This is a genomic window from Streptomyces composti (assembly GCF_012034205.1).
GTDB lineage: Bacteria > Actinomycetota > Actinomycetes > Streptomycetales > Streptomycetaceae > Streptomyces > Streptomyces composti.
On sequence record NZ_JAATEM010000037.1, the window covers coordinates 1 to 57671 of the forward strand.

Below are 57671 nucleotides of genomic sequence, written 5' to 3' on the forward strand. Positions count from 1 at the left end.
AGCAGGCCTGCGCGTACGGCATCGAGGCCCTCGAGGCGCTCGGGCATCTGCACAGCAGAAACCTTCTGTACTGCGACTTCAAGGTCGACAACGCGATCCAGAGCGAGGATCAGCTGAAGCTGATCGACATGGGCGCGGTGCGCCGCATGGACGACGACGAGTCGGCCATCTACGGCACGGTCGGCTACCAGGCGCCCGAGGTCGCCGAGAGCGGCCCCTCGGTGGCCTCGGACCTGTACACCGTCGCCCGGACGCTGGCCGTGCTCACCTTCGACTTCCAGGGCTACACCAGCGTCTACGTGGACTCGCTGCCCGACCCGGACAGCATCGAGGTGTTCCGGCGGTACGAGTCGTTCTACCGGCTGCTGGTCCGCGCCACCGATCCGGACCCGGCGCGCCGGTTCGCCTCCGCGCAGGAGATGAGCGAGCAGCTGACCGGTGTGCTGCGCGAGGTCGTCTCGCTCCAGTCGGGCCGGGCGCGCCCCTCGCTGTCCACCCTGTTCGGGCCGGAACTCCGCGTCACCGACACGGATCTGTTCCCGGAGCCGGCCGGTGAGGTCTCCGCCCTGGGCGCCCGCCCGGTGCGCACCCGCAAGCGGGCCAAGGCGGCGCCCAGCCGGGGCACCCAGCCGGGCACCACGCCCGCCCCCGCCCCTGCTCCTTCCGCCACCGCGGCCCCGGCTCCCGGGGGCGCACCCGCCATCGCCCCCGCGCCGGCCGGCGCGGCCCTGGTCCGTCCCGTCAGCACTCCGGCCGCCGCGCTGGCCCTGCCCGTGCCGCACGTCGACCCGTCCGACCCCAACGCCGGGTTCCTGGCCGGCCTGCTGACCTCCGCGCCCGGCGGCGAGCTGATCAACGCGCTGGCCGCGGCGCCCTCCCCGTCGGCCGAGACCCGGCTGAGGCAGGTGCGGGCCTGGCTGGAGGCCGGGGACCCGGGCACCGCCCTGGAGACGCTGCGCACCCTGGAGGAGCAGCACCCGGACGACTGGCGGGTGGTCTGGTACCGGGGTCTCGCCTCCCTGGTCACCGGGGACTTCGAGGCCGCAGCGCTCGCCTTCGACGCGATCTACGACGCCTTTCCCGGCGAGATCGCGCCCAAGCTGGCGCTGGCGCTGTGCGCCGAGGTGCTGGGGCAGCTGGACAACGCCGCCGAGTACTACCGCCTGGTGTGGGCGACCGATCCGAGCCATGTGAGCGCGGCGTTCGGTCTCGCCCGGGTCCAGCTGGCCACCGGCGACCGGGCCGCCGCGGTCCGGACGCTGGAGTCGGTGCCGGAGTCGTCCATCCACTACACGGCCGCGCGCGTGGCGGCCGTGCGGGCGCGGCTGCGCGGCCGCACCGCGGCGCCCGGTGACGTACGGTTCCTCGACGACCTGACCGCCGCCGCAGGTCAGGTCGAGGCGCTGGAGGCGTACGGCCTGGATCCGGCGCGCCGGGAGCAGTTGGCGGCCGAGGTCCTCGGGTGCGCGCTGGACTGGGTACTCTCCGGGGGCCAGGGTTCCGTTCTCTCCCGCGCAGGGGGACGGACGCTGCTCGGCAGCGGGCTGGACGAGCGGGGCCTGCGCTTCGGTCTGGAGCGTTCGTACCGCATGCTGGCCCGGCTGGCGCGGAGCGGTGAGGAGAGGATCGACCTGGTGGAACGTGCCAACCGTTACCGCCCCCGGACGTGGGTGTAGTTGATGTCGCAGATGCCTCAGCAGGCCGCTCTGTCGAAGTGCCCGAGCTGCGAGGAACCCCTCGAGGCGGGTGATCGTTTCTGCGGTGCCTGCGGTTATGACCTGTCCGCCGTCCCCGCACGGCCTCAGGACCAGCCCACGATCGCCATGAACGGCTCCGTGCCGCAGCCGAGCCCGCCGGAGGGCGGCTTCCCGCCGCCCCCGCCCGCGCCGCCCGCCGCGCCGTCCTGGCCGGCCGCGCCCGGCTCCCCCGGCACGCCCGCGTCCAGCGAGACCCACCGGCCGGACGCGGCGGGCCACGGCGCCACGGAGGGTTCCGCAGCGCCGTTCCCCGCCGCCGGGCAGCAGGGCGCCGCGCCGGCGGGTACGGGCAGCCCCGCCGTGCCGCCCGCCCAGGCAGCCCCCGCCGCCCGTCCGTCCGGCGTGCGCCTGGACCGGCGGGCGCAGCAGGCCGCACCCACGGCACCGCCTCCGCCACCCACCGCACCCCCGGCGGCACCGCCCGCCGCGCCCCCGGCCGCACCGCAGACCGCAGCGGCACAGCCCGCGGCCCGGTCCACATCACGGACAGCAGGACACCCCGCGCCGCAGACCGCCCCCGCGGCGGGCCGGCAGGGTGCGCAGCCCTCCCCTGCCTCCCCGGCCGCGGACGCGTCCCGGCCGCAGCAGGCTCCCGGTGGCGGCGTCTACCGGCCCGCGCAGCCCGAGGACTACCCGCTGCAGGCTCCGGACCCCCGGGTGGCCGCCGCCGAACCGGTGCGGGCCGCTCCCCGGCCCGATCCGGCACCGAGCACCGCCGCGGCCGAGACCGCGGAGGCGGAGAGCGGTACCGTGTGCGTGGCCTGCCGCGCCGGACGGGTGGACGACGACGGCTACTGCGAGAACTGCGGCCACGCCCAGCCGCGCGAACGGGACCACATGGAACAGGAATGCGGCCCCGTGGCCGCGGTCAGCGACCGTGGCCTGCGCCACCACCGCAACGAGGACGCCTTCGCGATCGGCACCACCACGCTGCCCGACGGCTCCCCCGCCTCCGTGGCGATCGTCTGCGACGGCGTCTCCTCGGCGACCCGTCCGGACGAGGCCTCGCTGGCCGCCGGCCGCGCGGCGAGCGAGTCGCTGCTCGCGGCCCTGCCCCGCGGCACCCACCCGCAGCAGGCGATGCACGACGCGATCCTGGCCGCCTCGGACGCGGTCAACGCGCTCGCCGGCGAGCCCGCCACCGCCCGGGAGCACGCGCCGCACCAGAACGCCCCGGCCTGCACCATCGTCGGCACCGTGGTCACCGACGCGCTGCTGATCGTCGGCTGGGTCGGCGACAGCCGCGCCTACTGGGTCCCGGTGGACCGCTCCGCCCCGCCGGCCCGGCTCACCGAGGACGACTCCTGGGCCGCGCAGATGGTCGCCGCGGGCCTGATGGGCGAGGCCGAGGCCTACGCCGACCAGCGCGCGCACGCGATCACCGGATGGCTGGGCGCGGACGCCTACGAACTGGAGCCGCACACCGCCTCGTTCAAACCCGACCGGCCGGGCCTGGTCGTGGTCTGCACCGACGGTCTGTGGAACTACGCGGAGTCGGCGGAGGAGATGGCCGAGGTGGTGCCCGCCGACGCCCATCTGCGCCCGCTGCACAGCGCCCGGGTGCTGGTCGGTCACGCCCTCGACGGCGGGGGCCACGACAACGTAACAGTGGCCGTGGTGCCGTTCCCGGCCGCCGCGACGGGGGCAGGATCGGCCTGAGAGGCCGCGTACCGGCCGGGCACTCGCCGCGTAGCGCGGGTCTGAAGCGGGGAAGTATCAACGGGCCGGAGGGGACCGGTCCGTGGTCCGACGCCGCCCGCGCCGCGCGGGGGCATTGAGGGGGATCGAAGCTGGCATGGCCAATCTTTCGAAATCGAACGTGCCCCGGTTCTCGGTGGATGTGTACCAGAACGAGTACCTGCCCGAGGGGGCCGGGCAGGTCGACGCCGTCGTCACGGTGACCGCGACCGGCGGCGGCACCATCGGCAACGCGGTGACGGCGCCGCATCTGTACTCGCCGGGCGAGGGCCCGTCGGCCGCGGTGGTGCTGATGGTCGACTGCTCGGGGTCGATGGACTACCCGCCGACCAAGATGCGCAACGCCCGGGACGCCACGGCCGCCGCGATCGACGCGCTGCGCGACGGCGTCCACTTCGCGGTGGTCGGTGGCACCCATGTGGCCAAGGAGGTCTACCCCGGCGGCGGGCGGCTGGCCGTGGCCGGCGCCGCCACCCGCGACCAGGCCAAGCAGGCGCTGCGCAGGCTGAGCGCGGGCGGCGGCACGGCGATCGGCACCTGGCTGCGGCTGGCCGACACGCTGCTCGCGTCGGCGGACGTGGCGATCCGGCACGGCATCCTGCTCACCGACGGCCGCAACGAGCACGAGTCGCCCGAGGATCTGAGGGCGGCCCTCGACGCCTGCGCCGGGCGCTTCACCTGCGACGCGCGCGGGGTCGGCACCGACTGGGAAGTGAAAGAAGTCACAGGGATCGCCTCGGCGTTGCTCGGCACCGCCGACATCGTCGCCGATCCGGCCGGACTCGCCGCGGACTTCACACAGATGATGGAGGCGGCGATGGGCAAGGAGGTGGCGGACGTCTCCCTGCGGCTGTGGACCCCGGTGGGCACCACTGTGAGATTCGTCAAGCAGGTGGCCCCGACGGTGGAGGAGCTCACCGATCGCCGCACCGAGGCGGGACCGCGGGCCGGCGACTACCCGCTGGGCTCCTGGGGCGACGAGTCCCGCGACTACCACATCTGTGTCGAGGTGCCGCCCGCCGGCCTCGGCCAGGAGATGCTCGCCGCCCGCGTGTCGCTGGTGATTCCGCGGCCCGACGGCACGGTGGAGAACCTCGGCGCCCAGGGTCTGGTGCGGGCGGTGTGGACCGACGACGTGGCCGCGTCGACCGCCATCAATCCGCAGGTCGCGCACTACACGGGACAGGCCGAACTGGCACAGGTCATCCAGCAGGGACTTGATCTGCGCAAAGCGGGCGATTTCGACGGAGCAACGGCCAAACTGGGCCGTGCGGTTCAGTTGGCGAGCGCGTCCGGCAACGCGGATACTGCGAAACTGCTTGCGAAGGTGGTGGACGTGGTGGACGCCGCGACCGGTACTGTGCGACTGAAGGCGAAGGTCGAGGAGGCCGACGAGATGACGCTCGAGACTCGGTCCACCAAGACCGTTCGTGTAAAGAAGTGACCTGCAAGCACCCGAAGGTGCCTGTACGTACCTGTAAGTGAAGAGCCTGACCCCCTTGGGGTTGGAGACGTCCGGTCGGATGCGGCCGGGAAGGAGAGGGGGAAGCGCCGACATGCCGACCTGCCCGAACGGACACCAGTCGGGTTCCGACGACTGGTGCGAGGTCTGCGGTCACCGCATGGCGGGTGCCGTGCCTCCGCCCCCTCCTCCGCCGCCCGCTCCCGGCGGTTACGGCTTCCCGCCGCCCGGCGGCCCCCAGGGCCACGGTGGCCCCGGCGGCCCCGGCGGCCCCGGCGGCCCCGGTGGTCCTGGCGGCCCCGGCGGTTACGGCGGTGGCCAGCCCGAGCTGTGCCCGCAGTGCCGTACGCCGCGTGAGGGCGGTGCGCCGTTCTGTGAGGAGTGCCGCTGGAACTTCCTGACGAACACGGCGACCACGTACACCCCGCCCGCCCCGCGCCCGCCGGCCCCCGGCCCGGGCGGCCCCGGCGGCGGCCACTACCAGCAGCCCCCCGCCCCCTCCTACGGAGGCGGCGACTCGTACGACTACCAGGGTTCTCGCCCCTCGCAGGTGAACCGTCCCGCCGAGCCGATCCCGCCCGGCCCGCCCGGGTACGGCGGCCCGGGTGGCCCCGGCGGCCCGAGCGGTCCCGGCGGTCCCGGCGGCCCCGGTGCTCCGCAGGGCTACCAGGCCGGGCCCTCGGCCCCGCCCGGATACCCGCAGCAGGACACCGGCCGGCAGCAGCCGGGCGGTCCGCAGGGTGGTCCGCAGGGCGGCCCGTCCTACGGCGGCGGTGACGACGACTGGGTGATCTCCCCGCCCGCCGGCGGCCCCGGCCAGCAGCAGGGCGGCGGTTACGGCTACCCGCAGCCCGGCGCGGGCCAGGCGCCGCAGGGCCCCGGCGGATACGGCCAGCAGCAGAACAACAACCAGGGCCAGGGCACCTGGACGGCGATCATCGGTCCCGACCGTGAGTACTTCATGGCGATGATGCAGCGCTCCGGTCCCGAGGCCGCGGGCCTGAACCTGCCCGCCTACTCGCCGGAGCAGACCCGTCCGCTCACCGGCAACCAGGTCACCATCGGACGCCGCCGCCACTCCACCGGCGACACGCCGGACATCGACCTGTCGACCCCGCCGGAGGACCCAGGCGTCTCGCACCAGCACGCGGTGCTGGTCCAGCAGCCGGACGGCAGCTGGGCGGTCGTGGACCAGAACTCCACCAACGGCACCACGGTCAACGGCGGCGAGGAGCCCATCCAGCCCTTCGTCCCGGTCCCGCTCCAGGACGGGGACCGGGTGCACGTGGGCGCCTGGACGACGATCACCATTCGCCGCACGTAGGCGGGCCGCACGTCGGCGCGCCGCACGTCGGCGGGAGCCGCCCCTGCCCGCTCAGGCGGTCCGGCCGGCGGGGTCGAGCGGCCAGACGTCGGGACCGTCCGGGTCGTCCAGCCAGGCCCGGGTCCCGTCGCCGTCCACGGTGAGGCCGTAGCGTTCGCGCTGCGGCCTCTCCGCGCGTTCCCACACCGCGTAGGCCTCGCGGGGATCGAGGCTGCCCGCGGTCAGCGCCAGCAGGAAGCGGAACGGTTCGTGCCGTGCGGCCTCCTCCGGCAGTCCGTCCGGATCGGGCGGCTCCGGCCGGGACCCGGCCGCGCCGCGCAGCGGGACGAAGTAGGCGGGGGTGTGCAGGAAGCGGCCCTCGGCCCGGCCCGCCTCCTGCACGGTGAGTGACACGACTCCGGTGGCATAGGGGGCGAGGATGCGGCCTCCGGGGCGGGTCTGCTCGAGCCAGGCGGGCGGGACGGAGGGCAGGGCGCAGGTCGCGATGATCCGGTCGAAGGGTGCCCGGTCGGGAACGCCGAGGGCCCCGTCGCCGGTGACGACGGCCGGGTGGTAGCCGGCGGCGGCCAGATTGCGGCGGGCCGGCTCGGTGATCTCCGGGTCGAGGTCGACGGTGGTGACCAGGTCGTGGTCGCCGAGCCGGTGGGCGAGCAGGGCGGCGTTGTAGCCGCTGCCGGTGCCGATCTCCAGCACCCGGTCGCCGTCCCGGACACCGAGGGCGGCCAGCATCAGCGCCATCAGGGAGGGCTGGCTGCTGGAGGAGAGCAGTTCCCCGTCGCGCAGGACGAGGCCCAGCGGGGTGTCCTGGTAGGCGCCGCGCAGCCACTGCTCGCGCGCCTGCGGATCGGGGTCGTCGCAGCTGCGCCGCTCGTAGCCCCCGGACGTGCCGACGTAGTAGGACGGCACGAACCGATGCCGGGGCACGGCCGCGAAGACCTCGCGCCAGACGGGGTCCTCGTCGAAGGCCCCGCTCGCGGCGATCTCCCGCACCAGCGCCTCGCGCTCCGGGACCGCCATCTCCTCCAGCTCCGGCCGCACCGCCTGCCCATACCCGCCCATGTCTCCACAGTAGGGGCGGGGAGGCCCCTCGGGGGGCGGACCTAGGTCTTGAGTCCTAACCCGCTCGGTCTGAGAGCATGGACGGCGTGACAGAGATTCGGCGCGGCACGCTTCAGGAGCAGACCTTCTACGAGCAGGTCGGCGGGGAGGAGACCTTCCGCCGGCTGGTCCACCGTTTCTACCAGGGTGTGGCCGAGGACCCGCTGCTGCGGCCCATGTACCCCGAGGAGGACCTGGGCCCCGCCGAGGAGCGCCTGGCGCTGTTCCTCATGCAGTACTGGGGCGGCCCGACGACGTACAGCGAGAACCGGGGGCATCCGCGGCTGCGGATGCGGCACGCCCCGTTCCGGGTCGACCGGGCGGCGCACGACGCCTGGCTGAAGCACATGCGGGCCGCTCTGGACGAGCTGGGCCTGTCCGAGGAGCACGAGCAGACGCTGTGGAAGTACCTCACGTACGCCGCGGCCTCGATGATCAACACCCCGGACTGAGCCCCCCGGCATCCCCGTCCCCGTGGCCAGGGTGAGCCCCGCACCGGCCGCCCCCGTCGTGCGGAATCCGGTCACTCCTCGCCGGTATTCGATCACGATCTGGTCAAGTCCGGGCGACAAGCGCTTACCGCTGGCCGGTTGTCTCTGACACCATCGCCCGAAGGTCTGGACAACAGGGGCGGGATCGGCACGAGCGGGGGGCTCGGGTGGGCAGCGCGGGGGGACTGGCGAGGTTCGTCCTCGCACGGGCACGGGCCCATCGGCCGCTGCTCGCCGCGGCCCTGCTCACCGTGCTGCTGACCACCACGGTCCTGGCCTCCCTCACCGCCTACTCCGCCGCCATCGGCGACGCCGCCCTGCGCCACGCGCTCGGCGACGAGCGGAACGCCGCCGGAACCACGCTCGTCGTCGAGTCCGACGTACCGGCCAAGGAGCGCGCCGCGGCCGAGCCGGCCGTCCGCGAGGGTGCCCGGCGGGCCTTCGACGGCCTGCCCGTGACCCTGAGCAGCCTGAGCCGCTCCGGCCCCTACGCCCTCCCCCGCTCACTGCGGCCCGCCGACGAGCGCACCCCGGACGGCAGCGGGGACAGCTCGCCGGAGCGCGCCGCGGACGACGACCCCGGCGCCGCGGACGACGACCCCAACCTCACCCACTTCGCGGCGCTCGACCCGGCCCAGGTGCGGATCACCGAGGGCCGGTCGCCGCGTGCCACCGCCGGCTCCGGGCCGGTCGAGGCCGCGCTGCCCGAGGCCGCCGCCGGCCCCCTCGGCCTGACGGCGGGCGCCCGCCTGACTCTCACCGACCGGCTGGGCGGCCCCTCGGTGCCGGTGCGGATCACCGGCGTGTACCGGCCGGTGGACGTCACCCGCCCCTACTGGCAGCTGGACGAGCTGCACGGGCGCGGCACCGTCGAGGTCGACTTCACCACCTACGGCCCGCTGCTCGCCCCGGCGTCCGTGCTCGCCGGTGGCCGGGTCAGCGAGGGCGGCACGGCCTGGCTGGCCGCGGCCGACTTCGCCTCGCTGCGCACCGAGCGGATCGGCGCGCTGCGCGAGGCGATGCGGGCCGGCACCGCCGCTCTGCGCGAGGACGAGGCACTGGGCGGCGCGGAGGCCACCAGCGCGCTGCCCGGCGTGCTCGACCGGGTGGAGCGCTCGCTGCTGGTCTCCCGTTCCACCCTGCTGATCATCGCGTTGCAGCTGGCCCTGCTCGCCGCGTGCACCCTGCTGCTGGTGGCCCGGCTGCTGAGCGCCGAGCGGGCGGCCGAGACCCGGCTGGTGCGGGCGCGGGGCGGTTCCGGCGCCCAGGTGGCACGGGTCGCCGCGCTGGAGGCGCTGCTCCTCGCCGTGCCCGCGGCGGCCTGCGCCCCGCTGCTCGCGGGCCCGCTGACCGGGCTGCTCGCCGGGCAGGGCGCGCTGGCCCGGATCGGGCTGCACCTGGACACCTCGGTCGGCGAGGCGGCCGGGCGCGGCACGGTGTGGCTGGTGGCGGCGGCGGTGGCGCTGGGCTGCGCGCTCGCCGTCACGGTGCCCGCGCTGCTGTCGTCCCGGTCGCTGTTCCGGCCCGGCCGGGCCCGCCCGCTCCCCGGTGCGGTGCGCGCCGGGGCGGACCTGGGGCTGCTGGCGGTGGCCGCCGTGGCGTACTGGCAGCTGAGCCGGCAGCCGTCGGGTGCGATCGGCCACGACGGCGACGCCATCGACCCGTTGCTGGTGACCGCGCCCGCGCTGGCGCTGCTCGCCGGGACCGTGCTGACGCTGCGGCTGCTGCCGCCGGTGGCACGGCTGGCCGAGCGGCGGGCGGCCGGCAGCCGCGGGCTGCCGGGAGCGCTGGCGGGCTGGCAGTTCAGCCGCCGCCCGATGCGGGGCGCGGGGCCGGTGCTGCTGCTGGTGCTGGCGGTGGCGCTGGGCATGCTGGCGATCGGCCAGGGCTCCTCCTGGGACCGCTCGCAGAGCGACCAGGCGGACTTCCGGGCCGGCGCCGACGTGCGGCTCCTGGCCGCGGGCGACAGCGAGCCGGGCCGTACCGAGACCTACGGTGCCGTGCCGGGCGTCCGGTCCGTCGCCCCCGCACACCGCACCGAGGTGCCGCTGTCGGGCAACCGCACGGCGACGGTGCTGGCACTGGACACCGCACACGCGGCCGGGACCGTGCGGATGCGCTCCGACCTGGCCGGTGAGCCGGTGGACGAGCTGCTCGGCTCGCTCACCCCGAAGGGTGCGGCCGCCGGCGTGCGGATCCCCGAGGGCACCCGACGGCTGACCCTGGCCGCGCGGCTGGCGGGCGCCGGGCCGGGCTCGGCGGTGGAGGTGCGGGCCACGCTCGTCGACCAGTACGGCGTCCCCCACCGGCTGCCGCTCGGCCGGCTCACCGGCGACGGGCGCACCCACCCGCTCACCCTGGACCTCGCCGCCGCCTCCGAGGGCACACCGGGCCCCATGACGCTGACCGGGCTCCAGCTCGACCTGCCCCAGCCGCGCGGCCGGGCCCAGACCCACCGCTTCACCGCCGCCTCGCTGACCGCCACGGACGCCGACGGCCGGGACCGGCGCCTGACGCTCCCCTCGGCGTCGGCCGCCTGGGCGCTGTCGGCGAAGACCAGCGGCACCGCCGCAGACGCCGGCAGCAATCCGCCCCGGCCCCGCCTCACCGAGGACGGCCCGCTGACCCTCGTCTACGGCACCGGCCGCATCCCCCGGGAGAACCGCTGGGCGAACTGGATGGTCACCGTCCGGATGCAGTTGCCGCAGCCGGGGACGCCGGTGATCAGCGGTGTGGCCACGGACCGCTACCTGGAGTCGACCGGCGCCCGCACCGGGCAGCGGCTGGACGTCACCGTCGACGGCTCCACCGTGCCGGTGCGGATCACCGGCACGGTGCGGGAGCTGCCGTCGGCGCCGTCCGGCGGGGCGGACGACGGCGGTGCCCTGCTCCTCGACCTGCGGTCGGTCAACCGGGTCCTGCAGGACCGCTACGGCTCGTCGGTGGCGCCCACCGAGTGGTGGCTGCGGACCGCGCCGGACGCCTCCGCGGAGGTGGCGGGGGCGCTGCGGGCGCGGCCGGACGTCGACCCGTCCCGGGTGGTGGTGCGCGACGAGATCGCCGCTCAGCTGCGCGACGACCCGTTCGGCGCCGGTCCCGAGGCGGCGTTCGGCGCGGCGGCACTCGCGGCCGCGGCGCTGACCGCGGTCGGTTTCGCGGTGAGCACCGCGGGGGCGCTGCGGGAGCGGTCGGCGGAGTTCGCGGTGCTGCGCGCCCTGGGCGCCTCCCGGCGGCGTCTCGCCCGGGTGGTGCTGCTGGAGCACGGGGTGCTGGTCGCCCTGGCGCTGGGCGTGGGGGTGCTGCTCGGGGCCGTGCTGGCGCGGGCCGTGATCCCGCTGATCATGCTGACGTCCGAGGCGGCCCGGCCGGTGCCGCAGGTGCTGGTGGAGCTGCCGCCCGCCCGGGTGGCGCTGCTGCTGGTGACGGTCGCGCTGGTGCCGCTGCTGGTCACGGCCGTGCTCTCGCTGCGCCGCGCGGACCCGGCCTCGGCCCTGCGGGAACAGGGAGGCGAGTGAGGTGCCCGGCACGTCCCGACCGCCCGCTCCGGTCGCGCCCTGGGTGCGGACCCGGCTGCGATCCGCGCCCGGAGCCGCGCTGGCACTGGCGCTGCTGGTGGCGGTGACCGCGTTCCTGGCCGCCGCGCTGCCCCGCGCCGTCGACCGGTACGGGGACGCCGGGCTGCGCCGGGCCGTGGAGTCGGCGAGCGCCGACCGGGTCACCCTGTGGGTGACGGCACCGCAGCCCGACTTCTCCGCCTCCCCCGCGGAGCGCGAGGCGGCGCTGCGCGGCGACGCCCTCGACACCCACCGGGCGAGGATCCTCGATCTGACTCGCCGTCACCTTCCGGTCGACGCGGAGCGGTCCGCCCACGGCGTGAAGACCGGTGACGAGGCGGAGATGTCCGAGCCCTGGCTGCCCCGCCCGGACGGACTGCCCGCCCGGCTGTCCCTCGCCGCCCAGAGCGGGCTCGACAGCCACTCCCGGCTGCGCGAGGGCCGGCTGCCCAGGGCGTCGGGACGGGTGACCGCCGGCACCGCCTCCGTCGAGGGCGCCGTCACCGCCGACACCGCCCGCGCCCTGCGCATCGAGGTGGGTTCCGTCCTGAGCTTCCCGGGCCTGGAACGTCCGCCGCTGAAGGTGCGGATCACCGGCATCGTGGAGCCCCGCGCCCCGGAGGGCGGGTACTGGTCGGCCGATCCGCTGCTGCGCACCCCGGTCCTGACCGTCCTGTCCGGCGACCCGGAGATGCGGCAGTACTGGAAGGGCACCGTGCTGCTGCCGCCCGACGCGGCCCCCGCGCTGCTCGGCACCCCGCTGGAACCCTGGCGCTACTGGGGACTGGCGCCCTCCCTCGGCGGCCTGCACGCCCACGAGGTCGGCCGGCTGCGGACCGCGGTGGCCTCCCTGGAGTCCGGCCCCGCCCAGCAGCGGGTCCGTGAGGCCACCGCGCCGGAGGTCGCCACCAGTACCGAGCTGGACGAGGTGCTCGCCGAGTACGCCCGGATGCGTGCCGCCATCGGCCCCATGGTCGCCGTCGCCGCCTTCGGCACCGGCACCGTGGCCGCCGTGGTGCTGCTGATGGCGGGCGGCCTCGCGGCAGGACGGCGGCACGCGGAACTCACCCTGCTCCGGGCCCGCGGGGGCTCCCTGCGCGGCATCGCCGGTCGGCTGCTGGCCGAGACGGCCGTGATCGCGCTGCCCGCGGCCGGGGCGGGGCTGGCCGCCGCGTGGCTGCTGCTGCCCGGGGCCAGGCCGGGCCACTCGCTGGCGGCCGCCGCGGCCGTCGCCGCGCTCGCCTGCCTCGCCCTGCCGCTGCGGGCCGCCGCCGCGCACCGCACCGTCCGCGTCCACACCGGCCGCCAGGACGCCACCACCGCCCGACCCTCCCGCCGCCGGACCGTCGCCGAACTCACCCTGCTCGCCCTGGCGGTGGGCGCCGTGGTGGCGCTGCGCACCCGGGGCACCTCCGGCGGACCCGACGCCGCCGGCGACCAGCTGGTGTCGCCGGCCCCGGTGCTGGTCGCGGTGATCGCCTCCTTCGTGCTGGTGCGGCTGTACCCGCTGCCGCTGCGCGGTCTCGCCCGCCCGGCCCGGCAGCTGCGGGGTGTGGTCGGGCCGCTGTCCCTGGCCCGCGCGGCCCGCGCCTCCGGCTCGGCGGTGCTGCCGCTGCTCGCGCTGCTCACCGCGCTGACCACGGCCGCGTTCGGGGGTTCGGTGCTCAGCGGCGTGGCCGAGGCGCGGGAACGGGCGGCCGTACTCGCCGTCGGCGCCGACGCCCGCGTCGAGTCCCTGCACGCGCTGCCCGCCGCCATGCCCGACAGGATCCGCCGCGTGCCCGGCGTCGAGCAGGTGACCGCCGCCGCCATCTCCTACAACGCCCGCCCCCTGGGCGGCGAACGGTCGGTCCCCGTGGCCGGTGTCGACCCGGCCGGCTACGCGGCACTCGCCCGGCACACCGGCGTCGGCCCGTTCGACCACCGGGCGCTCAGGACAGCGGGCACGCCCGACGAGCAGACCCCCGTGCCCGCCCTCGCCTCCCCCGACGTGGCCGAGCGCTACGGCACCCGCCCCTTCCCGGTCCGCATGGAGGACGGCAGCGACGTCACCGTACGGATCACCCAGGTGCGGGACCGCACCCCGGCCGTGGCGGGAGCGGCGTTCCTGGTGGTGGACCGCTCCGCGCTGTCGGCGCGGGCCGCCCGGACCACCGCGCTGCTGGCCACCGGCTCCCCCGACCCGGCCGCCCTGCGCAAAGCGGCGGGCAGCGGGCCCACCGTGCGGACCCGCGCCGAGGAGCGCGCCGGATACGTCGACTCGCCCCTGCAGTCCGGCGCCGAACGCGTCTACACCGCGGCCGTGGCGGCCGGCGCCGGTTACGCCGTCCTCGCCCTGCTGCTGACCCTGGTGCGGGCCGCCCCCGAACGGGCCGCGCTGCTGGGCCGGCTGCGCACCATGGGCCTGACCCGCGCCCAGGGACGCCGGCTCCTCGTCCTGGAGTCGCTGCCGCAGGCGCTGCTCGCCGCGCTGGGCGGCATGCTCACCGCCTGGGCCACCATCCGGCTGCTCGCCCCCGGCATCGATCTGACCGCCGTCGCCGTTCCCTCGTCCGTCTCCCCGCCCGGCGGTGCCACGCTGCCCGTCGACCCGCTGTCGCTGCTGGTGCCGGCGCTGGCCGTGCTGGCGCTCACGGTCGGCATCTCGGTGGCGCAGGCCTGGTGGACCAGCCGCCGCGGCTCGGTACGGGAGCTGAGAGCGGGCGATGCCCGATGACTCCGTGGCCGCCACGACACCGCGCGACCGCATCCGGAGGAGGAGGTCCCCGATGACCACGAACCCCACGCTGGACGACCTGACCCGGCGCGTCACGGCCGACCGCGACCGGCCCGCCTTCGGCCACGACGCGCTCATCACCTGCGACCGGCTGGTCCGGGTCTTCACCGCGGACGGCGTGGAGGTGCAGGCCCTGCAGGGTCTCGACCTGCTGGTCCGCGAGGGGGAGCTGATGGCGCTGGTCGGCGCGTCCGGCAGCGGCAAGTCCACCCTGATGAACATCCTCGCCGGTCTCGACGTCCCCACGGCCGGCGCGGCCCGGGTGGCCGGGCGCGACCTGCTCACCATGAATGCCCGGGACCGGCTCGCCTACCGGCGCGAGGTCGTCGGCTTCGTCTGGCAGCAGACCGCACGCAACCTGCTTCCGTATCTCACCTCGGCCCAGAACGTCGCCCTGCCGCTCCAGCTGCGCGGCGCGAAGGGCGCGGAGGGCGCGGAGGGCGAGGGGGACGCCGGGAAGGGCGCCGGAAAGGGCGCGGGCCGGATCCTGGGCCGTGGCTCCGGAGGCGGCCGCTGGGGTGGCCGAGCCGCCCGCCGCGCCCGCGCGGAACGCGTGATGGAGCTGCTGGAGATGCTGGAGGTGGCCGACTGCCGCGACCGGCGCCCGCACGAGATGTCCGGCGGCCAGCAGCAGCGGGTCGCCATCGCCGTGGCCCTTGCCAACGACCCGGCGGTGCTGCTCGCCGACGAGCCGACCGGTGAGCTCGACTCGCACACCGCCGAGCAGATCTTCGCCGCCTTCCGCACCGCCAACGAGCGGCTCGGCACCACCATCGTGATCGTCACCCACGACCAGGCGGTGGCGAACGAGGTGCGCCGCACCGTCGCCATCCGCGACGGCCGCACCTCCACCGAGGTGCTGCGCCGCAGCGAGGTGGACGAGGTGACCGGCGACGAGAAGGTGGTGGCGAGGGAGTACGCGATGCTGGACCGCGCGGGCCGCCTTCAGCTGCCCGCCGAGTACACCCGTGCCCTCGACATGCGCGACCGCGTCGCACTGGAGCTGGAGTCCGACCACATCGCGGTGCGCCCGGACGACAGCCGGACGGACTGAACTCGCCGCGCCTCAGCGCACGCTGACGTCCAGCGCGCCCAGCCCCGACCGCCGTACGGCGACGGATCCGTAGGGGGTGCGCAGCCGCAGCCACGCGCCGGAGGAGAACAACCCGATCTCCGTGCCGCGCAGGAAGCCCAGCGCCTGCGCCGCGTGCACCGCCCGCACCGGCAGGGCGGTGTCGCCGACCGTGCGGGACCAGATCTCCCGCCCGATCCGGTCGAGTCCGGCCCGGGTGCGCCCCTCGGGCGGCAGCCCGGCCGTGCGGGACTTGAACTCCGCGACCGCGGCGGCGACCAGGCCACGCAGTTCCTCCGGCTCCGGCAGTCCCGGCTCGGGCCGCCAGCCGCCGCGCGGAGGCAGCACCCCGGCCCAGGGCGGGCCGGTGACCGCGGCGGGCACGGTCGCCGTGGCCGCGGCCTCGTCCACCGACTCCAGCAGCTCACCGGCGGAGACGGTGCGGTCGAGGGTGACCTCGAGCCCGTCCTCGTACGGCTTGGCGAGCCGCACCGCGCGGACCGCGAGCACCTCGAAGGACGGCGGCCGGCCGAAGACGGCCAGCGCGGTCCCGGCCGACTGCATCCGCACGGCCGCCGAACGGTCGTAGTGGAGCAGCCGGGAGAGGAAGGCGGCGAGATCTGCCGCCTCCCCCTCGTCGGCCAGGTGGAGCACCGTCATGCGGCGACGGCCTCCTCCTCGGCGTCGTCGTCCTTCGCCGAACCGGCGGACCCGGTCGGCTCGTCCCTGTACTGCTCGAGGAACTCCCGCTCCTCGGCCGTGATCCGGCGTGGCCGCTGCGCCTCGAAGTCGAACGGCACGATCACGGTCGACGCCCTGACATAGATCTGGTCGTCGTCCTTCACCTCGTAGGCGATGGTGAAGGACGCCGCCCGTATCTCCGTGACCCACAGCTCGACGTCCACCGGGTGGTGCCGGTGCACGAGCTGCCGCTTGTAGTCGATCTCATGGCGCGCCACCACGGACCCCTGCTGGAAATCCTTGTCCGGGCGGAACAGGAAGTCGATACGGGCCTCCTCCAGGTAGCGGAGGAAGACGACGTTGTTGACGTGTCCGTACGCGTCCATGTCCGCCCAGCGCAGCGGGCAGCGGTAGATGTGCCGCAAGATTCGATCAGCTCCGGGTCAGCTTCTTGTAGGTGGCCCGGTGCGGACGCGCGGCGTCCGGACCCAGCCGCTCGATCTTGTTCTTCTCGTAGGACTCGAAGTTGCCCTCGAACCAGAACCACTTGGAGTCACCCTCGTAGGCGAGGATGTGCGTGGCGATGCGGTCCAGGAACCACCGGTCGTGGGAGACCACCACGGCGCAGCCCGGGAACTCGAGCAGCGCGTTCTCCAGGCTGGAGAGGGTCTCGACGTCCAGGTCGTTGGTGGGCTCGTCGAGGAGCAGCAGGTTGCCGCCCTGCTTCAGGGTGAGCGCCAGGTTCAGCCGGTTGCGCTCACCGCCGGAGAGCACCCCGGCCGGCTTCTGCTGGTCCGGTCCCTTGAAGCCGAACGCGGACACGTACGCCCGGCTCGGCATCTCGACCTGGCCGACGTTGATGTAGTCGAGCCCGTCGGAGACGACCTCCCACAGCGTCTTGTCGGGGTCGATGCTCTCGCGGCTCTGGTCGACGTAGGAGATCTTGACGGTCTCGCCGACCTTGATGGTGCCGGAGTCGGGCTGCTCGATGCCCTGGATCATCTTGAACAGGGTCGTCTTGCCCGCACCGTTGGGGCCGATCACACCGACGATGCCGTTGCGCGGCAGGGTGAAGCTGAGGTCGTCGATGAGGACCTTGTCGCCGAAGGCCTTGTGGAGGTGGCTGACCTCGACGACCACGTTGCCCAGACGCGGCCCCGGCGGAATCTGGATCTCCTCGAAGTCCAGCTTCCGCATCTTCTCCGCCTCGGCGGCCATCTCCTCGTAACGCGCCAGACGCGCCTTGGACTTGGCCTGCCGCCCCTTGGCGTTGGAGCGGACCCACTCCAGCTCTTCCTTCAGGCGCTTCTGCCGCTTGGCGTCCTTCTGGCCCTCGACCTTCAGACGGGCCGCCTTGGTCTCCAGGTAGGTGGAGTAGTTGCCCTGGTAGGGGTAGGCACGGCCGCGGTCGAGCTCGAGGATCCACTCGGCGACGTTGTCCAGGAAGTACCGGTCGTGGGTGATGGCCACGACGGTGCCCTCGTACTTGGCGAGGTGCTGCTCCAGCCAGTTCACCGACTCGGCGTCGAGGTGGTTGGTGGGCTCGTCGAGCAGCAGCAGGTCGGGCTGCTCGAGCAGCAGCTTGCACAGCGCGACACGGCGCCGCTCACCACCGGAGAGGTTGGTGACGGGCCAGTCGCCGGGCGGGCAGCCGAGCGCGTCCATGGCCTGCTCGAGCTGCGCGTCGAGGTCCCAGGCGCCCGCGTGGTCCAGCTCCTCCTGCAGCTTCCCCATCTCCTCGAGGAGCGCGTCGGAGTAGTCGGTCGCCATCTGCTCGGCGATCTCGTTGAACCGGTCGAGCTTGCCCTTGATCTCGGCGACACCCTCCTGGACGTTCTCCAGGACGGTCTTCTCCTCGTTCAGCGGCGGCTCCTGCAGCAGGATGCCGACGCTGTACCCGGGCGAGAGGAACGCGTCACCGTTCGACGGCTGCTCCAGCCCAGCCATGATCTTCAGAACGGTCGACTTACCGGCGCCGTTCGGGCCGACGACGCCGATCTTCGCTCCGGGGAGGAAGTTCAGTGTGACGTCGTCGAGGATCACCTTGTCGCCGTGCGCTTTGCGCGCCTTGCGCATGGTGTAAATGAACTCAGCCAAGAGAAACCGTCCGGCAGCTTGAAATCAGGCAGTGGGCAGATACACCCCATCTTGCCGTACGGCCAGGCCTGGGCGGAAACCCATGGGGTCGGGGGCCTCTGACCTGGGGCTTCGCCGGTGGTGGCGGTGGCGCGTCTGTCACTGTCGGTCGTCGTCGGGTGGCCTCGGGGGGCGTCGGACGCCCCAGGGACGGCCCAGGAATCAGCCGACTCTCCCTGAGCGGGCAGGCACGGCCTTGCGATCACTCCAGCGGGACGGCAGCGAGGGGGAGCTGTTCGCTGTGGGGCCAGGTGAACGTGCGGTCCGGTTCGAGGTGCGCTTCTCCCCAGTGGATGACGTGGATGCCGCTCTCCACGTCGGCTGTGAAGAACACGCAGACGAGTTGCGTCGAGGCCCCCAGTTCCTCGAACGCCTCGTGCAACTCCAGGTACTCCTCCGTCGTCAGGTCGTCGTCGAGCTCGAACAGCCCCTCGGGCGGCTGCGGCCCGTGCGCCCGGAGCAGCCGTTGGCGCGTGGGGGATGCCTTGGAGGGCAGCCGAGCACGATCGAGAGGCCTCGGCCTGTCCGCGTACCTATAGGGGAAGAGTGCGTGCTCATTGATCACCGCGTACTCGTACCCGCGTACATCGCGCACGGATTCCCCCAGCTCCCGAGCCATGTCCGCCAGGTTCTCGCGCACAGCCTCCGCGAGCGTGGCCCCGTACGGGCTCCGCTTCTTCAGCCCGGCCGTGAGATGCGTGGCGTGAGCCTTCGCGTGCGCCTTGGCCAGTTGCACCGGAACCGCCGCAGCGACCCTGCCGGCCAGCTTCCCGAACCGCTTGATCGCCCAGTCCGACGGTGCAACCGACTCCCCACCCGACATGGACATGCAGCGCCCCCTCCGCCAGACCACCCCGCCCTGACTGTGTGACACGCACGCGAAAGCCGCACAAGGGAGCGATCCGGCCACGGCATGGTCACAGGCGGAGTCGCGTCTGATCAGTGAGGGTTCTCGCCTGCGCATCCGCCATGAGGGGCGCGAGGCCGGGACGATGCTGCTGGAGCGGCCGGGCGACGCAGCGGAGGTATGCGGTGTCGCCAGGCGGCACGGGGCCGCCTGACGGGCGCCTTCGTTCGCGGTGCCCGCGAGGTCGGCCGAGCGGCGGACCGGGGGTTCGCCGCCGTCGGCGGCAGCTGCCCCAAGGCGGCTGTTGCGAGCGCATCGCACCTGGTCAGGCGGTGTACGACGGTTGTGGCTGCAATCGGGTTCCTGTGCCACGGTGAGCCGCATGGACGGGAAGCAGCACTGGCATCACGACCACGGTCACGATCACCGTCACGGCCACGTTCATGATCACGTTTCTGGACCGGGTCACGGTCGTCCGCACGGGCACGGGGGCGCGGAGACCGGACAGGGGGCCGGTGCCTCCCGGCTGAAGCGGTTCCGGCACCGGCTCGGGCATCTGGTCACGCCGCACAGCCACGAGGCCGCCGACAAGGTGGACGCGGCGATGGAGACCTCCCGTGAGGGCATGCGCACGCTGTGGATCTCGCTGGCCGTCCTGGCGGCCACCACCGTCGTGCAGGCCGTGATCGTCGCCCTGTCCGGGTCGGTGGCCCTGCTCGGGGACACCGTCCACAACGCCGCCGACGCGCTGACCGCCGTCCCGCTGGGGATCGCGTTCCTCCTCGGCCGGCGGGCCGCCAACCGCCGCTACACCTACGGCTACGGCCGGGCGGAGGACCTGGCGGGCGTCCTCATCGTGGCGACCATCGCCGCGTCCGCCGTCCTGGCCGCCTGGGCGGCCGTCGACCGCCTGCTCCACCCCCGCGAGATCACTCACCTGTGGTCGGTCTCCGGTGCGGCGCTGGTCGGGTTCATCGGCAACGAGTGGGTGGCCCGCTACCGGATCCGCACCGGCCGCCGCATCGGCTCCGCGGCCCTGGTCGCCGACGGGCTGCACGCCCGCACCGACGGCTTCACCTCGCTCGCGGTGCTGCTCGGTGCGGGAGGCACGGCACTCGGCTGGCGTGCCGCCGACCCGGTCGTCGGACTGCTCATCACCGTCGCCATCCTGATGGTCCTCAAGGACGCCGCCCGCGAGGTCTGCCGGCGCCTGATGGACTCCGTGGACCCTGAGCTGGTCGCCGCCGCCCACGCCGCCTTGCGCGGTGTGGAGGGCGTGCTGGGCACCGGTGCGGTGCGGATGCGGTGGATCGGTCATGTCCTGCGCGCCGAGGCCGAGATCGTCGTCGACGCACGGCTGACCGTGGTCGAGGCCCACCGGATCGCGGTGGCCGCCGAGCACGCCCTGATGCACGCCGTCCCCCGGCTGACCGCCGCCACCGTCCACACGGACCACACCCCCGTCGGGGCCGACCCGCACGCCGCACTCGACCACCACGCGGTGCATCCGGCACGCGCCCGCACGGCCCGATGCGCCGTCAGCGGTCACTGAGCGCCGCCGCGCGCCCTCCGCCTGCTGTCGGGCACGCCCGGCCGCTGCCCCTGAACAGTCACCCGGACGCCGCGTCCGGTGCCTTGCCGCGGCTCAGTGGGTCAGCTGCGCCGGCGGGCGAGGAGCAGGCCTGCGCCGCCGAGGAGGGCCAGGGTGATGGCGGAGCCGGCGATCCAGGCGGTGGCGTCGGAGGCGCCGGTGGCGGCCAGGTTGGTGTCGTCCGGGGTGATCACGGGGGTGGGGCTGGGGTCGCTGAGGGTCTGGGTGGTGGTGCCCAGCTCCGCCGCGCGGGTGCGGCAGTCGAGGTGGCCGGTGAAGCGCTCGGCGAAGCCCCCGGGGCCGCTGACGGTGAAGTCGTAGGCCTGGTCCTCGCTGAGCGGGACGGTCACCGTGCGGGACTCCCGCGCCCCGATGGTGTACCTCAGTCCCGTCATCTCGATGGTGAACGGCGTGTCGCCGGGGTTGGTGACGGTGACGTCCACGCCGCCCTTGGCGCAGTTCTCGCGGGCGGACACCGCCGGCACCGCGCCCTGCCCGGACCAGGACACCGCGGCGGTCGCGGAGACCGCCGACTCGCTGGAGCCCGCCAGGATCTGCGTCTGGCTGCGGCTCTCCGAGGCGAAGGCCCGGCCGACCGGCACCGTGGTCGAGGCGTGCACGGTGAGCCGGGCGGTGTCGGCCGGTGCGTCCTCGGGGACGTCGAAGTACAGCCGGCTGCCGTCGGTGGCGCTGGTGACCGGCTTGCCGTCCTGGTCGACGACCCGCACCTCGCCGGTGGCCGTCCCGGTGAGCGGTGCGACCGTGACGCTGGAGGCGTTGGTGCGGACGGTGACCGGGCCCAGCTTCTCGCCGGGCCGGCCGGAGACCGCGGGCGGGTCCAGGGTCAGGGACGCCCTCGGCTCCGGCTGGTCGCGGGCGTTCTTCTCCAGGTAGTCCGCGAGCTGTTCGGCCTGCGGGTCGACGGCCTCGACGTCCACGTCGTCGGAGTAGCGCCAGATCGCCACCTGGGTGCCCGCCGCCGCGTCCTGCTCGGTGAGCCGGCCCTTGACGCCCGCCTTCTCGGCGAGCGCCGCGAGGTCGTTCACCTGGGGGTAGGAGTGGTGCAGGATCCAGCGGATCCGGCCGGCGTTGTCGTTGGTGGCCAGCGAGGTCCCGCTCCACGGGGTCTCGCGGTACCGGGCGTCCTGCTGGGTGGGGGTGTGGATGTCGATGCAGTACGTCTGCAGGGTGCCGCCGCCCTCGACGGACATCTCGAACAGCCCGGCGGGGATCTGCTGCTCCTGCGCGGCTCCGCGTATCACGGCCGTGCCGTATGTCTTCAGTCCGGCGATGGTCGCGGTCGCCCCGCCCTGGCCCGGCTCCGTTCCGCCGCCGGCCGCTCTGGCCGTGCCGGCCCCGGTCAGCAGGCCGGCGACGAGACCGGCCACCAGAGTCCCGGCGGCGAGGCGGGCCGTCCCGCGCCCACGCGCGGACGACGCGGAGAACGAAGCAAACACCGATTTCCCTTCCGAGCGGGACCCGTTGCACGTGGGGGACGGTCCCACCAGCAGAATCAGCGGCCCCCTGAACCCCAGGAGCCATTTCGGCATCCTAAGGACGCGTCGCGACGCGCCGGCCGGTGATCCCGTCGGAGGGCTGATCCGACTCGCAATCGTTATCGCCTCGTGGGCAGATAAGCCGTAGTTCGGTCAGGTCGGGCATCTCAGGGGGCGACCGGAGGAGCCCCTCCGCAGCTGACGTCATGTCACGGCCGCGGGCTGGGGCTGTCGTTGCCTCGGCCGGGCGTCCGCGCCGGAGGGCGCCGAAGCGTCGCGGCTGGTCTCCCGGCTGGGTTCGGGACGGTCCTGGGACGGGGTGCCTGCGGGCTGTTCGGTGCGCTGCCTGCGCTGGAAGGCGGATGTGCCGCGGGTGAGATCGTGGCCGATCGCCACCGCGTCGATGTCCGCCGACAGCCAGCCCTGCTGTCCCTCCCGCAGCTCGGTGCGCACCTTGAGCCGGCCCTGCACGATCACGGGGTCGCCCACCGCCAGCGAGGCGGCAGCGTTGGCGGCGAGCTGCCGATTGGCCCAGACGGTGAAGAAGTTGGTGTGCCCGTCGGCCCAGGTGCCCTTCTCCCGGTCCCAGTACCGGGAGGTGACCGCCAGCCGGAACCTGGTCGACTCTCCGGAGGACAGCTCCCGGTGCACCGGCTGCGTCGCCACATTGCCCACCGCACAGACCATCGTCTCGTTCATCGCGTCTCCCTCCCTCACCCGGTCGCCACTGGACGCCGGGCGGATACGCGTACGGGCCCGTCCCGTACGGAAGCGTCCGCCGCGACGGTCGCCGCATCCGCCGCAACCGTCGCCGCGCAGTCAGACTGCCTCCGCCGGGCCGGGCCCGCTGAGCCCTGTGGACCACGACCGGCCTGTGGACAACGCCGTCACCCGAACGGGCGACGCGGTCCCCCCCCTCATCTCCCCCCGGTCCCGGCCGCCACCCCCGCGACCCGCGCGAACCGCTCCCGTACCTCCCGGTACCGCAGCAGCTCCGCCGCCACCGGATCCAGGACGCGGGCCCGGCCGCAGCCTGCGGCCGCCTCCCGCAACCGTCTCTCGGCCTCCATCCCGTATCTCCGTGCGGGCCCCCGGGCGGCCATCTTGCAGCTCCACTCGATCAGCGGCCCGCCGATGATGCCGATCATCATCAGCAGCACCGGGACCCCGAGGTTCGGCGACATCACCCCGATGATCTGGCCCAGCAGCCACAGCCCGCCCACGAACTGCAGGATCGTCATCGACGCCTGGGCCAGCACCGCGACCGGCCACCAGCCGGGCCGGGGCGGTCTCCCGGGCGGCAGTCCGGCCCGTACGGCCAGCTCGTCCAGCGCCTCGGGCAGACCTTGGGCACCGCGCGCGGCCGCCTCCCGCACCGCCTGGGCCCAGGGCGCCGGCAGCCCGGCCGAGGCCCGGTCCGCCACCGTGCGCACCGCCTGCTCGACCCGCTGCCGCGCGGTGGCCTCCTCGTCGGGCTGCGGCCGCACGACCTGCCGGCCGGTGGCGGGTTCCCGGCGTTCCTGGCACCAGCGCCACAGCCGCAGCCAGGGCGTGTCGCAGGCGCGGTTGGCGTTGCGCAGCCAGGCGCGTTCCGCGGCCTCGCCCGCCGCGGTGGCGCCCACCGCATCGGCGAGCCGGGCGGAGAACTCCTCCCGCGCCTCCTCGCTCAGTCCGACCCGGCGGCGGGCGGCGTAGACGGGCCACAGCCGGGCCGCAGCGATGTCCACGTCCGCGGCGATCCGGCGGGACGGGGCGGCGCGCTCGGCGACGAACTGCGCGAGCGCGTCGCGCAGCTCCCCGACTCCGTCGCCGGTCAGCGCGGACAGCGCCAGCACGGTCGCCCCGGGCTCGCCGTACTCGCCGAGCGCGATGCCGTCCTCGTCGAGCAGCCGCCGCAGATCGTCCAGGACCTGCTCGGCGGCCTCGCCGGGCAGCCGGTCGATCTGGTTGAGCACGACGAACATGACCTCGGCGTGGGCCGCCATGGGCCGCAGATAGCGCTCGTGCAGTACGGCGTCGGCGTACTTCTCGGGGTCGACGACCCAGATCACCGCGTCGACCAGGCGCAGCACGCGGTCCACCTGCTCGCGGTGCTGCACCGCGGCCGAGTCGTGGTCGGGAAGGTCGATCAGGACCAGGCCGCGCAGCTGCTCGTCCACGTCCGGTCCCGACTGGAGCGGGCGCCGGCGCAGGCGGGGCGGGATGCCGAGGCGTTCGATGAGACCGGCCGCGCCGTCGCTCCAGCTGCACGCGATGGGCGCGGCGGTGGTGGGGCGGCGGACACCGGTCTCGGAGATGGCGACTCCGGCGAGCGCGTTGAACAGCTGCGACTTGCCGCTGCCGGTGGCGCCGGCGATGGCGACGACGGTGTGCTGCCCGGAGAGCCGGCGCCGCGCGGCGGCCTCGTCGAGCACCCGGCCCGCCTCGGCGAGGGTGTGGTTGTCCAGGCGGGTGCGGGAGAGGCCCACCAGCTCGCGCAGCGCCTCCAGTCGGGAGCGCAGCGGCGGGTCGTACGAGAGCGGGGTGATGAGCTGCTGCGCCGGAGGGCGGGTCTGGGTGAGGCCGTACGGCGCGTGGCCGGGGTTCTCCTCGGCGCGCCGCGCGATCAGCCCGTCGTCCCAGGGATCGCCGTCGCCCGCACCGCCCGCGCCGGAGCCCGTGCCCTCCGCCTTGCCCGCACCCGCGCTCGCGCTCGGGCCCGTGCCCGCGTCTGCGTTCACGCCCGGGGAGCGGTCCCCGGTCCGCCGCCCGGTGCCGTCGCCGGACGTGCCGCCCGCGCCGCCGGAGGCGTCGTCCGCACCGGACCGGTCGTCCTCGGCGCGCCCCGGCCGCGCGGCCTCCGCGCGCCGTCCGGCCACCGGCGCGCTCCCGGAGGAGGCGGACCGGTTCCCGGAGTACGCGGTGTGCTCGGTCGAAGGCCCGGCTTGCCCGCCCTGCTCGGGATGCTCGGTGTGCCCGGTGTGCTCGGGATGTTCGGGGTGCTCGGGGTGCTCGGTGTGGTCCTGGTCAGTGACGGCGGTCACCGAATCACCTCTCCTTCTGCAGTACGGACAGCGCGGCGATGAGTTCGGCCTGCGGCTCCGGGTGCACCTCGAGCGCGTCGAGCGGCGCGAGCCGGCGTTCCCGTTCGGTGTGCAGGATGCGGTCCACGTGCTCGACGAGCAGCCGGCCGCCCCGGTCGCGCAGCCGCAGCGCCCCGTGCGCGCCGATCCGCTCGGCCAGCCGCTCCCCCGCGGCGCGGCCCCGGCGCCCGCCCAGCAGCACCGTGGCGACCAGCGCGGCGACCAGCTCGGGGTCGGGCGCGACGCTGCGGTCGAGCTCGCGCACCTCGTCCTCGGCGTACTCCTCGAGCTCGCGCCGCCAGCGCCGTACCGCCAGCCCGATCCGGTGCTCGGCGTCGTTCCCGGCGGTGTCGCGGGCGGTGAGCTCGGGCGCGGCGGCCGCCGGTTCGCGGCGCCACGCCTCGTCGACGCGCTCGTCGGCGGCGGTGACGGCGCACAGCAGCAGCTCGGCCAGGCTTTCGACGAGGGTGTCGAGCAGCTCACCGGGGGTGCAGTCCAGGGGGAAGGCGCGCCACCGTTTGAGCGCGTCGCCGGCGAGCACGGCACCGGCCTGGAGCCGGCCCCGCACCCGGGTGTGCTCCCTGTCGTAGGCGGTGTCGACGGCGGAGGTGAGGCGGAGCGCGGCGGCGTGCTGGGCGGCGGCGGCGCCGGCCAGCTCGGGCAGGCGGGTGTTGAGGGAGTCGAGGATGCCCTGTGCGGTGCGGGCCACGGCGTGCTGGCGGGCGGCGGGGTCCTGCGTCTGGTGGACGAGCCAGGTGCGCAGCGCGGCCACGGCGGTGGCCGGCAGCAGCCCGCCGCCCCAGGCGGACTCGGGCAGCTCGGGCACGGTGAAGCGGGGCACCTGGCCGAGGCCGGCCTTGGTGAGCAGCGCGCCGTACTGCCGGGACACCTCGCCGATCACCTGGTGCGGGACGCGGTCCAGGACGGTCACCAGGGTGACGTCGTACTCCTTGGCGGTGCGCAGCATGTGCCAGGGCACCGCGTCGGCGTAGCGGGCGGCGGTGGTGACCATGATCCAGATGTCGGCGGCGCAGATCAGCTCGGCGGCGAGGACGCGGTTGTCGGAGACGAGGGAGTCGACGTCGGGGGCGTCCAGCAGGGCGAGGCCGGGCGGCACGGTGTCGGCGGTCTCGATGCGCAGCACCCGGGCCGGGTTCTCGCCGGGGAGCAGCAGGTCGTCGGTGGTCTCGTGCCGGTGCGCCCAGACGCGGGTGAGGTCGGGCAGGACTCTCATCCCGCTGAACCAGTGATGATCCTCCGGATGGCAGACCAGCACCGGTGTGCGCGTCGTCGGCCGCAGTACACCGGCCTCGCTGACCCGGCGTCCCACGAGGCTGTTCACCAGGGTGGACTTGCCGGCCCCGGTGGATCCGCCGACGACGGCCAGCAGGGGCGCTTGGGGATCGCGCAGCCTGGGCACCAGATAGTCGTCCAGCTGCGCTAGCAGTTCGTCGCGGTTGGCACGCGCGCGGGGAGCCCCGGCCAGGGGCAGCGGGAAGCGTGCGGCGGCGACACGCTCGCGCAGGGCGGAGAGTGCGTCGAGCAGCTGAGGCCGTACGTCCAAGGTCACCACATGCGAAGAATGCCCAATTTTAGGGGAATTCTGAAGCATATGAGCATGTCTGCGCGCCGACCGGACGCAAGAGACAGAAGGGGCGACCGGGACAGGGGCGCACTCCAGGCATAACGAGTGCACAACACCCGGCGTGTGAGCCTTCAAAAGCGATGCGGGAATCGCACCGGCCTGCGATTATCGGGACCGCTTCACTGAACCTCCACATCGAGCCACGGAGGCGAAGCGTCAGGGGCAGGGACACGGGAGCCCTATCCTTGTCCCCGGCAATGGTCAGGGGTCCGCCGCACCCGGTCCCATGGCACCAGGCCGGCACACCGGCCCCCGTAGCTCAGCGGATAGAGCAGGCGCCTTCTAAGCGCTTGGCCGCAGGTTCGAGTCCTGCCGGGGGCGCCACACTCCTTCCGGTCTCCGCACCGCGCCGCACGGCCCCTGCACCACGGCAGGGGCCGTCCTTTCATTCGTTCTTCCATGCGCCCATGCGCCTCCCCGCGCGACCGTCCCGCGACGCCGCCGCACCCACGCCCGCGAACAGTCACGAACAGCCGCGAAGGACTGCGGGCAGCACCCCTCTCCAGCCTTGCCACATGAGCCACTTCGTCCGGATCGCCCACAATTGAGTGATAGCGTCGGGTTGGTGAGGTTCCTGGTAATCATGGAACGGTTCTCCGTCGTTCCGCCTTCCCCGGAGCCGCTCATGCGCACTGCCGTCACCGCCGCCCAGGACTTGCCGATCCAGCAAGCCTCGGGGCCCGCCCTCTCGGAACAGGTGGAGGAGCACGGCCTCGTGTTCGGAGGCTTCGCCTACCAGTGCCGCATCGTCCGTCAACCCGCCCCGCTCACCGAGCCGTTGCTGCTGCTCGGCGGTTCCTCCCAGAACCGTTACTCCTGGCAGGGCCACGAACGGTGGCTGTCACCGCTGTGCACGATGGTCACCGTGGACCTGCCCGGCTACGGCAGCGCCGACTTCCTGCCGGCCCGGTACGACATCGACTTCCTCGCCGACGCGGTCGCGCACATGCTGGTGGAGCTCGGCATGCCGCGGGTGAATCTCTTCGGCGGCTGCTTCGGCGAGGTGGTCGGCCTGCGCTTCGCCCAGCGGCACCCCTCCTTCGTCTGCCGCCTCCTCTTCGGCGGCGCGGCGAAACGTCTTCCCGACGTGTACACCGAGGCCGTTCCCCGGCTGACCCGCGCGCTGGAACTAGGGTCGATCGAGGAGGCCGCCGACGGTCTGGTGCGGCTGTTCATGTCGAACCCGGAGGCCGGCCGGGTCCGCAAGCACACGGCCGTGGCCCGGCTGCTGCGCAACCAGTTCCTGACCCAGACGCCGGACGAGATCAGAAAGGCCGTCGAGCACAACACCCGCCTGATCACCCACGGCTGCTACCGCCCGCTGCCCGTGCCCCGGGTGCCGACGCTGGTCTTCACCGGCGAGTACGACACCCTCTGCACCCCCGCGATGGGCCGCGAGCTGGCGGCGACGCTGCCCGGTTCCCTGTTCACCACCGTCAAGGAGGGGGACCACCTGGTGACCGTGGAGCGCCGGGAGGAGTCCTCCGACCTGATCGGCCGCTTCTGCACGGACCGTTCCGTCGAGGGCCTGCCGTACTGCAACGCCGTCGAGCGCATGTGAGGGAGGGGCGCCGTACAGCGGAGAGCGGCCGGAACCCTGCGGAGGGGTTCCGGCCGCTCTCCGGTGCACGGCGCAGGCGGGGTGCCGACGTGAACAAGGCGCCTCGGCCGCCGTGCCGGGACGTCAGGACTTCTCGGGCCTGACGACCACGTCGCTGACGCAGGTGACCTGGCTGTTGCTGGTCGGGCAGCTCTGCACGGACTCGTTCTGCAGCAGGACGTTGCCGAGCGAGTCGGTCTTCATCCGGTACTCGGCCACCTGCACGCAGCGGATGTTGCCCTTTCCGTCGTCGACGCACTTGTTGGTGCCGGGAGCGTCGGTGGCGGCGGCCTGGCCGGCGCCGAGGCCGAGGAACGCGAGGCCCGAGAGGACGCCCGCCGCCGCTGCGATCTTCTTCGTCGTGAACATCTACCTATTCCTTGAGCGGTCGCCCCCGGTGCGAGAGGGCGACGACGTGCTGCCGGGTGGCCCACCGGGCCACAAAGCCGGGCAGGCCCGGGGCCCGAACACGAGGTTCGGGCCCCGGGACCCGTCTGGTTCGACCGAGAGGACTCAGTCCTCCTCGCCGCCGATGGTGAAGCTGGTGGCGCAGGTGACCGACGACTTCTCGCTCGCGTCCTGCTGCGACCAACCGAGGATGCCGAGCGACAGGTTGATGTCGTCGATGTTGATCAGACCGGTGGTCGAGTCGTTCTGCTCGCAGTTCTGGGTCTGCGTGTTCTTGAACTCGACCTGCGGGTCGTCACCAGCGTGGCCGACACCGGCGCCCAGGAAGCTGACACTGCCGAGCATGGCCATGACGACCGCGGCCTTCTGGTACTTGCGCATTACCTCTCCATTCTCGAGTCGACCCGATCCGGGACGAACCAGGCCGCTGTTTCCGCCGCCCAAATTAGGCGACCTGCCGGGATATTCAGTACGTGAAACGCCGAGTCGCGGAGCGCCGATCAAAAGGAACCCATTGGCGCCATTGCGCATTCATTTAATCTGCAAATCAAACGGTTTCCGTGAATTCACCGACCGCTCGGACCGGCCCCGGAAACGGGCCGGGCGGGCCCGGAACCCGGGCGCGAGGCGCCGGATACCGAGACCCGCCCGGATCACTGAACCAGTGATCACTTGCCGAGCTTGAAGCCCTGGACGCAGCTCAGAGCCTCGGACTCGCTGGCGTCCTGGGCCGACCAGCCCAGGAGCGCACCGGCGCTGACGTTGACGTCGTCAACGTTGATCAGACCCTTCACGCTGTCGTTCTGCACGCAGTTCTGCGCCTGCTTGTTGTTCAGCTTGAACGACGGGTCGTCACCGGCGTGACCGACGCCGGCACCCAGGAAGCTGACACTGCCGAGCATGGCCACGACGACCGCGGCCTTCTGGTACTTGCGCATTACCTCTCCGTTCTCGTGTGGACACAGTCCGTTACGGACCGGTCACGTGCAGTGAGTAACGTAAGGGAGTGGCGCGGATTTGCACAGGCGAAACGCCCAATAACGTAGCTTTCCTGTGAATGAGCACCTCATAGGACCGGCTCGCCGACGTCGAATGGCGGAGCGCACGGACCTCCCGGCCCCGCTCCCCCGAGGTCCGCCTATTTCAAAAGAGTGATCCGCGGCAGATCACCGTTACCGGTTCGGCATTGCCGCGTTGAGTCGGCTGTGCGGGTGCGCTTCGTGCAACCGCCCTTACCGAACCAGTTAGGAGAACGTGATGTCTCGCATCGCGAAGGCTGCCACTGTCGCTCTCGGCACGGGTGCCGTGGTCCTCAGCGGGGCCGCCATGGCCCAGGCTGACTCCGGCGCCAAGGGCTCGGCGGTCCACTCGCCGGGTGTCGTCTCGGGCAACGTCATCCAGGCCCCGATCCACGTGCCGGTCAACGTGTGCGGCAACACCGTCGACGTCATCGGCGCCCTGAACCCGGCGTTCGGCAACTACTGCGTCAACGAGGACTGAGCCGGACGCACCTGACACAGAGCCCCGGCCCCTCGAGCGCCGGGGCTCTTCCCTTGCCCGGTGGTGTGCGACGTACAACTCCCGTGGCGCAAGGCCCGCATGCTCGCCCGGTCGACCGGACGTCAGCAAGCCTGGAAGCAAAGCGAGAAGGCCCCCGGTGCGTACCGGGGGCCTTCTCGCTGTCCGCGCGTCGTGGGATCTCAGGCGCGCAGCCCCACGTCGCCGTGCACCGGCTTCGCCTCGTTCACCATGGCCGCCGCTTCCTTCATCGTGCCGAGCACCGAGGTGTCCTGCTGCTCGCCGGTGAGAACGTTCGTCTCCTGCTGCAGCGGCATCATCTCGAAGGGAATGCCGGTGCGCAGACCGGTGTCCAGGCCGGTGGAGGCCAGGTCGCGGCCGTCCTGGGCGTACGCGGGCGCTGCCGCACCGGCGGCGATCAGGGATCCGGCAAGGACGACGGCAGCCTTCAGGGACTTCATCATGTTCCTTTCTTCGGCGACGCAGGTCGCCGGAGGGGAATGTGTCGTCCTGCCTAACGATCCCTGGCGGCACCGGAAACCGGGAGTCCCGAGATTGACGAGTCCTCATATGAGATCAGCGCAGACCGCCCGGTGAAGGCTCCCGGAAAGGGCGTGGCGGACCGTGACACGGCACGGTCCGCCACCGGACGGGTCACGGCGCCGGCAGCAGCACCACCGTGTTGTCCGGGGTGAGGGCCGGCAGGGTGGTGGCGGTCGCCTCCGGGGTGGTGACCGCCGTGTCCGAGGCGGACGTGCCGGCGGCGGTCCCGGTTGCGGTCCCGGCGGTCGCGGACTCGGCGAGGCCGGGGTCGCTGACCTCCTCGATGAGCGCGTCCACCTCGGCGAGCAGTGCGTCGATGAACGCGTCCAGCGAGTCGAAGGACCCGAAGTCGGCCAACGCCTCGTCGGCAGCGGTCTCGGCGGCCACGTCAGCGGCATCGGCGGCGTCCTGTGTGGCCGCGGCCTCGGCGGCGGAGTCCGCGGTGTCGGTGGTGGAGTCCGTCGTGCCGGTCGTGCCGGTCGTGCCGGTGGTCCCGGTGGCCGGGGTGCTCACCGGGAGGCCCGGCACCAGTTCGAAGACACTGCCGAGCAGGTCGAGCAGTTCGCCCATCAGGTCCTGAGTGAGCGGGGTGTCGGCGGCGGGCAGCAGGACGCCGGTCGCCTCCTGTTCCGCAGGGACGAGGGTCACCACCGGCTGGTCGTCGGCGGCCTCGCGCAGCGCCGCCCTGGCGGCCGCGCCCAGTTTGCGCGCCTCGGCGCGCGGCAGGGTGCCGCGGTCCCGGCGCAGCACCGCCTCCGCCAGGTCGACGACCGGAGCGAGCGGCCCCGCCTGGGCCTTGAGCTTCTCGGCGCGCTGGAGCAGCGCGTCGGCGCCGGGGAGCGCCGCGCCCGGTGCCGCAGCCTCACCACGCTCACGGACCGGGTCCGCCGCCAGTGCGGCCGGGCCGGTGATCCCGACCAGGAGGGCGGCGCACAGGGCGCCGAGTGCGAGGCGCCGTGCAGGCAGAGCGCGCATGGGCAGTTCCTTTCGAGGGAGGTGCGAACCTGCACCCCACCGTGAGAGCGCCCTGTGGCTCCCGCAACCGATCATCGGCCTTTCGGATCACTGCCCCGTCACCCCGGTGCCCGTACGGCCTGATGAGGGGACGTGGAGCAGAGCGTGCGCCCCGGGGCGCACGCACGAGGGATTCACGATTCCAACACACTTGCTGTTGTTCATCGAGTTTCAGTGAATTTGTCCGGTTGGTGACTAGAGTTGCCAACCTCTCCACGCTTTCCCCACGGGCGGACGCATCGCACTCGTCCCCACTGCTGCCTGCCGCCGCCACTGCTTGACGAAAGGCTCCGACGGTCATGCGCCATTCCCTGGGTCAGCTGCTCCGCCATGCGACGGCGGGTGTGCTCTCCCTTGCCGCGGTGTGGGCTTCCTGCGGCTCCCCCGCTGCCGCCCCGGCTCCCGAGGCCGGCAGCATCCCGTTCGATCTCCGGCACCGGGCGGTCCAGCACGGCGGCATCGTGCGCGCCGCCAACTCCTCCATCACCTGCCGCGCGCGCCAGAAGTCGTGCTCCGACGTGCGCGAGGGCAAGGCCGGGGTGAACGGCGACTTCGACATGCACTACATCGACGTCGACAGCGACCCCAACACCTACAACTCCTCCCGCGCGGCGGTCCGGCTGCCCAGCGGCTCCCGGGTGACGTACGCACGCCTGTACTGGGGCGGCAACCTGCGGGTCGGCGAGCAGAAGCCGTCCGGGGACAACGGGCGCGTGCTCATCGCCGAACCGGGCGGCGAGTACAAGGAGGTGCTCGCCGACACGATCGTCGGGCACCGGGTGACGGACGACGCGGACGCCTTCCAGGCCTCGGCCGACGTCACGTCCCTGGTCCGCGACAGCGGGTCGGGCCTCTACACCGTGGCGCAGGTCAATGTGGCCGCCGGGCAGTCCGCCGCCGGCGCCTGGGGCGGCTGGACGCTGGTGGTGGTGTACGAGAACCAGTCGGAGCCGCTGCGTCAGATCGCCCTGTGGGACGGCTTCGCGGCGCTGCGCTCCCGCGGCGAGGACCTGCGGCTGGCCGGTCTGAACATCGCCGACGGGGCGTCGGGCCAGGTGGGCCTGGTCGCCTACAACGGGGACCGCGGCACCACCGGCGACTCGCTGGTGGTGACCGGACCGTCCGGCTCGACCTCGCTGGGCGACGGCGCCAACCCGCGCGACGACGTGCTCAACTCCACCATCAGCGGCCCCGGAACCGGCTCCCGGGTGCCCGACTACGGCAACACCCTCGGCTACGACTCCGACGTGTTCGACGTCGGCCGGGGCGTGCTCGGCGCAGGCACCGACGCGGCCCTGCGGCTCACCTCCGGCGCGGACGCCGCATGGGCCGGAGTGCTGTTCCTCGCCGCCGACGCGCGGCGGTAGCCCGGGGCTCCGCGGCCGCGCCTCCTTCCCGACTCTCTCGTCACCGCCTTCGTCAGCGAGGAACCCTCACCATGGACCTGTCGTCCTCCGGCCGCCGTCCGCGTGTCCTGCACCTCACGCAGCCGGTGGACGGCGGAGTCGCCCGCGTCGTGGCGGACCTGGTGCGGGCTCAGCTCGCGGACGGGCTCCAGCCCGTCGTGGCCTGCCCGGAAAGCGAACTCTCCGTCCGGCTGCGGGCGCTCGGCGCGCCGGTGCACCCCTGGCAGGCGACCCGCTCGCCCGGCCCTTCGCTGGCGCGGGAGGTGCGGCAGCTCGCCCGTCTGATCGACGGGATCCGCCCGGACCTGGTGCACGCGCACAGCGCGAAGGCCGGACTCGCCGGGCGGCTCGCCGTGCGCGGCCGCATCCCGACCGTCTTCCAGCCGCACGCCTGGTCGTTCGAGGCGGTCGGCGGCACCACCGCCGACCTCGCGCTCACGTGGGAGCGGTGGGGGGCGCGCTGGGCCGCGCGGACGGTGTGCGTGAGCGAGGCCGAGCGCCGCACCGGGGTGGCCGCGGGCATCTCCGGCCGGTGGACCGTGGTGCCCAACGGCGTCGACCCCGAGCACTTCCGCCCGGCGCCCGCCGAGGACGTACGGGCCCTGCTCGCACCGCTGGCCGGGGTGCCGGCCGGCGCGCCCCTCGTCGTCTGTGTGGGGCGGCTGTGCCGGCAGAAGGGCCAGGACGTGCTGCTGCGGGCCTGGCAGTCGGTGGTGCGGCAGGTCCCCGAGGCGCGTCTGGTGCTGGTCGGCGACGGGCCGGACCGGGAGCGGCTGCGGGCGGCGGCGCCCCGGTCCGTGGTGTTCGCGGGCGCCGTCGGCGACACCGCCCCCTGGTACCAGGCGGCCGATCTCGTCGTCCTGCCGTCCCGCTGGGAGGGCATGGCGCTGGCGCCGCTGGAGGCGATGGCCTGCGGCCGGCCCGTGGTGCTCACCGAGGTCGACGGCGCCCGCGAGAGCCTGCCCCCGGCGTTCGCCCCGTTCCTGCTGGTCCCGCCGGAGAGCCCGGCCGAACTGGCCCGTGCCGTCGCGGATCTGCTGCGCGACCGGCCGCTGCGCGCGTCCCTCGGCGACGGGGGACGCCGGCATGTGCTGGCCCGGCACGACGTGCGGCGCACCACGCGGGCGGTCACCGACGTCTACCGCGACCTGCTCGGCACCTGGTCCGGCCGGAGATGGACGCGCCCGCCGCGGGAGGGCGGACCGCAGAGCGGCCGCGGCGCGGATGTCCGTGCGCCGCGGCGGAGCCGGGCGGAGAGCGCCGGGGCCCATCGGACCACACAGCGAGTCGAGCCATCCGAGCACAGGGAGTCCATCCACTCGTGACCGCCGAACCTACCGTGCCCTCCCCCGGCACGCCGAGGGAGCACGGATTCTCCGCCGTCTCCGTCATGCCGAAGCCCGGCATCGACACCGCCGTCCTCACCGAGCCCGTCTCCACCGGCTTCCGGCCACCCGCGACCGGCCGCCCGGCGCGGCCGGCCTCGCCGCTCCCGCTGCTCGCCGCGGACGCGGCAGCCGCGCTGGTGGCCGGGCTCGCGCTCGCCGAGACCCGGCGCCACCCGCTCCTCGTCGCGCTGCTGTGTGCGGCGGCCCTGCTGCTGCGCCCGCGCGACCGCAGACCTCCCGTACCGGCGCTGCTCGAGGAGCTGCCCGCCGTGTGCGGGCGGGTGGCGGTGGCCTGGCTGACGTCCGCCGCGCTGTGGGCGGTGCTGCGTCCGGAGCTCGCGCCGGCCACCGTCACCGTGCTGAGCGGGCTCGCGCTGCACGCGGTGCTGTGCTGTGCGCTGCGCGCGGCCGTGCACGGGCGGCGGCGGGCCGCGCTGCTGCGGCATCCGCGGGCCGCGCTGGTGATCGGGCCGGCGGCGACCGCGCAGCGCGTGGCCGCCGCCGTGCTGCGTCATCCGCGCTGCGGGCTGCGGCCGGTGGGGGTGGTGTGCGAGGAGCCGGACGGCGCCAAGGGGCTCCCGGTGCTGCGCACCGGCGAGGAGGTCGAGCGAGCCGTCGTGCAGAACGGGGTGCGGGCGGTGCTCGCCGTGCACCCCACGGTCCGCGCCGACCAGGGGCCGCTGCTGCGGGCGCTGGCCGGGTCCGGCTGCGAGATCTGGGAGCTGGACGCGGCCACACCGGCGTGTCCGACCGGTGAGCGTCTTGCCGGATTCGCCTGCCGGCGGCTGGAGTTCTTCCCGGCGCGGGCGGGCAGCGCGGGCAAGCGGGTCCTGGACGTGGCGGTGTCGGGGGTGCTGCTGCTTCTGGTCAGCCCGCTGCTGCTGGTGTGCGCGGTGACGCTGCGGATCTGCGACGGGCCCGGGGTGGTGTTCCGGCAGGAGCGCATCGGCCGCGACGGGCGGCCGTTCACCCTGCTGAAGTTCCGCACCCACCGGCCGGTCGACGAGCACGAGTCGGCGACCCGGTGGAGCGTGGCCAACGAGAACGAGATGCGCCGCTTCTGCCGGATGCTGCGGCGCACCTCGCTGGACGAGCTGCTGCAGCTGTGGAACGTGCTGCGGGGGGACATGAGCCTGGTCGGCCCGCGCCCCGAACGTCCCTACTTCGTGGCCCAGTTCAGCCAGACGTACCCCGGCTACGCGGCCCGGCACCGGATGCGGACCGGCATCACCGGCCTCGCCCAGATCCACGGGCTGCGCGGCGACACCTCCATCGAGGACCGCGCCCGCTTCGACAACGCCTACATCGACGACTGGTCGCTGTGGCAGGACGTCTGCATCCTGCTGCGCACCGCCGTCACGCTGATCCGGCCGACGGGGAGCTGAACTCGACGTGCGTCACGCCCTTGCCCTGCTCCCGCGCCGGGCGGCCGAACGGGTGCCGGTGCTGCCGCTCGCGGCGGTGATCGCCCTGCTGGCCGTGCCGCACACGGGAGACGGCGCCGGTCCCGCGGACGCCATGTCCGGGCTGCTGGTGGTGTACTGCGTGATCCTGCTGCTGCGCGAGCGGCGGCGCCCGCTGACGCCGGTGGCCGCGCTGGTGCTGGGCCTGCCGGTGGCGGGCCTCGCGCTCGCCGCCATGGGGGCGTCCTCGGCGACGGACGGGCTCACCGGCCTCGGCCGGTATCTGCAGGTCTTCGTACTGGTCCCGGCCACGGTGCTGGTGCTGACCCGGCACCGGACCGACTTCCGGCTGCTGGCCTGGACGTTCGTGGGGCTCGCGGGGTGGCAGGGGGCCGTCGGCGTGCACCAGTACGCGACCGGCACCGGCGCCACCTACCAGGGCGAGCCGATCCGGGCGGTCGGCACGTTCGGGGCGCAGGACGTGATGGGCATGGCGACGGTGGTCGCGCTCGGCGTGGTGTGCGCGGTGGGTCTCGCGCTGGGGCAGGCGCCCCGCCGGCAGCGGGCGCTGGCCGCGGGCTGCGCGGCGGTGCTGCTGCTGCCGCTGGCGCTGTCCTTCAGCCGGGGCGCCTGGATCGCCACGGCGCTGACCTGCACGGTGCAGCTGGTGCTGGCCGGGCCGCGGCGCGCGGTGAAGGCGGGCGCCGCGGTGGCCGCCGCGGCGATCGTGCTGATGGGCGGCTTCGGGGTCGGCACGGCGCAGCTTCAGGAGCGGATCGGCAGCATCGGGCAGGTCACCGACGCGCCCGACCAGTCGGTGGTGGACCGGTACGCGCTGTGGGGGTCCGCGCTCGGCATGTGGCAGGAACGGCCGCTGACCGGTGTGGGCCTGAAGAACTTCCCCGAGTACCGCGACGAGCACGCCACGCTGGCGCTCTCCTCGGGCAGCGACATCGGGGGCGCGGGTGAGGCGTACCACAAGCAGGCGCTGCTGTCGCCGCACAGCATGTATCTGCTGGTGCTCAGCGAACAGGGCCTGATCGGGCTGGTGACCCTCGCCGGCGGCTGGCTGGCGCTGCTGGTGTGCGGCCTGCGCCGGCTGCTGCGGGCGCTACGCCACGGCCCCGCCCCGGACTGCGGCCTGATCGCCTGCGGCCTGCTGATCTGGCTGCTGACCGACTTCGTCTACGGCGACATCGGCGGCCCCTCGACGGTCCTGACGGCCATGGCCCTGGGCCTGGCCGCCTGGTGGGCCCTGGCCACCGGCCCCCGCGGCACCGCCCGGCCGCACGGCGAGCCGGCCGTCCAGGTCGAGGAGGCCGTCTCCCGATGACCCTGCTCCCCTCCCGCACCCCGGGCACCCCGGGCACCCCGGACCCCACGGCGGCCCCCGGCCAGGACTCGACAGCGGCGCGGACCGTGGCGGCCGTGCCTGCTGCGCGGGCCGCGCGCCCGGGCGGCGGTGCCGAACAGGCCGCCGTCTCCGGGAAGTTTCTGGCACGGGCCACGCTCGTCACGGCCGTGCTGTCGATCGGTGGCTCGCTGCTGGGGCTGGTGCGGGATCAGTCGCTGGCGCGGCTGTTCGGGGCCGGGAGTGACACGGACGCCTTCCTGGTGGCGTGGACCGTGCCCGAGGTGGCGGCGACGCTGCTGATCGAGGACGGGCTGGCGATCGCGCTGATCCCGGCGTTCAGCATGGCGCTGGCCCGCCGGGCCAGGGGTGTGCCGGGCGATCCGGTGCGGGAGCTGGTCGCCGCGACGCTGCCCCGGCTGTGCCTCGCCTTCGCCGCGGTGGCCGCGCTGGTGGCCGCCGCCGCTCCGCTGCTGGTGCGGGCGCTCGCCCCGGGACTGCCCGATCCCCGCCTCGCCGTGGACTGCACCCGGCTCACCGCGATCAGCCTGCTGGCGTTCGGCCTGGCCGGCTACTGCAGCGCCGCCCTGCGCGCGCACCGCAGCTTCTTCGCTCCCGCGGCGATCTACATGGCCTACAACACCGGCATCGTCGCCGCGATGTTCCTGCTGGGCGCCACCTGGGGCGTGCGGTCCGCCGCGGTGGGTGTGGCGATGGGCGGCGTGCTGATGGTGGTGGTGCAGCTGCCGTCGCTGTGGCGGCATCTGACGTCCCGTACGCACACGCCCGTGGACGTCCGGGACTCCGGTGACGATCCGCACCGACCGGTGCGGCTGGCGCTGATCGCCGCCGTGCTGCTGTTCGCCCTGTGCCGCCAGTCGCAGGTGCTGGTGGAGCGCTTTCTCGCCTCCTCGCTGCCCGCGGGGGCCATCTCGCACCTCAACTACGCGCAGAAGGTCGCCCAGATCCCGATGACGCTGTCCCTGATGGTGGTCACCGTCACCTTCCCGGTGGTGGCGCGGGCCCTCGCGGACGGCGACACCGAGCGGGCCCGCAGCCGGGTGGAGCGGGACCTGGTGCTGGCTTCCTGCGTGGTGCTGCTGGGTCTGTGCGCGGTGCTGGCCTGCGCCCCGCAGATCATCGAACTGCTCTTCCAGCGCGGCGCGTTCACCGCGGCCGACACCGTGGCCACGGCGAACGTGATGCGCGTGTACGCCCTCGGTCTGCTGGCGCAGACCCTGGTGGGCGCCCTGGTCCGCTCCTACTTCTCGGCGGGCCGCCCCTGCTGGTACCCCCTGCCGGTGATGGTCGCGGGTGTGGCCGCCACCTCGCTGATCGGCGCCGTCACCGTGGGCCCGTGGGGGGTTGCGGGGATCGCCGCCGCCAACGCCTTCGGCATCACCGTGACCGCCGCCCTGCTGCTCGCCGGTCTGCGCTCCTCCCGGCGCGGCGGCAGCCCGTACGGCGTCTCGATCCGGGTGCGCAAGGTCCTCGCCGAGCTGAGCCGGCCCGTGCTGGCCGCCGCCGCGGCGACCGCCGCCGGATGGTTCACGGCGGGCAGGACCGACTCCCCGGCGGCGGGCCTGGCCGCCGGCGGTCTGGCCGTCACCGCAGTCTTCGTCTCCCTCGCCTGGGCCCTAGGCGTCCAGGGTTTCGCATCCGCTGTGCGCCCCGTACGCGCCGTCACACGAAAGCTGAATCATGGCCGCTTCCGTTGATTCCGTCACCACCGGCAGACCCGGCAGACCCGACGCCCCGCTCCGGGGGTCCGTCCCGTGGATCGCCATGTACCACTCCGTGGGCGACTGCTCGGACGATCCGTACCGCATCACCGTCACCCCCGAGCGGCTCAACCGGCAGCTGGCCTGGCTGCGGCGGCGCGGCCTGCGGGGGGTGTCCGTCGCCGACCTGCTGGCCGCCCGCGCCCGCGGCGAGGGCCGCGACCTGGTCGCCCTCACCTTCGACGACGGCTATGTCGACTTCCTCACCGGCGCGCTGCCGCTGCTGCGCCGCTGGAACTGCGGCGCCACGCTCTTCGTGCTGCCCGGGCGTCTCGGCGGCGACAACGCCTGGGACCCGCTGGGCCCGCGCAAGCCGCTGCTGAACGCGGCCGGCATCCGGCAGGCGATCGAGCACGGCGTGGAGATCGGCTCGCACGGCCTGACCCATGTCGACCTGACCAGGGCGGACGACGCCGCCATCAAGGCGGAGGTCACCGAGAGCCGCGCCCTGCTGAGGGAGCTGACCGGCGGCCCGGTCGAGGGCTTCTGCTACCCGTACGGCACGGTCGACCAGCGGGCCGTGCAGGCCGTGCGGGAGGCCGGCTACCGCTACGCCTGCGCCATCGACCCCGGCCCGCTGACCGGCCTGCTGGCGCTGCCCCGCGTCCACATCGGCCAGAACGACACCGCCTGGCGGATGTTCCTCAAGCTGCGCCTGCACCGGCTGCGCCGCCGCCCGGCGAAGGGGGACGCGGCATGAGGGTCCTGCACATCATCACCGGCCTCGGCGTCGGCGGCGCCGAGCAGCAGCTGCGGCTGCTGCTGCGTCACCTCCCGGCCGACTGCGAGGTGGTGACGCTCACCAACCCGGGCGCGGTCGCCGACGGTCTCGCCGCGGACGGGGTCCGCGTCACCCACCTCGGCATGCACGGCAACCGGGACCTGACCGCCCTGCCCCGCCTGGTGCGCCTGATCCGCGCCGGCCGCTACGACCTGGTGCACACGCATCTGTACCGGGCGTGCGTCTACGGGCGGCTCGCCGCGCGGCTCGCGGGGGTGCGGGCGGTGGTGGCCACCGAGCACTCGCTGGGCGACACCCAGATGGAGGGCCGCCGGCTCACCGCCGGGGTGCGGGCCCTGTACCTGGCCGGCGAGCGGCTGGGCTCGGCGACGGTGGCGGTGTCCGCGGCGGTCGCCGACCGGCTCAAGCGCTGGGGGGTGCCCGCACCGCGCATCCAGGTGGTGCCCAACGGCATCGACCTGGACGGCTTCCGCTTCGACGCCGGGCGGCGCGCCGCCACCCGGCGCCGGCTCGGCCTGCCCGAGGACGCGTTCGTGGTCGGCGGCATCGGCCGGCTCGCCCCCGGCAAGCGGTTCGACGTGCTGGTGCGGGCGCTGGCCCGGCTGCCGGAGGACTGCTGGCTGCTGCTGGTGGGCGGCGGGCCCGAGGAGCACCTGCTGCGCCGCACCGCCCAGGAGGCGGGCGTGGCGGGCCGGGTGCTGTTCACCGGGGAGCGCCCCTACATCGCCGACGGCTCCGCGGGCCCCGATCTGCCGTCGCTCACCTCGGCCATGGACCTGTTCGCCTCCCCGTCCGCCGACGAGGCCTTCGGCCTGGCGGCGGTGGAGGCACTGGCCTCCGGGCTGCCCGTGCTCTACGCGGCCTGCCCGGCGATCGAGGATCTGCCGCCGTCCGAGACCGGCGGCGCCCGGCGGGTGCGCGGCGGGCCCGAGGAGTACGCCCGTGCGATCGCCGAGGCGCGTGCCGCGGGTCCTGGGCCGCGCACGGTCCCGCGGGCGGCGCACCGCTACAGCATCAGCCGCAGCGCGGCTCGGCTGATGGACGTGTACGCGGCGGCCCTCTCCGGTCCGGGTGCGTCACCGCGCGGCGCGTTCCTGCCCGCCCCCTCACCCCCGGCGTCCCCCGCGGCGCCCGCCGCTTCCCCGGCATCTTCGTCCGTCTCGTCCGTCTCGTCCGCCTCGTCCTTCGGAGCAAGCCCGTCATGACCGACTCCCCGACCCGTCAGCGCCGCCCGTCCCTGGCCCGTGCCGGTGCGCTGCCGTCCTGGTCCGTCATCGCGGCCGGCACCCTGCTCGGCGGTCTCATCGGCGGCGCCTACGGCCTGTTCACCCCGACGACGTACACGGCCACCAGTTACGTCGTCGCCGTGCCGACCTCGAAGTCCACCCCGGAGGCCGCCCGTGGTTTCGCGCAGGCGTACGGCCGGGTGGCGACGCAGCTGGCGGTGCTCGGGGACGCCCAGGTGTGGGCGGGGGTGCCGGCCGGGACGCTGCGCGAGAGCGTGCGTGCCTCCACCTCGCCGGACGCCCCGATGGTCGCCCTGTCGGCCACCTCCTCCGAGCCGGGCCGGGCGGCCGACATGGCCAACGCGGTCTCGCGCGCGCTCACCCAGCACGCGGAGCACAGCAAGGCCAGCACCCAGGTGCGGCTGGTGCAGTTCTCGCGGGCGGTGCGGCCGAGCGAGCCCACCTCCGCCTCCCCGGGTGTGACGGCCCTGGTGGGCGCGAGCGCCGGCGGCCTGCTCGGCGGCCTCGGCCTGCTGGCACGGCCGAGGCGAGGCGGCCGGGACGACGAGGCCGTCCCGGCCGCTTCGGTGCCCGGTCCGGCCACCGCCGCCGATGCGCACGGCAGGCGGTGATCCCGGTGCCGGCCGGGCCGGAGGCGAGGGCTCTACCACCACGTGAAGCGGATGCAGAGCCGCCCGCCGAGCCAGTGCTCCACCCAGTCACCCAGGTCCAGCACCGAGCAGTTCGGCGGCTCGGCGGGACCGGGCGGCAGCGTGGGGGCCGTGGGTGTGGGTGTGGGCACCGGGTGCCCGGGGTGCTCGTGACGGCCGGAGAGGACGGACCGGTAGACGTGCGCCGACCGCGGATTGGTCTCGCACTGCCACACCCCGTGCGGGCAGTAGTCGGTCAGTGTGTTGTACACCGGCCGGTGCTCGGCGATCCAGGAGAGCATGCGCCGCATGTACTCGGGATTGTCGCCGTTGCGGAACAGCCCCCATTCCGGGTAGGAGACGGGCTTCCGGTGCGCCCGGGCGAATTCCACGTGGTGCCGCAGCCCGTACGGTTCACTCACCTGCTCGTCGAACGAAATTCCGGACGGCTGGTCGTAGGAATCCATGCCGAGAATGTCGACCACGTCGTCGCCGGGGTAGCACTCGGTCCACGGGACGGCGTCCCGGCCGCGGTTCGGGGTGAAGTCGAACCGGAATTTCTGGCCCGGCACCGCACGCATCGCGGTGACGATCCGCCGCCAGTACGTCTTCCACGCCTGGGGGTCGGGACCGCAGCGGTGGGTGTAGGTGGTGCCGTTCATCTCCCAGCCGAGCACGATCACGGTGTCCGGCACCTTCAGCCGCACCAGCCGTTCGGCGAGGGTGCGGAAGTGGTGGTCGAACTCCCCGGCCGCGCCGCGCCGCAGCAGCTCCCGGACCTCGTGGTCGGGCACCCCCTCTTCGTTGCGGGCCTGCATGGGGACGTTGAGGACGAACATCCGGCCGGGCTCGGCGTTGCGCCAGCCGGCCCAGGACTCGAGCCACTGGGCCCTGCCCTCGATGTCGCTCCAGTGGACGCCGGGCAGGTAGGTGTGCCCGACGGTGAGTTCCGCGCCGCCCAGCCACTGGCTGAACCGGGCCATCCGCTCCACGCCCTGCTGGTCGGAGGCGAGGAAGACGCCGAAGGGCGGGTGCTCCCGGCCGGCCGCGGTGGTCCGGTCGGGCGGCTGGGGCAGCAGCGGTACGGGGGCGCCGGGCGCGGGCGCGGGGGGCGCGGGCGCGGCGGGTCCGGCCGGACCCGCGGTGCCCGGGACGCCCGGGGCGCGGCCGTCGTCGACCGGCAGCACCGTGGCGTCCACCCCGGTGACGAGCAGCCCCGCCGCCAGGGCGGCGGACACAGCGAGCGCCGCGGCGCCCCGCACCGGCCGCCTGCGCTTTCGGACCCGCTTGTCGTGAGGGGCCATGGCTGCTCCTTCGGTCGGGTCGTTCGCGCTCGTATCGCTCACGCGATTGCTCACGTTATTGACGAACAGTCACATGAAAGTCAGTCACAGATGATCCACCGACGCCACCGTCGTTGCGGCTTTCGAGTGCCGTTCTCGCCCGAGCGGGCGAGCGGACGGAATACGGGCGGATGCCGGCGATGAAAGCTCCGAGCCGCTCCCGAGGAAAGCGAGAATGCGTGTCGCTGCTCGACACCGGCGTCCCGGCCGTGGTGCTGCGGACCGACCGGAACCCTTTTCACCACGGAACGCTCGGCGCCGTCCGTTCCCTCGGCCGGGCCGGCGTGCCCGTGCATGTGGTCGCGGATGTGACGGGCAGTCCGGTCGGCCGCTCGCGGTATGCGACCCGGCTGCACGCCCCGCCGCCCCCGCAGGCCTCCGACGCCGATCTGCTCACCGTGCTGCGCCGGGTGGCCGGCGAGATCGGGCGGCCTGCCGTGCTGGTGACCATGGACGACGCCTGCGCGATCGCCGCGGCCCGCCTGCGCGAGGCCCTCGCCCCGTCCTATCTGCTGCCCGAGATGCCCGGATCGCTGGCCGAACGGGTCGCGGACAAGGCCGAGTTGGCCGCGGTGTGCGCCTCGGCAGGGCTGCCGCACCCGCGGACCCTGGTCCCGGACAGTGCGGTACGCGCCGCCGACGACGCGCGGCGGCTCGGGCTGCCGGCGGTGGCGAAGTGGAGCCGCCCCTGGCTGCTGCCGCCGGGCCGGGGGCTGCGCAGCACCCAGCTGGTGCACACGGCGCAGCAGGCCCGGCAGCTGTACGAGCGCAGCGAGGAGGCGGGCAGCCCGCTGCTGCTGCAGGAGTTCCTGCCGCCGGGGCCGGACCGCGACTGGTTCTTCCACGGCTACGCCGATCACTCCGGCGCCCTGCGTGCGGGCGGGCCGGGCCGCAAACAGCTCGCCTGGCCGCGCGGCGCGGGCCTGACGGCGGTGGGCCGCTGGACCCCCAACCCCGAGGTGCGCCGGCTGGCCGAACGGCTGGTCGCCGCGCTCGGCTACCGCGGCATCCTCGACCTGGACTTCCGGCGCTGCGGCGCCACCGGCCGCTACCACCTGCTCGACTTCAACCCGCGGCCGGGCGCGCAGTTCCGGCTGTTCGCGGACAGCGCGGGCGTGGACGTCGTACGGGCCCTGCACCTGGACCTGACGGGCCGTGCGCTGCCGGACGGGGAGCAGCTGGCTGGGCGGGAGTTCGTGGTGGAGAACTACGCGCCGCTGGCCGCGCTGCGCGGCGCGCCGGACGGGCGCGAGCTCGCCTGGTACGCGGCGGACGACCGCGGTCCCGGGTGGGCGATGTGGTCCCTGTGGTGCCGCCATGTCTCCGGCCGGCTGCGGCAGCGCCTGATCCCGAGGCCGGCGGCACCGGCCACCCCTGTGATCCCCCGGGCGGCCTCACCCTTGCCGACCGACAACGAGAAAGCGAGCAGTTGATGATGTACGACCTTCTGGTGGTGGGTGCCGGTCCGTACGGGCTGTCGATCGCGGCGCATGCCGCGTCCGCCGGGCTGAGCATGCGGGTGTTCGGCCGCCCCATGGCGTCCTGGCGCGACCACATGCCCGCCGGCATGTTCCTGAAGTCCGAGCCGTGGGCGTCCAACCTGTCCGACCCGGCGGGCCGCTGGCGGCTCGACGTCTACTGCGCCGAGAACGGGCTGACGGCGCGTCACGCCCACCCGATCCCGGTGGAGGCGTTCGCCGGGTACGGCCTGTGGTTCGCCAAGCACGCGGTGCCCGACGTGGACGAGCGCACCATCGTGAGGCTGGCGACCGCGCCCGGCGGTTTCGTCGCGGTCACCGAGGACGGCCAGGAGGTGCATGCGCGCACCGTGGCGCTGGCGGTCGGTGTGATGCCGTTCATCGAGGTGCCGCAGGCGCTGCGCGGGCTGCACCCGTCGCTGGTGACCCACAGCAGCCACCACAGCGACCTCGGACAGTTCCGCGGCAAGGACGTCACCGTGATCGGCGGCGGGCAGGCGGCCCTGGAGACGGCGGCGCTGCTGGCCGAGCAGGGCACCCGGGTGCGGGTGCTGGCGCGGGCGGACCGGCTGGTGTGGAACGACGTGCCGCCGCCGTGGGAGCGCCCGTGGTGGCAGTCGGTGCGCTCCCCGCACAGCGGTCTCGGCCCCGGCTGGAAGAACTGGTTCTACTCCGAGCGTCCGGGCCTGTTCCGGCGGCTGCCGGAGTCCACGCGGGCGCGCATCGCCGCGACGGCGCTCGGTCCGGCGGGCGCCTGGTGGCTGCGGGACCGGGTGGAGGGCGCGGTGGAGGTGTCACCGAGCCACGAGGTGACGGCCGCCACCGCGGTGCCGGGCGGGGTGCGCCTGGACGTGCTGGGCCGTGACGGCTCGGTGCGCTCGATGGAGACCGAGCATGTGATCGCGGCGACCGGCTTCAGGGCCCGCTGCGACCGGCTGGGCCTGCTCGCTCCGGAGCTGCGCCGCGGCCTCGCCACGCTGCCCGACGGCTCCCCCGATGTCGGGCGGTGCTTCGAGTCCTCGCAGCCCGGGCTGTTCCTGGCGGGCCTGATCACCGCGTCCGGCTTCGGCCCGGCCATGCGCTTCGTGCACGGGGCGACCTTCACCGCCTCGACCCTGGTCCAGGGCGTGCGGCGCCGGCTCCGTTCGACGCCGGCCCGCGGCCGGGTCCCGCTGCCGGCGAGCGCGGGCCGCGCCGAGACGCCGGCTCCGGTGACCCGCTGACGGTGCCCTGCTGACGGGGCCCCGCGGGGCGTGGCAGGGCCGCCGACGGGATCACCCTCCCGTCGGCGGCCCTTTGCCGGTCGGCGGGCCTTGCCGGTGGCGGGCCTTGCCGGTCGCCGGCCGGCTTGTCAGTCGGCGGGAACGCCCGCGCGCCCGGAACGGCTCCGGCACGGCCGCGCCCCCGTCCGGCTCGGTCACACGATGGCGGCCGTGTCGAACGGGGGCGGTTGGCCGCCGGGGCGGCGGCGGGGCCGGACGGAGAGGTTCGGCGCTCAGGGTGTCCGCCGGGGGCGGAACGGGGCTCTAGACGCGGGACGCGGCGCGACCGCGGCGGTAGAGCACGGCACCGCCGACGAGCATCGCGGCACCGGCCGCCGAGGCGGTGAGGAGGCCCTCGCTGCCGGTCTGGGCCAGGCTCGGGGCCTCGGGCTCCTTCTCCTCGGCCGGGGGCGCGACGACCTGCGTCGTCGGCGGCTTCTGGGTGGACGGCGGGGTCTTGGTCTCCTTCTCCGGCTCGTCCGGGGTGGAGACGCTGTTCTCGCAGTAGTTCTCGTACGCGGTGTTGAAGATGCCCACGACGTCGATGTTGTTGCCGCAGGCGTTCACCGGGACGTGGACCGGGAGCTGGATCAGGTTGCCGGAGAGAACACCGGGCGAGCCCTCGGCGCTGCCCACCGCCTGCGGACCGCCCTTGCCGTCGGAGTGGTTGACGCAGGTGTTGTCGGCGGTCTCGTTGAACAGTCCGGCGCCCGCGATGTTGTTGCCGCAGACGTTCACCGGGACGTGGACCGGCACCTGGACGTTGTTGCCGGAGCCGACACCGGGCGAGCCCTTGGCGACTCCCTCTGCCTGCGCGCCACCGCCGGAGCCGTCCTCGGCGGCGGACCTCGTGGACGCGGCACGGGACGACGAGGTGGAGGAGGAGTCCGCAGCGGCGGACTTCTTCTCGTCGTCCGTGTTGGCGCACACGTTGCCGGCCGCTTCGTTGAGCGCGCCGACCGCGCCGACGGTGTTGCCGCATACGTTCACCGGCGCCTCAACCGGCACCTGGACGTTGTTCCCGGACAGCACGCCGGGAGAGTTCTCGGCGGCTCCCTCCGCCTGCGAGTCGGCGAGGGCCGGGGCACCGTAGAGGGACAGAATGCCCGTGGCGGCGGCCGCCGCGAACACTCCCCTGCTCAGGGTCTGTCGCAATGTCGTTGTCTTCCTGCTTGAAGATTTGGGAAAGCCGGCCTTTGCGAGGAGACCGACATCCGGAGGTCGGCCTTCTCTTGGCGTCGCATGCCCTACTCCTTCATCAACCCGGTCCACAGGGATCGGTTGCGCAGGTTCACCCGGATGGCCCGCACCGGTCGCGGGCGGCGCGCGGCGGCCGTCCGGGGACGACGACGCGGTGGAAGTGACGGTCCGTGAAGGTCCGCCTAGGACACCACGTCCTTGCGGGCGAAGCCGCGGAAGGCGGCGGCGAACAGGACCAGGGCGCAGGCGACGGAGACCGCCGCGCCCTGGATCATCCCGGACCACTCGGGCGTGGGCTGGACCGCGTCGATCCAGGCGAACTGCCAGTGCGCGGGCAGGAAGTCCCGCCAGTGGCCGAGCGCGGTGACCGCGTCCAGCACATTGCCGGCGATGGTCAGTCCGACCGCCCCGCCGACCGCGCCCAGCGGGGCGTCGGTGCGGGTCGACAGCCAGAACGCCAGGCCCGCCGTGACCAGCTGGGAGACGAACAGGTAGGCCACGACCACCACCAGCCGCTGGGCCGCCGTGCCGGCGTCCAGCGCACCGCCGGTGGGCAGGTGCAGGGAGCCCCAGCCGTAGGCGGCGGTGCCGACGGCGAGGGCGACCAGCGGCAGCAGCACCATCGCGGCGAGACTGAGCCCCAGTCCGACGATCAGCTTGGACCACAGCAGCCGCATCCGGGGCACGGGCGCGGCCAGCAGATAGCGCAGGGAGGACCAGCTCGCCTCCGAGGCCACCGTGTCCCCGCAGAACAGGGCGACCGGGATGACCAGCAGGAAGCCCGCGGAGACGAAGAGGCTGACGGCGGCGAAGTTGGCGCCGGAGGCGGTGGCCGTGTCCATCAGCGTGACGCGGTCGCTGCGGCCTCCCGGCTCGCCGCCGATCGCGAAGGCGGTCGCCAGCACGAACGGCAGGGCGGCCAGCACCGAGTACATCACCAGTGTCCGGCGGCGTTTGAGCTGGCGGACCAGCTCCACCCGCAGGGGCAGGGTGCGGCCGGCCCGGTAGCCGGCCGCCTCGGGGTGTCCGGTGAGCGTGCTGCTCATGCCGAGCCTCCGATCAGGGTGAGGAAGGCGTCCTCCAGGCGGCGGTGGGGGCCGACGGAGTGCACGGGCACCTCCAGGCGTACGAGGTCGGCGACCAGACGCTGGGCGCTGCCGTCCGCGTCGAGGCGGACCAGCAGCCCGTCGTCGGTGCGCACCGCGGAGGCCACGCCGGGCAGCGCGTCGACCTTCTCGACGACGGCGTCCTCGACGGCCGTGGCGGTGCCGACGAGCAGCGTCTCGCCCGAGCCGGTGATCTCACCGACGGGGCCCGCCTGGACGAGCCGGCCGCGGTCCATCACCACCAGGTGGGTGCAGGTCTGCTCGACCTCCGCCAGCAGATGGCTGGAGACGATGACGGTGCGCCCGGCGGCGGCGTAACGGATCATCACCTCGCGCATCTCGCGGATCTGGGGCGGGTCGAGCCCGTTGGTGGGTTCGTCGAGGATGAGCAGGTCGGGCAGGCCGAGCATGGCCTGGGCGATGGCGAGCCGCTGCCGCATGCCCTGGGAGTAGGTGCGCACCGCGCGGGCGAGGGCGTCGCCGAGTCCGGCGATCTGCAGGGCCTCGTCGAGGTGGGCGTCCTCGGGCGGGCGGCCGGTGGCCTTCCAGTACAGCTCGAGGTTCTCCCGGCCCGACAGGTGCGGCAGGAAACCGGCGCCCTCGACGAAGGCGCCGACCCGGGAGAGCACCGGGGCGCCCGGCCGGATGGCCTGGCCGAAGACCCGGATCTCGCCGGCGTCGGGCTGGATCAGGCCCATCAGCATGCGCAGGGTGGTGGTCTTGCCGGCGCCGTTGGGTCCGAGCAGGCCGAGCACCTGGCCGCGTTCGACGCGGAAGGACAGGTCCTGGACGGCGTACCGGTCGGCGGAGCCGGCGTAGCGCTTGCTCAGGCCGGTGATCTGCAGCGGCACGTCGGCGAGTGCGGGGTCGGGAGCGCCGGCGCCCCGGCCGGCCGAGGTGCGGCGGCGGCCGGTGAGGATCAGGACGAGGGCGACGGCGGCTGCGGTGAGCGGCAGCCACCACACCCAGGAGGGCAGGGGTGCCGCGGCGGTGCTGACGCCGGGCGCGGTCGGCACCGTGAGGTCGCTCTTCAGCGCGACGGTGTACTTCGCGGGGGCGGCCGGGGAGGCGTAGGCCAGGTCGGTGGAGGCGAGGACCAGGCGCAGCCGGTGGCCCCGCTCGACTTCGTGGTCGATGGCGGGGAGGGTGAGCCGGACGTCCTTGCCCTTCTTGGCGTTCTCGATCCGGACGGGGGTGACCAGTTGGGAGGGCAGTACCTGCTGCCGTCCGTCCGGGCCGACGTCGTAGACCTTGGCGAACAGGACGGCGTCCTCGCTGGAGGAGGTCACGCGGACGGTGGCCGTCGGCGAGCCGGTGATGCGCAGGTCCTCGCGGAGCGGGGCGGAGTCGAAGCGGGCGTGCTGGCCGGGGAAGTCCAGGGAGACGCCGACGCCGAGGGAGGACAGCCGGGACAGCCCGCCGGACTCGCCGAGTCCGGGGAGGGCGGAGACGGCGGGCGGGCCCGCCCCGGCCGGATTGTCGAAGGTCTGCTCGCGTCCGGTGAGCGGGATCTCGCGGGGTCCGCTGTGCAGGCCGGGGTAGCGGTCGGCGCTCGCGCCGCGCAGCTGGGCCTCTCCGTCGGTGGAGTCGACGCCTCCGGTGCGGGTGACGCGGAAGGCGGGCCCGGTGTCCGTGCTCTTCTCGCCCTTGAGGTGACGGTCGAACCAGGCCCGCACGCGGTTCTCGACGCGGGTGGTCTCCATGTCGCCGCCGTCGTGGCCGCCCGCGATCCAGTCGACGTCGACGGGGGCGCCGTTGCGGCGGATGGCCGTGGCCGTGGCGTCGGACTGGCCGAGCGGGAAGAGCGAGTCGGACTGGCCCTGCACCAGCAGGGTGGGCACGTCGATGCGGTCGGCGACCGCGGACGGCGAGCGCTGCTCCAGCAGGCGGCGGGCCCCGGCGTCGGGGGTGCCGGACTCGGCGACCCGCTGATACATCCGGCACAGCTCGGGCTGGAACCGGTCGCAGCCGCCGCCGGCGCTGACGAAGAGACTCGCCCACAGCTTCTTCAGCACGCCGTTCGGGAACAGCGCGTCGGCGAGGTCGTAGTAGGTGAGGGACGGGGCCAGGGCGTCGATCCGGTCGTCGTGCCCGGCGGTGAGCAGCGAGACGGCACCGGCGTAGGAGGCGCCGGCCATGCCGACGCGGGGGTCGCCGGGCTTGTCCAGGCGGACCTCCGGCTGCTTCGCCAGCCAGTCGACCAGCCGGCGGGTGTCGGCGACCTCGCCCTTCGGGTCGTTCAGGCCGATCTTCCCGGTGGACCGGCCGAAGCCGCGCGCGGACCAGGTGAGCACCGCGTATCCGTCGCGGGCGAGGGCCTCGGCCTGCTCGCGCACATCGTTCTTGCTGCCGCCGAAGCCGTGCCCGAGCAGCACGGCGGGGCGGCGGCCGGCCGGTCCCGCGGTGAAGTACGAGGTGTCGATGCGCACCCCGTCGCCCATCGTCATCACCCGGTCGGCGCGCCGGACGGAGGGCGGCTCGTCCGAGGCGATCACGCCGTAGGTGCCGGCTCCGGCGAGTACGACGACGGCGGCCCCGGCCGCGAGCGCCCCTCGGGGCCGCAGCGACCGGAACCACCGCAGGCCGGGCAGTCGAAGATCCATGCGAACCACGGTACGGGGTGCACCCCCCGTCCCCCTGCCGCCCGGAGACCGAACCTCGTCACCTCCCGCTGGTGTACCCACCGGTCCCCGCATACCGCGGCCGTCGTACGAGAATCTGGCCACGGCCTCTCACCGGGCGCGTCCCGCAGGCGTGCACACCGGCACAGGGGCGGGGCCGCCCGTGGAACGGACGGCCCCGTGAGGGTGTGTGGCGACGGTGCGCGAGCGGGTGCTCAGTGGTTGCGGGGGAAGCCCAGGTCGACGCCGGCGGGGATGTCGGCGGGGTCGGGCCAGCGGGTGGTGACGACCTTGCCGCGGGTGTAGAAGTGCGTGCCGTCGTTGCCGTAGATGTGGTGGTCGCCGAAGAGGGAGTCCTTCCAGCCGCCGAAGGAGTGGTAGCCCACGGGGACCGGGATAGGGACGTTGACGCCGACCATGCCGGCCTCGACCTCCAGCTGGAAGCGGCGGGCCGCGCCGCCGTCCCGGGTGAAGATCGCGGTGCCGTTGCCGAACGGCGAGGAGTTGATGATCTCCAGGGCCTCCTCGTAGGTCTCGGTGCGCAGCACGCACAGCACCGGGCCGAAGATCTCGTCCTGGTAGGCCTTGGCGGAGGTGGGCACCTTGTCGAGCAGGGAGATGCCGATCCAGTGGCCGTTCTCGTGGCCGTCCACGGTGAAGCCGGTGCCGTCCAGGACGACCTCGCAGCCCTCGGCGGCCGCGTTCTCCACGTAGGAGGCCACCTTGTCGCGGTGGGCCTTGGTGATCAGCGGGCCCATCTCGGAGGCCGGGTCGTCACCGGGGCCGATCTTGATCTTCTCGGCGCGCTCGCGGATCTTCTCCACCAGTTCGTCGCCGATGGAGCCGACCGCGACGACCGCGGAGATCGCCATGCAGCGCTCGCCGGCCGAGCCGTAGGCGGCGGAGACCGCGGCGTCGGCGGCCGCGTCCAGGTCGGCGTCCGGGAGCACCAGCATGTGGTTCTTGGCGCCGCCGAGGGCCTGCACGCGCTTGCCGTTGGCGGAGGCGGTGGTGTGGATGTAGCGGGCGATCGGGGTGGAGCCGACGAAGGAGACGGCCTTGATGTCGGGGTGCTCCAGGAGGCGGTCGACGGCCACCTTGTCGCCGTGGACGATGTTGAACACACCGTCGGGCAGGCCGGCCTCGGAGAGCAGCTCGGCCAGGCGGACGGAGGCCGAGGGGTCCTTCTCGCTGGGCTTCAGCACGAAGGTGTTGCCGCAGGCGATGGCGATGGGGAACATCCACATCGGCACCATCGCCGGGAAGTTGAACGGGGTGATGCCGGCGACCACGCCCAGCGGCTGCCGGATGGACGCCACGTCCACGCGGTTCGCGACCTGGGTGGACAGCTCGCCCTTGAGCTGGACGTTGATGCCGCAGGCCAGGTCGACGATCTCCAGGCCGCGCGCGACCTCGCCGAGGGCGTCGGAGTGCACCTTGCCGTGCTCGGCGGTGATCAGCTCGGCGATCTCGTCGCGGTGCTGGTCGAGCAGGGCGCGGAAGCGGAACAGGATGGTGGTGCGCTGCGCGAGCGAGGTCCGGCTCCAGCTCGGGAACGCCTCCTTGGCGGCGGCTACCGCCGCGTCCACCTCGTCCACGGAGGCGAAGGCGACCTTGGTGGTGACCTCCCCGGTGGCCGGGTTGGTCACCGGACCGTAGTTACCCGAGGCGCCCTCGGCGGTCTTGCCGCCGATCCAGTGGTTGACGATCTTCGTCATGACCGAGTACTCCTTCACAGATGGCGGCGTCGGGTGGAGACGTGCCGTTCGTACAGCTCACGTGCCTTGACCGCGGACGCGCGGGTCGCGGTCTCGGCCACAGGTACATCCCACCAGGCCTGCGCCGGAGGCGCGCCCGACACAGTGTCGGTCGTTTGGGTCTCCACGTAGACACATGTGGGAGTGTCGGCGGTTCGTGCCTCGGCGAGTGCCCCGCGCAGTCCGTCGACAGTCCTGGCGCGCAGCACCCGCATGCCGAGGCTGGCCGCATTGGCGGCGAGATCGACCGGCAGCGGTGGCCCGGTGTGGCCGCCGTCGGCGGACGGGAAGCGGTAGGCGGTGCCGAACCGCTCGCCGCCGACCGACTCGGACAGCGCGCCGATGGAGGCGTAGCCGTGGTTCTGCAGGATCACGACCTTGATCGCGATTCCCTCCTGCACGGCGGTGACGATCTCGGTGGGCATCATCAGATAGGTGCCGTCGCCGACCAGGGCCCACACCTGCCGCTCGGGGGCGGCGAGCTTGACCCCGATGGCGGCGGGGATCTCGTAGCCCATGCAGGAGTAGCCGTACTCCACGTGGTACTGGTCGCGGGAGCGGGTGCGCCAGAGCTTGTGCAGGTCGCCGGGGAGTGAGCCGGCGGCGTTGATGACGATGTCGGTCTCGTCCACCAGGCTGTCCAGGACGCCGAGCACCTGCGGCTGGGTGGGACGTACGTCGGGCTCGTCGGCCTCGTAGCAGGCGTCGACGCGCTGCTCCCAGCGCTCCTTGTCCTCGCTGTACTCGGCGGCGTAGCCGGCGGTGATCCGGTACCGGGGCTCGCTGAGCGCCTCGGTCAGCTGGGTCAGGGCGCTGCGGGCGTCGGCGATCAGCGGGAGCCCGGCGAGCTTGTGACCGTCGAAGGCGGTGATGTTGAGGCTGAGGAAGCGGACGTCCGGGTTCTGGAAGAGGGTGCCGGAGGCGGTGGTGAAGTCGGTGTAGCGGGTGCCGACGCCGATCACCAGGTCGGCGGCGCGGGCGAGTTCGCAGGCGGTGGCGGTGCCGGTGTGGCCGATGCCGCCGACGTCCTGGGGGTGGTCGTGGCGCAGGGCGCCCTTGCCCGCCTGGGTGGAGGCGACCGGGATGCCGGTGGCCTCGGCGAAGCCGGCGAGGGCCTCCTCGGCGCGGCTGTGGCGCACCCCGCCGCCGGCGATCAGCAGGGGGCGGCGGGCGGCGCGTATCGCGGTGACGGCCGCGGCCAGTTCGGCCGGGTCGGCGGCGGGGCGGCGCACCGTCCAGACCCGTTCGGCGAAGAACTCCTCCGGCCAGTCGTACGCCTCCGCCTGCACGTCCTGCGGCAGGGCGAGGGTGACGGCGCCGGTCTCGGCGGGGTCGGTGAGCACGCGCATCGCGTTCAGCGCGGAGGGGATCAGCGCCTCGGGGCGGGTGATGCGGTCGAAGTAGCGGCTGACCGGGCGCAGGCAGTCGTTGACCGACACATCGCCGGCGTGCGGCACCTCCAGCTGCTGCAGCACCGGGTCGGCGGGGCGGGCGGCGAAGACGTCGCCGGGCAGCAGCAGCACCGGCAGGTGGTTGACGGTGGCGAGGGCGGCGCCGGTGACCAGGTTGGTGGCGCCGGGGCCAATGGAGGTGGTGACGGCGTGGGCGGACAGCCGGCCGCACTGGCGGGCGTATCCGACGGCGGCGTGCACCATGGCCTGCTCGTTGCGACCCTGGTGATACGGCATCACCTCCGCGTGCTCCAGCAGCGCCTGGCCGATTCCGGCGACATTGCCGTGGCCGAGGATGCCCCAGGTGGCCCCGATCAGCCTGCGCCGCTCACCGTCGCGCTCGGTGTACTGGGCGGCGAGGAAACGGACGAGTGCCTGGGCGACCGTGAGCCGGGTGGTCGTGGTGTGCGCCGTCATCGGGTAACCCCCTGTGCTGTCGGCGTGGGCCGGACGAAAGCGGAACCGCGCCGAGGTATACGCGCGGCCGGCCCGCCGTGTTCGCCTGCGGCGGGCCGGCCGGGGGTCCGGTCGGGAGTCCTCCGGCGCGGGGCCGAAGCGGGCGGGGAGTCGTCGCTCGCACTTCGCTCCTGCCAAAGCAAAGCGGCCTCCCGCGCCGGAGGTGATCGGTGCCGGGCGCGCGTCCCGTTCCTACGGCCCTTCCCCGGTTTCTAGCCGGGCGGCGCAGCGCTGTCAACATTTTGTCCAGACATACGGACCAGATCGCGTCAGGGATGTCACAGACGCCTCACCCGTGTCACACATGTCCCGTGCACGCGGGACCTTGGTCACACCCGCGCACGAACCCTGCCTCGGCCTCATCACGCATCGTTCACCGGGCACAACGCTTGGTGATCACCAGCGCAGCCCGGCTCCCCCTGACGGCCACCCCCGGCCGCCGCCGTGGTCTGCGCGGGGAGGTACGACGCATGACCGACAGAAGGCTGTGGTCCTACAAGGACATCGCTGCGCACATCAAGGTGCAGCCGGACACCGTGCGCTCCTACCGCAAGCACGGCTTGCTGCCGCCGCCCGACCATGTGGAAGGGGGCAAGCCCTACTGGTACGCGGACACCGTCCGGGCCTGGGTGGCGTCGCGTCCGGGAAACCGGGGGCGGAGGTGAGGGGCTGAGGCCCCGGCCCTGCGCACGAGCGGCGGCTGCGTCCCACCGACCGGGTGGGGCGCAGCCGCCGCTCCCTGCTCAGGCGCCGCCGTTCGGCTCAGGCGTCGCTGCCCTCTTCCGCCGCTCCCTGACTCCGGGGAGCCGGCGGTGTCAGCTCCGCCCGGCGTCCACCGTGTCGCGCCGGCCACCGGACGGCTCGTCCCGGGGCCCGTCCGGCTCCGAGGCCGGCTGCTCTGCCGGGCCGCCGGCGGCCTCCTCGCGCGGTTCGGACTCCCCCTCGCTGAGCCCGAACCGCTCGTGGAACCGGCGCAGCGGCCGCGGCGCCCACCAGGTGGCGCGGCCGGTGAGCCGCATCACCGAGGGGACGAGCAGGCTGCGGACGATCATCGCGTCCATCAGGACGGCCAGCGCGATGCCGAGGCCCAGCATCTTGGTGTTGGTCACCCGGGAGGTGCCGATGGCGACCATGACCACCGCCAGGATGACCGCCGCCGCCGTGATCAGCCCGCCGGTGCGCTGCAGACCGTGCCGGACCGCCTGCTCGTGGTCGCCGGTCTTCTCGTACTCCTCCTTGATGCGGGAGAGCAGGAACACCCCGTAGTCCATGGAGAGTCCGAAGGCCACGCAGAACATCAGCACCGGCAGGGTGGTCTCGATGGAGCCGGGGCTGGTGAAGCCCAGCAGACCGGAGAGATGACCGTCCTGGAAGACCCAGACCACCGCCCCGAACATCGCGGTGAGGCTGAGCGCGTTGAGCACCACCGCCTGGATCGGTATCAGCACACTGCCGGTGAGCAGGAAGACCAGCAGCAGGGTGACCAGGGCGATGAGGACGAGGGCGAGCGGCAGTTGCTCCGCTATGGCGTCCTTGGAGTCGACCAGGACGGCCGCCATGCCGGTCACCTTGGTGTCGAACGGGGCGTCCACCGCGCGCAGTTCGCCCACCAGCCGCTGGGCGGGGTCGTCCACGGCCTCGCCCTCGGGCAGCACGGTGAAGTAGGCCGAGTCGCCCTTCACCAGGGGGCCCTCGACCCGCAGGACCTCGGGCAGGGCGGCGACGCGCTCCTTGTAGGCGGCGTACTGCGCCTCGGTGGCGCGTCCCTCGGCGAGGACCTCGAGGCCGCCGCCGGGGCTGCCCGGGAAGCCGTCGCGGATGTGCTGCTGCACGATGTGCGACTCGGCGCCGGCGGGCAGCTGGCGGTCGTCGGCGGTGCCGAACTTCACGCCCAGGAAGGGCAGTCCGAGCAGCACCAGCACGGCGGTGGTGCCCAGGGCGAAGAACGGGGCGCGGCGCATCACCACCCGGGCCGTGCGGCCCCAGGCGGCGCCCTCCTCCACGACGGCCTGCCGCCCGGCCTGGTCCGGCGCCGCGTCCGCGGCCCCCTTTCCTCGCCCGCGCCGCAACAGCCGCCTGAGATCCAGGGAGTTGACCCGGTGGCCGAGCAGCACCAGGGCGGCCGGGAGCAGGATCAGCGCGGCGGCCGCGGCCAGCAGCACCACCGCAATGCCGGCGTAGGCGAAGGAGCGCAGGAAGTACTGCGGGAAGAGCAGCATCGCGGCGAGGGACACGGCGACCGTGAGCGCGGAGAACAGCACCGTACGGCCGGCCGTGCGCAGCGTGGCGCCCACGGCGGTCAGCGGGTCGCCGTCCGCGGCCAGCTCCTCGCGGAAGCGGCGGACGATGAACAGGGCGTAGTCGATGGCGAGACCGAGTCCGAGCGCGGTGGTCAGGTTCATCGCGAAGACCGACACATCGGTGAACTCGGTGAGGCCGCGCAGCACGGCGTTGGTGCCCAGGATGGCGACAACACCGATACCGAGGGGCAGCAGGGCGGCGACGGCGCTGCCGAAGACCATCACCAGCAGGACCAGCGTCACGGGCAGGGCGATCATCTCGGCCCGCAGCAGGTCCTCCTGGATGATCGTCTGCATCTCCTGCCGCACCGCGACCGGGCCGCCGACGCTGACGTCCACCGGGCCGTTCTCGCCGCGGTAGGCAGGGGCTATGCGGTCCAGGGTCTCGTACATCGCGGTCTCGTCGCCGGTGATGCGGGCGGCGATCAGCGCCTCGCGCCCGTCCTCGGCGCGCAGCGCGGGCGAGCCCGTCTGCCAGTAGGAGCGGACGCCGGTCACTCCCCGCTCCCCGGCCAGCCGCTCGGCGAGCCGCCTGCCCTCGGCGGCGACGGCCGGGTCGTCCACATCGGCGCTGCCCGCGTCGACGAGCAGCAGGAGGTTGGGCTGGGAGTCGGGGAACTCTCGCTCCAGGGCCTTGGTGGCGTAGGTGGACTCGGCGTCCGGGTCCTCCCAGCCGCCGCTGCGCATGCGGTCGGCGACATCGCCGCCGGCCAGCACGGCGAGCACCGTGAGCACCAGGGCCGCCAGCAGCGACAGGCGGGGCCTGGCGGTGACGAGGCGCGTGAAGCCCCCGGTCCCGGGCGGCTTGCTGACTTCACTCATCCTGCGCTGTCCCCTTCACCATGCAGTCGTCTTACCGTGCAGTCGTCTTGCCGTCACCGTGCAGTGCAGTCCGGCACGGCCATGGACGTGCCCGGCCATGGACATGCACGGCCATGGACATGCACGGCCATGGACGTGCGAGGCCATGGCCATAG

At 73.9% G+C, this 57671-nt stretch carries 43 protein-coding genes and 1 tRNA gene; 23 read left to right on the forward strand and 21 right to left on the reverse strand.

Translation table 11 applies throughout. The annotated features are described in order from the left end of the window. The 4 genes from HCJ93_RS25520 to HCJ93_RS25535 all read left to right on the forward strand — a co-directional run. On the forward strand, positions 1-1676 hold a 1676-nt coding region (locus HCJ93_RS25520; RefSeq protein WP_167998167.1), incomplete at its 5' end, for a tetratricopeptide repeat protein. Positions 1677-1679: 3 nt separating this feature from the next. After that, positions 1680-3416 (forward strand): PP2C family protein-serine/threonine phosphatase, encoded by a 1737-nt coding sequence (locus tag HCJ93_RS25525; protein WP_167998168.1) that lies wholly within the window; start codon positions 1680-1682, stop codon positions 3414-3416. Between the two features lie 136 nt (positions 3417-3552). Further along, entirely contained in the window at positions 3553-4899 is a 1347-nt protein-coding gene (locus tag HCJ93_RS25530) for a vWA domain-containing protein (RefSeq protein ID WP_167998169.1), read from the forward strand. Positions 4900-5011: 112 nt separating this feature from the next. Beyond that, positions 5012-6241 (forward strand): FHA domain-containing protein, encoded by a 1230-nt coding sequence (locus tag HCJ93_RS25535; protein WP_167998170.1) that lies wholly within the window; start codon positions 5012-5014, stop codon positions 6239-6241. A 51-nt stretch (positions 6242-6292) separates the two neighbouring features. Here HCJ93_RS25535 and HCJ93_RS25540 read toward each other — a convergent pair whose 3' ends face one another. Continuing rightward, complete coding sequence (locus HCJ93_RS25540) at positions 6293-7300, reverse strand: methyltransferase domain-containing protein (RefSeq protein ID WP_167998171.1); 1008 nt, start codon at positions 7298-7300, stop codon at positions 6293-6295. A gap of 77 nt (positions 7301-7377) precedes the next feature. Here HCJ93_RS25540 and HCJ93_RS25545 point away from each other — a divergent pair, with 77 nt between their 5' ends. The 4 genes from HCJ93_RS25545 (at position 7378) to HCJ93_RS25560 (ending at position 15214) form a co-directional block, all read left to right on the forward strand. Continuing rightward, positions 7378-7791, forward strand: coding sequence for a globin (locus tag HCJ93_RS25545; protein WP_167998172.1), 414 nt, complete (start codon positions 7378-7380; stop codon positions 7789-7791). Positions 7792-7997: 206 nt separating this feature from the next. Beyond that, complete coding sequence (locus HCJ93_RS25550) at positions 7998-11345, forward strand: ABC transporter permease (protein WP_309141503.1); 3348 nt, start codon at positions 7998-8000, stop codon at positions 11343-11345. Position 11346: 1 nt separating this feature from the next. Then, positions 11347-14100 carry an ABC transporter permease gene (locus HCJ93_RS25555; RefSeq protein ID WP_167998173.1) on the forward strand — a complete coding sequence of 918 codons (2754 nt, stop codon included), beginning with the start codon at positions 11347-11349 and terminating at the stop codon, positions 14098-14100. A gap of 52 nt (positions 14101-14152) precedes the next feature. After that, a complete protein-coding gene (locus HCJ93_RS25560) occupies positions 14153-15214 on the forward strand; it encodes an ABC transporter ATP-binding protein (RefSeq protein ID WP_167998174.1) in 1062 nt (353 codons plus the stop codon). A 12-nt stretch (positions 15215-15226) separates the two neighbouring features. Here the strand turns inward: HCJ93_RS25560 and HCJ93_RS25565 are convergent, their stop codons facing one another. From HCJ93_RS25565 to HCJ93_RS25580, 4 genes are all read right to left on the reverse strand, one after another. Then, complete coding sequence (locus tag HCJ93_RS25565) at positions 15227-15892, reverse strand: DUF8185 domain-containing protein (RefSeq protein ID WP_167998175.1); 666 nt, start codon at positions 15890-15892, stop codon at positions 15227-15229. Continuing rightward, the gene (locus tag HCJ93_RS25570; protein WP_167998176.1) at positions 15889-16338 is read right to left on the reverse strand and encodes an acyl-CoA thioesterase; all 450 of its coding nucleotides are present in this window, start codon (positions 16336-16338) and stop codon (positions 15889-15891) included. Before HCJ93_RS25570 ends, HCJ93_RS25565 begins: the two co-directional genes overlap by 4 nt. Positions 16339-16345: 7 nt before the next feature. Then, positions 16346-18010: an energy-dependent translational throttle protein EttA gene (gene ettA, locus HCJ93_RS25575; RefSeq protein ID WP_167998177.1), complete on the reverse strand. Its 1665-nt coding sequence runs from the start codon at positions 18008-18010 to the stop codon at positions 16346-16348. Between the two features lie 241 nt (positions 18011-18251). Continuing rightward, entirely contained in the window at positions 18252-18878 is a 627-nt protein-coding gene (locus HCJ93_RS25580; RefSeq protein ID WP_167998178.1) for a hypothetical protein, read from the reverse strand. A 400-nt stretch (positions 18879-19278) separates the two neighbouring features. Here HCJ93_RS25580 and HCJ93_RS25585 point away from each other — a divergent pair, with 400 nt between their 5' ends. Then, positions 19279-20448, forward strand: a complete 1170-nt coding sequence (locus HCJ93_RS25585) for a cation diffusion facilitator family transporter (protein WP_167998179.1) — start codon at positions 19279-19281, stop codon at positions 20446-20448. A gap of 101 nt (positions 20449-20549) precedes the next feature. Here HCJ93_RS25585 and HCJ93_RS25590 read toward each other — a convergent pair whose 3' ends face one another. The 4 genes from HCJ93_RS25590 to HCJ93_RS25605 form a co-directional block, all read right to left on the reverse strand. Beyond that, a complete protein-coding gene (locus HCJ93_RS25590; protein ID WP_167998180.1) occupies positions 20550-21944 on the reverse strand; it encodes a Cys-Gln thioester bond-forming surface protein in 1395 nt (464 codons plus the stop codon). Positions 21945-22187: 243 nt separating this feature from the next. Continuing rightward, entirely contained in the window at positions 22188-22682 is a 495-nt protein-coding gene (locus tag HCJ93_RS25595) for a single-stranded DNA-binding protein (RefSeq protein ID WP_167998181.1), read from the reverse strand. Positions 22683-22900: 218 nt separating this feature from the next. Continuing rightward, on the reverse strand, positions 22901-25006 hold the full coding sequence (locus HCJ93_RS29940) for a YfjP family GTPase (RefSeq protein ID WP_167998182.1): 2106 nt from the start codon (positions 25004-25006) through the stop codon (positions 22901-22903). A 4-nt stretch (positions 25007-25010) separates the two neighbouring features. Continuing rightward, positions 25011-26618, reverse strand: coding sequence for a dynamin family protein (locus HCJ93_RS25605; RefSeq protein WP_167998183.1), 1608 nt, complete (start codon positions 26616-26618; stop codon positions 25011-25013). A gap of 320 nt (positions 26619-26938) precedes the next feature. Here HCJ93_RS25605 and HCJ93_RS25610 point away from each other — a divergent pair. Then, a tRNA-Arg gene (locus HCJ93_RS25610) sits at positions 26939-27014 on the forward strand. Between the two features lie 301 nt (positions 27015-27315). After that, positions 27316-28251, forward strand: a complete 936-nt coding sequence (locus HCJ93_RS25615; protein ID WP_240967866.1) for an alpha/beta fold hydrolase — start codon at positions 27316-27318, stop codon at positions 28249-28251. 123 nt (positions 28252-28374) lie between these two features. Here HCJ93_RS25615 and HCJ93_RS25620 read toward each other — a convergent pair whose 3' ends face one another. The 3 genes from HCJ93_RS25620 to HCJ93_RS25630 form a co-directional block, all read right to left on the reverse strand. After that, on the reverse strand, positions 28375-28659 hold the full coding sequence (locus tag HCJ93_RS25620) for a hypothetical protein (protein WP_167998184.1): 285 nt from the start codon (positions 28657-28659) through the stop codon (positions 28375-28377). A gap of 144 nt (positions 28660-28803) precedes the next feature. Then, entirely contained in the window at positions 28804-29079 is a 276-nt protein-coding gene (locus HCJ93_RS25625) for a hypothetical protein (RefSeq protein ID WP_167998185.1), read from the reverse strand. A gap of 287 nt (positions 29080-29366) precedes the next feature. After that, positions 29367-29636 (reverse strand): hypothetical protein, encoded by a 270-nt coding sequence (locus HCJ93_RS25630; protein ID WP_167998186.1) that lies wholly within the window; start codon positions 29634-29636, stop codon positions 29367-29369. 319 nt (positions 29637-29955) lie between these two features. On the opposite strand from HCJ93_RS25630, the gene HCJ93_RS25635 reads away from it, so the two are divergent. Next, positions 29956-30198, forward strand: a complete 243-nt coding sequence (locus tag HCJ93_RS25635; RefSeq protein WP_167998187.1) for a chaplin — start codon at positions 29956-29958, stop codon at positions 30196-30198. A 200-nt stretch (positions 30199-30398) separates the two neighbouring features. Here the strand turns inward: HCJ93_RS25635 and HCJ93_RS25640 are convergent, their stop codons facing one another. Both HCJ93_RS25640 and HCJ93_RS25645 read right to left on the reverse strand, forming a co-directional pair. Further along, positions 30399-30680, reverse strand: coding sequence for a hypothetical protein (locus tag HCJ93_RS25640; protein ID WP_240967868.1), 282 nt, complete (start codon positions 30678-30680; stop codon positions 30399-30401). Positions 30681-30870: 190 nt separating this feature from the next. Next, on the reverse strand, positions 30871-31734 hold the full coding sequence (locus HCJ93_RS25645) for a hypothetical protein (protein WP_167998188.1): 864 nt from the start codon (positions 31732-31734) through the stop codon (positions 30871-30873). Between the two features lie 338 nt (positions 31735-32072). Between HCJ93_RS25645 and HCJ93_RS25650 the strand changes: the two genes are divergently transcribed. From HCJ93_RS25650 to HCJ93_RS25685, 8 genes are all read left to right on the forward strand, one after another. Continuing rightward, a complete protein-coding gene (locus tag HCJ93_RS25650; RefSeq protein WP_167998193.1) occupies positions 32073-33140 on the forward strand; it encodes a DUF3344 domain-containing protein in 1068 nt (355 codons plus the stop codon). Positions 33141-33211: 71 nt separating this feature from the next. Further along, complete coding sequence (locus tag HCJ93_RS25655) at positions 33212-34504, forward strand: glycosyltransferase (RefSeq protein WP_167998194.1); 1293 nt, start codon at positions 33212-33214, stop codon at positions 34502-34504. Further along, the gene (locus HCJ93_RS25660; protein ID WP_167998195.1) at positions 34501-35952 is read left to right on the forward strand and encodes an exopolysaccharide biosynthesis polyprenyl glycosylphosphotransferase; all 1452 of its coding nucleotides are present in this window, start codon (positions 34501-34503) and stop codon (positions 35950-35952) included. The genes HCJ93_RS25655 and HCJ93_RS25660 overlap by 4 nt, the downstream gene beginning before the upstream one ends. 7 nt (positions 35953-35959) lie before the next feature. Continuing rightward, a complete protein-coding gene (locus HCJ93_RS25665; protein ID WP_167998196.1) occupies positions 35960-37303 on the forward strand; it encodes an O-antigen ligase family protein in 1344 nt (447 codons plus the stop codon). Next, positions 37300-39039 carry a lipid II flippase MurJ gene (locus HCJ93_RS25670; protein ID WP_167998197.1) on the forward strand — a complete coding sequence of 580 codons (1740 nt, stop codon included), beginning with the start codon at positions 37300-37302 and terminating at the stop codon, positions 39037-39039. Before HCJ93_RS25665 ends, HCJ93_RS25670 begins: the two co-directional genes overlap by 4 nt. Further along, on the forward strand, positions 39023-39802 hold the full coding sequence (locus HCJ93_RS25675; protein WP_167998198.1) for a polysaccharide deacetylase family protein: 780 nt from the start codon (positions 39023-39025) through the stop codon (positions 39800-39802). Before HCJ93_RS25670 ends, HCJ93_RS25675 begins: the two co-directional genes overlap by 17 nt. Further along, positions 39799-41049, forward strand: coding sequence for a glycosyltransferase (locus tag HCJ93_RS25680; RefSeq protein ID WP_167998199.1), 1251 nt, complete (start codon positions 39799-39801; stop codon positions 41047-41049). Before HCJ93_RS25675 ends, HCJ93_RS25680 begins: the two co-directional genes overlap by 4 nt. Further along, a complete protein-coding gene (locus HCJ93_RS25685; RefSeq protein ID WP_167998200.1) occupies positions 41046-41702 on the forward strand; it encodes a YveK family protein in 657 nt (218 codons plus the stop codon). The genes HCJ93_RS25680 and HCJ93_RS25685 overlap by 4 nt, the downstream gene beginning before the upstream one ends. A 32-nt stretch (positions 41703-41734) precedes the next feature. Here the strand turns inward: HCJ93_RS25685 and HCJ93_RS25690 are convergent, their stop codons facing one another. Further along, positions 41735-43024 (reverse strand): glycoside hydrolase family 26 protein, encoded by a 1290-nt coding sequence (locus HCJ93_RS25690; RefSeq protein ID WP_167998201.1) that lies wholly within the window; start codon positions 43022-43024, stop codon positions 41735-41737. 218 nt (positions 43025-43242) lie between these two features. Here HCJ93_RS25690 and HCJ93_RS25695 point away from each other — a divergent pair, with 218 nt between their 5' ends. Then, the gene (locus HCJ93_RS25695; protein ID WP_167998202.1) at positions 43243-44496 is read left to right on the forward strand and encodes a carboxylate--amine ligase; all 1254 of its coding nucleotides are present in this window, start codon (positions 43243-43245) and stop codon (positions 44494-44496) included. 2 nt (positions 44497-44498) lie between these two features. Next, the gene (locus HCJ93_RS25700; protein WP_167998224.1) at positions 44499-45764 is read left to right on the forward strand and encodes an FAD-dependent oxidoreductase; all 1266 of its coding nucleotides are present in this window, start codon (positions 44499-44501) and stop codon (positions 45762-45764) included. A 303-nt stretch (positions 45765-46067) separates the two neighbouring features. On the opposite strand, the gene HCJ93_RS25705 is transcribed toward HCJ93_RS25700, so the two are convergent. The 5 genes from HCJ93_RS25705 to iolD form a co-directional block, all read right to left on the reverse strand. Then, complete coding sequence (locus HCJ93_RS25705; RefSeq protein WP_167998203.1) at positions 46068-46958, reverse strand: chaplin family protein; 891 nt, start codon at positions 46956-46958, stop codon at positions 46068-46070. Between the two features lie 227 nt (positions 46959-47185). Next, positions 47186-48049 carry an ABC transporter permease gene (locus HCJ93_RS25710; RefSeq protein WP_167998204.1) on the reverse strand — a complete coding sequence of 288 codons (864 nt, stop codon included), beginning with the start codon at positions 48047-48049 and terminating at the stop codon, positions 47186-47188. Further along, complete coding sequence (locus tag HCJ93_RS25715; protein WP_167998205.1) at positions 48046-50712, reverse strand: alpha/beta fold hydrolase; 2667 nt, start codon at positions 50710-50712, stop codon at positions 48046-48048. The genes HCJ93_RS25710 and HCJ93_RS25715 overlap by 4 nt, the downstream gene beginning before the upstream one ends. A gap of 233 nt (positions 50713-50945) precedes the next feature. Next, positions 50946-52448, reverse strand: coding sequence for a CoA-acylating methylmalonate-semialdehyde dehydrogenase (mmsA, locus tag HCJ93_RS25720; RefSeq protein ID WP_167998206.1), 1503 nt, complete (start codon positions 52446-52448; stop codon positions 50946-50948). Between the two features lie 14 nt (positions 52449-52462). Beyond that, positions 52463-54355 (reverse strand): 3D-(3,5/4)-trihydroxycyclohexane-1,2-dione acylhydrolase (decyclizing), encoded by a 1893-nt coding sequence (gene iolD, locus HCJ93_RS25725; RefSeq protein WP_167998207.1) that lies wholly within the window; start codon positions 54353-54355, stop codon positions 52463-52465. Positions 54356-54864: 509 nt separating this feature from the next. Between iolD and HCJ93_RS25735 the strand changes: the two genes are divergently transcribed. Next, positions 54865-55059, forward strand: a complete 195-nt coding sequence (locus HCJ93_RS25735; RefSeq protein WP_167998208.1) for a helix-turn-helix transcriptional regulator — start codon at positions 54865-54867, stop codon at positions 55057-55059. Between the two features lie 150 nt (positions 55060-55209). Here HCJ93_RS25735 and HCJ93_RS25740 read toward each other — a convergent pair whose 3' ends face one another. Beyond that, positions 55210-57516 (reverse strand): MMPL family transporter, encoded by a 2307-nt coding sequence (locus HCJ93_RS25740; protein ID WP_167998209.1) that lies wholly within the window; start codon positions 57514-57516, stop codon positions 55210-55212. Between the last annotated feature and the right edge of the window lie 155 nt (positions 57517-57671).

Bases quoted from the DNA above. Each gene is read 5' to 3' on its own strand.
- HCJ93_RS25580 (WP_167998178.1), bottom strand. From the start codon at position 18,878: ATGTCCATGTCGGGTGGGGAGTCGGTTGCACCGTCGGACTGGGCGATC.
- HCJ93_RS25740 (WP_167998209.1), bottom strand. From the start codon at position 57,516: ATGAGTGAAGTCAGCAAGCCGCCCGGGACCGGGGGCTTCACGCGCCTC.
- iolD (WP_167998207.1), bottom strand. From the start codon at position 54,355: ATGACGGCGCACACCACGACCACCCGGCTCACGGTCGCCCAGGCACTC.
- HCJ93_RS25655 (WP_167998194.1), top strand. From the start codon at position 33,212: ATGGACCTGTCGTCCTCCGGCCGCCGTCCGCGTGTCCTGCACCTCACG.
- HCJ93_RS25670 (WP_167998197.1), top strand. From the start codon at position 37,300: ATGACCCTGCTCCCCTCCCGCACCCCGGGCACCCCGGGCACCCCGGAC.
- HCJ93_RS25595 (WP_167998181.1), bottom strand. From the start codon at position 22,682: ATGAACGAGACGATGGTCTGTGCGGTGGGCAATGTGGCGACGCAGCCG.
- HCJ93_RS25690 (WP_167998201.1), bottom strand. From the start codon at position 43,024: ATGGCCCCTCACGACAAGCGGGTCCGAAAGCGCAGGCGGCCGGTGCGG.
- HCJ93_RS25525 (WP_167998168.1), top strand. From the start codon at position 1,680: ATGTCGCAGATGCCTCAGCAGGCCGCTCTGTCGAAGTGCCCGAGCTGC.
- HCJ93_RS25650 (WP_167998193.1), top strand. From the start codon at position 32,073: ATGCGCCATTCCCTGGGTCAGCTGCTCCGCCATGCGACGGCGGGTGTG.
- HCJ93_RS25625 (WP_167998185.1), bottom strand. From the start codon at position 29,079: ATGCGCAAGTACCAGAAGGCCGCGGTCGTCATGGCCATGCTCGGCAGT.
- HCJ93_RS25635 (WP_167998187.1), top strand. From the start codon at position 29,956: ATGTCTCGCATCGCGAAGGCTGCCACTGTCGCTCTCGGCACGGGTGCC.
- HCJ93_RS25645 (WP_167998188.1), bottom strand. From the start codon at position 31,734: ATGCGCGCTCTGCCTGCACGGCGCCTCGCACTCGGCGCCCTGTGCGCC.
- HCJ93_RS25710 (WP_167998204.1), bottom strand. From the start codon at position 48,049: ATGAGCAGCACGCTCACCGGACACCCCGAGGCGGCCGGCTACCGGGCC.
- HCJ93_RS25735 (WP_167998208.1), top strand. From the start codon at position 54,865: ATGACCGACAGAAGGCTGTGGTCCTACAAGGACATCGCTGCGCACATC.
- HCJ93_RS25585 (WP_167998179.1), top strand. From the start codon at position 19,279: ATGGACGGGAAGCAGCACTGGCATCACGACCACGGTCACGATCACCGT.
- HCJ93_RS25540 (WP_167998171.1), bottom strand. From the start codon at position 7,300: ATGGGCGGGTATGGGCAGGCGGTGCGGCCGGAGCTGGAGGAGATGGCG.
- HCJ93_RS25640 (WP_240967868.1), bottom strand. From the start codon at position 30,680: ATGATGAAGTCCCTGAAGGCTGCCGTCGTCCTTGCCGGATCCCTGATC.
- mmsA (WP_167998206.1), bottom strand. From the start codon at position 52,448: ATGACGAAGATCGTCAACCACTGGATCGGCGGCAAGACCGCCGAGGGC.
- HCJ93_RS25535 (WP_167998170.1), top strand. From the start codon at position 5,012: ATGCCGACCTGCCCGAACGGACACCAGTCGGGTTCCGACGACTGGTGC.
- HCJ93_RS25700 (WP_167998224.1), top strand. From the start codon at position 44,499: ATGTACGACCTTCTGGTGGTGGGTGCCGGTCCGTACGGGCTGTCGATC.
- HCJ93_RS25680 (WP_167998199.1), top strand. From the start codon at position 39,799: ATGAGGGTCCTGCACATCATCACCGGCCTCGGCGTCGGCGGCGCCGAG.
- HCJ93_RS25530 (WP_167998169.1), top strand. From the start codon at position 3,553: ATGGCCAATCTTTCGAAATCGAACGTGCCCCGGTTCTCGGTGGATGTG.
- HCJ93_RS25615 (WP_240967866.1), top strand. From the start codon at position 27,316: ATGCGCACTGCCGTCACCGCCGCCCAGGACTTGCCGATCCAGCAAGCC.
- HCJ93_RS25565 (WP_167998175.1), bottom strand. From the start codon at position 15,892: ATGACGGTGCTCCACCTGGCCGACGAGGGGGAGGCGGCAGATCTCGCC.
- HCJ93_RS25675 (WP_167998198.1), top strand. From the start codon at position 39,023: ATGGCCGCTTCCGTTGATTCCGTCACCACCGGCAGACCCGGCAGACCC.
- HCJ93_RS25545 (WP_167998172.1), top strand. From the start codon at position 7,378: ATGGACGGCGTGACAGAGATTCGGCGCGGCACGCTTCAGGAGCAGACC.
- HCJ93_RS25685 (WP_167998200.1), top strand. From the start codon at position 41,046: ATGACCGACTCCCCGACCCGTCAGCGCCGCCCGTCCCTGGCCCGTGCC.
- HCJ93_RS25560 (WP_167998174.1), top strand. From the start codon at position 14,153: ATGACCACGAACCCCACGCTGGACGACCTGACCCGGCGCGTCACGGCC.
- HCJ93_RS25620 (WP_167998184.1), bottom strand. From the start codon at position 28,659: ATGTTCACGACGAAGAAGATCGCAGCGGCGGCGGGCGTCCTCTCGGGC.
- HCJ93_RS25630 (WP_167998186.1), bottom strand. From the start codon at position 29,636: ATGCGCAAGTACCAGAAGGCCGCGGTCGTCGTGGCCATGCTCGGCAGT.
- HCJ93_RS25715 (WP_167998205.1), bottom strand. From the start codon at position 50,712: ATGGATCTTCGACTGCCCGGCCTGCGGTGGTTCCGGTCGCTGCGGCCC.